Origin of the sequence: Azospirillum himalayense (assembly GCF_042657465.1) — a bacterium.
In the GTDB taxonomy this organism is placed as follows: domain Bacteria; phylum Pseudomonadota; class Alphaproteobacteria; order Azospirillales; family Azospirillaceae; genus Azospirillum; species Azospirillum himalayense.
In genome coordinates this window covers 112,433-168,299 of sequence record NZ_JBHSLC010000122.1, presented here as the reverse complement: position 1 = coordinate 168,299, position 55,867 = coordinate 112,433, and the positions used below count along the sequence as shown (strand labels likewise).

50 protein-coding genes and 1 tRNA gene (2 of these 51 cut by a window edge) are annotated in these 55,867 nt (G+C 69.5%); 25 read left to right on the top strand and 26 right to left on the bottom strand.

Annotated elements, in window-relative coordinates; genetic code table 11:
* Positions 1-2,588: the 3' portion of a PAS domain S-box protein gene (locus ACFPMG_RS35025; protein WP_377000762.1), read on the top strand. It extends 331 nt beyond the left edge of the window; the window shows 2,588 of its 2,919 coding nt (coding positions 332-2,919); the start codon falls outside the window, past its left edge; it ends in the stop codon at positions 2,586-2,588.
* A gap of 26 nt (positions 2,589-2,614) precedes the next feature.
* Here the strand turns inward: ACFPMG_RS35025 and tyrS are convergent, their stop codons facing one another.
* Complete coding sequence (tyrS, locus tag ACFPMG_RS35020) at positions 2,615-3,901, bottom strand: tyrosine--tRNA ligase (RefSeq protein ID WP_377000760.1); 1,287 nt, start codon at positions 3,899-3,901, stop codon at positions 2,615-2,617.
* 333 nt (positions 3,902-4,234) lie between these two features.
* Here tyrS and ACFPMG_RS35015 point away from each other — a divergent pair, with 333 nt between their 5' ends.
* On the top strand, positions 4,235-5,251 hold the full coding sequence (locus tag ACFPMG_RS35015) for a 4-(cytidine 5'-diphospho)-2-C-methyl-D-erythritol kinase (protein ID WP_377000758.1): 1,017 nt from the start codon (positions 4,235-4,237) through the stop codon (positions 5,249-5,251).
* Positions 5,252-5,264: 13 nt separating this feature from the next.
* Here the strand turns inward: ACFPMG_RS35015 and ACFPMG_RS35010 are convergent, their stop codons facing one another.
* Together ACFPMG_RS35010 and ACFPMG_RS35005 are read right to left on the bottom strand one after the other, a co-directional pair.
* Positions 5,265-5,807, bottom strand: coding sequence for a glycine zipper 2TM domain-containing protein (locus tag ACFPMG_RS35010; RefSeq protein WP_377000756.1), 543 nt, complete (start codon positions 5,805-5,807; stop codon positions 5,265-5,267).
* 136 nt (positions 5,808-5,943) lie between these two features.
* Entirely contained in the window at positions 5,944-6,819 is an 876-nt protein-coding gene (locus ACFPMG_RS35005) for a LysR substrate-binding domain-containing protein (protein WP_377000754.1), read from the bottom strand.
* Between the two features lie 104 nt (positions 6,820-6,923).
* Here ACFPMG_RS35005 and ACFPMG_RS35000 point away from each other — a divergent pair, with 104 nt between their 5' ends.
* Together ACFPMG_RS35000 and ACFPMG_RS34995 are read left to right on the top strand one after the other, a co-directional pair.
* Positions 6,924-7,823, top strand: coding sequence for a DMT family transporter (locus tag ACFPMG_RS35000; RefSeq protein WP_377000752.1), 900 nt, complete (start codon positions 6,924-6,926; stop codon positions 7,821-7,823).
* A gap of 183 nt (positions 7,824-8,006) precedes the next feature.
* Positions 8,007-9,647, top strand: a complete 1,641-nt coding sequence (locus tag ACFPMG_RS34995; protein WP_377000750.1) for a Na/Pi cotransporter family protein — start codon at positions 8,007-8,009, stop codon at positions 9,645-9,647.
* A 17-nt stretch (positions 9,648-9,664) separates the two neighbouring features.
* On the opposite strand, the gene ACFPMG_RS34990 is transcribed toward ACFPMG_RS34995, so the two are convergent.
* The 8 genes from ACFPMG_RS34990 to ACFPMG_RS34955 form a co-directional block, all read right to left on the bottom strand.
* A complete protein-coding gene (locus ACFPMG_RS34990; protein WP_377000748.1) occupies positions 9,665-10,612 on the bottom strand; it encodes an NAD-dependent epimerase/dehydratase family protein in 948 nt (315 codons plus the stop codon).
* A gap of 383 nt (positions 10,613-10,995) precedes the next feature.
* Positions 10,996-11,391, bottom strand: a complete 396-nt coding sequence (locus ACFPMG_RS34985; protein WP_377000746.1) for a response regulator — start codon at positions 11,389-11,391, stop codon at positions 10,996-10,998.
* Positions 11,369-13,411 (bottom strand): MASE3 domain-containing protein, encoded by a 2,043-nt coding sequence (locus ACFPMG_RS34980; protein WP_377000744.1) that lies wholly within the window; start codon positions 13,409-13,411, stop codon positions 11,369-11,371. The genes ACFPMG_RS34985 and ACFPMG_RS34980 overlap by 23 nt, the downstream gene beginning before the upstream one ends.
* Positions 13,412-13,628: 217 nt before the next feature.
* Complete coding sequence (locus tag ACFPMG_RS34975) at positions 13,629-14,015, bottom strand: ribbon-helix-helix domain-containing protein (protein ID WP_377000742.1); 387 nt, start codon at positions 14,013-14,015, stop codon at positions 13,629-13,631.
* Between the two features lie 104 nt (positions 14,016-14,119).
* Entirely contained in the window at positions 14,120-14,830 is a 711-nt protein-coding gene (locus tag ACFPMG_RS34970) for a Crp/Fnr family transcriptional regulator (protein WP_377000740.1), read from the bottom strand.
* A 56-nt stretch (positions 14,831-14,886) separates the two neighbouring features.
* Positions 14,887-15,678 carry a TfuA-like protein gene (locus tag ACFPMG_RS34965; RefSeq protein ID WP_377000738.1) on the bottom strand — a complete coding sequence of 264 codons (792 nt, stop codon included), beginning with the start codon at positions 15,676-15,678 and terminating at the stop codon, positions 14,887-14,889.
* 16 nt (positions 15,679-15,694) lie between these two features.
* Positions 15,695-16,957 (bottom strand): YcaO-like family protein, encoded by a 1,263-nt coding sequence (locus ACFPMG_RS34960; protein ID WP_377000736.1) that lies wholly within the window; start codon positions 16,955-16,957, stop codon positions 15,695-15,697.
* Positions 16,958-17,134: 177 nt separating this feature from the next.
* Complete coding sequence (locus ACFPMG_RS34955; RefSeq protein WP_040135081.1) at positions 17,135-17,329, bottom strand: hypothetical protein; 195 nt, start codon at positions 17,327-17,329, stop codon at positions 17,135-17,137.
* A gap of 232 nt (positions 17,330-17,561) precedes the next feature.
* Here ACFPMG_RS34955 and ACFPMG_RS34950 point away from each other — a divergent pair, with 232 nt between their 5' ends.
* Positions 17,562-17,870, top strand: a complete 309-nt coding sequence (locus tag ACFPMG_RS34950; RefSeq protein ID WP_377000734.1) for a ribbon-helix-helix domain-containing protein — start codon at positions 17,562-17,564, stop codon at positions 17,868-17,870.
* 28 nt (positions 17,871-17,898) lie between these two features.
* Here the strand turns inward: ACFPMG_RS34950 and ACFPMG_RS34945 are convergent, their stop codons facing one another.
* Positions 17,899-20,988 (bottom strand): ATP-binding protein, encoded by a 3,090-nt coding sequence (locus ACFPMG_RS34945; RefSeq protein WP_377000732.1) that lies wholly within the window; start codon positions 20,986-20,988, stop codon positions 17,899-17,901.
* 351 nt (positions 20,989-21,339) lie between these two features.
* On the opposite strand from ACFPMG_RS34945, the gene ACFPMG_RS34940 reads away from it, so the two are divergent.
* Positions 21,340-21,414 (top strand) — tRNA-Gly (locus tag ACFPMG_RS34940).
* Between the two features lie 130 nt (positions 21,415-21,544).
* Here the strand turns inward: ACFPMG_RS34940 and ACFPMG_RS34935 are convergent.
* Together ACFPMG_RS34935 and ACFPMG_RS34930 are read right to left on the bottom strand one after the other, a co-directional pair.
* A complete protein-coding gene (locus tag ACFPMG_RS34935; protein ID WP_137141785.1) occupies positions 21,545-22,552 on the bottom strand; it encodes an inorganic phosphate transporter in 1,008 nt (335 codons plus the stop codon).
* 4 nt (positions 22,553-22,556) lie between these two features.
* Complete coding sequence (locus tag ACFPMG_RS34930; protein ID WP_145681072.1) at positions 22,557-23,210, bottom strand: DUF47 domain-containing protein; 654 nt, start codon at positions 23,208-23,210, stop codon at positions 22,557-22,559.
* Between the two features lie 237 nt (positions 23,211-23,447).
* Here ACFPMG_RS34930 and ACFPMG_RS34925 point away from each other — a divergent pair, with 237 nt between their 5' ends.
* Positions 23,448-24,494, top strand: coding sequence for an NUDIX hydrolase (locus tag ACFPMG_RS34925; RefSeq protein ID WP_377000729.1), 1,047 nt, complete (start codon positions 23,448-23,450; stop codon positions 24,492-24,494).
* Between the two features lie 58 nt (positions 24,495-24,552).
* Entirely contained in the window at positions 24,553-25,050 is a 498-nt protein-coding gene (gene rraA / locus ACFPMG_RS34920; protein WP_377000727.1) for a ribonuclease E activity regulator RraA, read from the top strand.
* Positions 25,051-25,128: 78 nt separating this feature from the next.
* On the opposite strand, the gene ACFPMG_RS34915 is transcribed toward rraA, so the two are convergent.
* From ACFPMG_RS34915 to ACFPMG_RS34900, 4 genes are all read right to left on the bottom strand, one after another.
* Positions 25,129-25,419 (bottom strand): hypothetical protein, encoded by a 291-nt coding sequence (locus tag ACFPMG_RS34915; RefSeq protein ID WP_040135076.1) that lies wholly within the window; start codon positions 25,417-25,419, stop codon positions 25,129-25,131.
* 123 nt (positions 25,420-25,542) lie between these two features.
* A complete protein-coding gene (locus ACFPMG_RS34910) occupies positions 25,543-25,959 on the bottom strand; it encodes a DUF2023 family protein (RefSeq protein ID WP_377000725.1) in 417 nt (138 codons plus the stop codon).
* On the bottom strand, positions 25,938-26,420 hold the full coding sequence (gene fldA / locus ACFPMG_RS34905) for a flavodoxin FldA (RefSeq protein ID WP_103041405.1): 483 nt from the start codon (positions 26,418-26,420) through the stop codon (positions 25,938-25,940). Before fldA ends, ACFPMG_RS34910 begins: the two co-directional genes overlap by 22 nt.
* Before the next feature lie 182 nt (positions 26,421-26,602).
* Positions 26,603-27,808 (bottom strand): MFS transporter, encoded by a 1,206-nt coding sequence (locus ACFPMG_RS34900; protein ID WP_377000723.1) that lies wholly within the window; start codon positions 27,806-27,808, stop codon positions 26,603-26,605.
* Positions 27,809-27,935: 127 nt separating this feature from the next.
* Between ACFPMG_RS34900 and ACFPMG_RS34895 the strand changes: the two genes are divergently transcribed.
* Positions 27,936-28,736 (top strand): AraC family transcriptional regulator, encoded by an 801-nt coding sequence (locus ACFPMG_RS34895; protein WP_377000721.1) that lies wholly within the window; start codon positions 27,936-27,938, stop codon positions 28,734-28,736.
* 161 nt (positions 28,737-28,897) lie between these two features.
* Here ACFPMG_RS34895 and acnB read toward each other — a convergent pair whose 3' ends face one another.
* Positions 28,898-31,483 carry a bifunctional aconitate hydratase 2/2-methylisocitrate dehydratase gene (gene acnB, locus ACFPMG_RS34890; RefSeq protein WP_377000719.1) on the bottom strand — a complete coding sequence of 862 codons (2,586 nt, stop codon included), beginning with the start codon at positions 31,481-31,483 and terminating at the stop codon, positions 28,898-28,900.
* 472 nt (positions 31,484-31,955) lie between these two features.
* Here acnB and ACFPMG_RS34885 point away from each other — a divergent pair, with 472 nt between their 5' ends.
* The 5 genes from ACFPMG_RS34885 (at position 31,956) to ACFPMG_RS34865 (ending at position 36,552) form a co-directional block, all read left to right on the top strand.
* On the top strand, positions 31,956-33,611 hold the full coding sequence (locus ACFPMG_RS34885; RefSeq protein ID WP_377000717.1) for a DUF2491 family protein: 1,656 nt from the start codon (positions 31,956-31,958) through the stop codon (positions 33,609-33,611).
* A 39-nt stretch (positions 33,612-33,650) separates the two neighbouring features.
* Positions 33,651-34,076, top strand: a complete 426-nt coding sequence (locus tag ACFPMG_RS34880; protein WP_201044316.1) for a DUF350 domain-containing protein — start codon at positions 33,651-33,653, stop codon at positions 34,074-34,076.
* A 45-nt stretch (positions 34,077-34,121) separates the two neighbouring features.
* The gene (locus ACFPMG_RS34875; RefSeq protein ID WP_377000715.1) at positions 34,122-34,892 is read left to right on the top strand and encodes a hypothetical protein; all 771 of its coding nucleotides are present in this window, start codon (positions 34,122-34,124) and stop codon (positions 34,890-34,892) included.
* A 108-nt stretch (positions 34,893-35,000) separates the two neighbouring features.
* A complete protein-coding gene (locus ACFPMG_RS34870) occupies positions 35,001-35,168 on the top strand; it encodes a hypothetical protein (RefSeq protein ID WP_014197640.1) in 168 nt (55 codons plus the stop codon).
* A 124-nt stretch (positions 35,169-35,292) separates the two neighbouring features.
* Positions 35,293-36,552: a M16 family metallopeptidase gene (locus ACFPMG_RS34865; protein ID WP_040135057.1), complete on the top strand. Its 1,260-nt coding sequence runs from the start codon at positions 35,293-35,295 to the stop codon at positions 36,550-36,552.
* Between the two features lie 139 nt (positions 36,553-36,691).
* On the opposite strand, the gene ACFPMG_RS34860 is transcribed toward ACFPMG_RS34865, so the two are convergent.
* Positions 36,692-37,705 (bottom strand): DUF2125 domain-containing protein, encoded by a 1,014-nt coding sequence (locus tag ACFPMG_RS34860; RefSeq protein ID WP_377000713.1) that lies wholly within the window; start codon positions 37,703-37,705, stop codon positions 36,692-36,694.
* A 108-nt stretch (positions 37,706-37,813) separates the two neighbouring features.
* Between ACFPMG_RS34860 and ACFPMG_RS34855 the strand changes: the two genes are divergently transcribed.
* From ACFPMG_RS34855 to ACFPMG_RS34835, 5 genes are all read left to right on the top strand, one after another.
* Positions 37,814-38,452: a gamma-glutamylcyclotransferase gene (locus ACFPMG_RS34855; protein WP_377000711.1), complete on the top strand. Its 639-nt coding sequence runs from the start codon at positions 37,814-37,816 to the stop codon at positions 38,450-38,452.
* A gap of 54 nt (positions 38,453-38,506) precedes the next feature.
* Complete coding sequence (locus ACFPMG_RS34850; RefSeq protein ID WP_377000709.1) at positions 38,507-40,450, top strand: M1 family metallopeptidase; 1,944 nt, start codon at positions 38,507-38,509, stop codon at positions 40,448-40,450.
* Positions 40,451-40,546: 96 nt separating this feature from the next.
* Positions 40,547-41,188: an SH3 domain-containing protein gene (locus ACFPMG_RS34845; protein ID WP_377000707.1), complete on the top strand. Its 642-nt coding sequence runs from the start codon at positions 40,547-40,549 to the stop codon at positions 41,186-41,188.
* Between the two features lie 122 nt (positions 41,189-41,310).
* Positions 41,311-42,450: a hydrogenase formation protein HypD gene (gene hypD / locus ACFPMG_RS34840; RefSeq protein WP_377000705.1), complete on the top strand. Its 1,140-nt coding sequence runs from the start codon at positions 41,311-41,313 to the stop codon at positions 42,448-42,450.
* A gap of 143 nt (positions 42,451-42,593) precedes the next feature.
* Entirely contained in the window at positions 42,594-43,682 is a 1,089-nt protein-coding gene (locus tag ACFPMG_RS34835) for a TRAP transporter substrate-binding protein (RefSeq protein WP_377000703.1), read from the top strand.
* A gap of 60 nt (positions 43,683-43,742) precedes the next feature.
* On the opposite strand, the gene ACFPMG_RS34830 is transcribed toward ACFPMG_RS34835, so the two are convergent.
* A complete protein-coding gene (locus ACFPMG_RS34830) occupies positions 43,743-43,955 on the bottom strand; it encodes a hypothetical protein (RefSeq protein WP_377000701.1) in 213 nt (70 codons plus the stop codon).
* 121 nt (positions 43,956-44,076) lie between these two features.
* Positions 44,077-45,696: an ABC-F family ATP-binding cassette domain-containing protein gene (locus ACFPMG_RS34825; RefSeq protein ID WP_109138816.1), complete on the bottom strand. Its 1,620-nt coding sequence runs from the start codon at positions 45,694-45,696 to the stop codon at positions 44,077-44,079.
* 122 nt (positions 45,697-45,818) lie between these two features.
* On the opposite strand from ACFPMG_RS34825, the gene ACFPMG_RS34820 reads away from it, so the two are divergent.
* The gene (locus ACFPMG_RS34820; protein ID WP_377000699.1) at positions 45,819-46,526 is read left to right on the top strand and encodes an AraC family transcriptional regulator; all 708 of its coding nucleotides are present in this window, start codon (positions 45,819-45,821) and stop codon (positions 46,524-46,526) included.
* Between the two features lie 79 nt (positions 46,527-46,605).
* Positions 46,606-47,058 (top strand): DMT family transporter, encoded by a 453-nt coding sequence (locus ACFPMG_RS34815; RefSeq protein WP_377000697.1) that lies wholly within the window; start codon positions 46,606-46,608, stop codon positions 47,056-47,058.
* 5 nt (positions 47,059-47,063) lie between these two features.
* Here the strand turns inward: ACFPMG_RS34815 and ACFPMG_RS34810 are convergent, their stop codons facing one another.
* Complete coding sequence (locus ACFPMG_RS34810) at positions 47,064-47,846, bottom strand: NAD(P)H-dependent oxidoreductase (RefSeq protein ID WP_377000695.1); 783 nt, start codon at positions 47,844-47,846, stop codon at positions 47,064-47,066.
* A 96-nt stretch (positions 47,847-47,942) separates the two neighbouring features.
* Between ACFPMG_RS34810 and ACFPMG_RS34805 the strand changes: the two genes are divergently transcribed.
* Positions 47,943-48,872 carry a LysR family transcriptional regulator gene (locus ACFPMG_RS34805; protein ID WP_377000693.1) on the top strand — a complete coding sequence of 310 codons (930 nt, stop codon included), beginning with the start codon at positions 47,943-47,945 and terminating at the stop codon, positions 48,870-48,872.
* 12 nt (positions 48,873-48,884) lie between these two features.
* Here ACFPMG_RS34805 and ACFPMG_RS34800 read toward each other — a convergent pair whose 3' ends face one another.
* Positions 48,885-50,123: a benzoate/H(+) symporter BenE family transporter gene (locus tag ACFPMG_RS34800; RefSeq protein WP_377000691.1), complete on the bottom strand. Its 1,239-nt coding sequence runs from the start codon at positions 50,121-50,123 to the stop codon at positions 48,885-48,887.
* 113 nt (positions 50,124-50,236) lie between these two features.
* On the opposite strand from ACFPMG_RS34800, the gene pdxR reads away from it, so the two are divergent.
* From pdxR to ACFPMG_RS34785, 3 genes are all read left to right on the top strand, one after another.
* Positions 50,237-51,724 carry a MocR-like pyridoxine biosynthesis transcription factor PdxR gene (gene pdxR, locus ACFPMG_RS34795; protein ID WP_377000689.1) on the top strand — a complete coding sequence of 496 codons (1,488 nt, stop codon included), beginning with the start codon at positions 50,237-50,239 and terminating at the stop codon, positions 51,722-51,724.
* A gap of 136 nt (positions 51,725-51,860) precedes the next feature.
* Positions 51,861-52,562 carry a glutamine amidotransferase gene (locus ACFPMG_RS34790; RefSeq protein ID WP_377000687.1) on the top strand — a complete coding sequence of 234 codons (702 nt, stop codon included), beginning with the start codon at positions 51,861-51,863 and terminating at the stop codon, positions 52,560-52,562.
* Positions 52,563-52,662: 100 nt separating this feature from the next.
* A complete protein-coding gene (locus tag ACFPMG_RS34785) occupies positions 52,663-53,310 on the top strand; it encodes a DedA family protein (protein ID WP_377000685.1) in 648 nt (215 codons plus the stop codon).
* Positions 53,311-53,757: 447 nt separating this feature from the next.
* Here ACFPMG_RS34785 and ilvD read toward each other — a convergent pair whose 3' ends face one another.
* Positions 53,758-55,479, bottom strand: a complete 1,722-nt coding sequence (ilvD, locus tag ACFPMG_RS34780) for a dihydroxy-acid dehydratase (protein WP_377000683.1) — start codon at positions 55,477-55,479, stop codon at positions 53,758-53,760.
* A 38-nt stretch (positions 55,480-55,517) separates the two neighbouring features.
* Positions 55,518-55,867 carry the end of an MFS transporter gene (locus tag ACFPMG_RS34775; protein ID WP_377000681.1) on the bottom strand. The gene runs 997 nt beyond the window's last position, so 350 of the gene's 1,347 nt are visible here — the last part of the coding sequence; the start codon falls outside the window, past its right edge; it ends in the stop codon at positions 55,518-55,520.

The following is a 55,867-nucleotide window of genomic DNA, read 5'->3' as shown; positions in this document are numbered from 1 at the left end:
ATTCGAAGCTGAACGGCTTGATGGTGGCGGCGCTGCCGCACATCCGCATGGCGTTGTACGGGCAGGGCTTCGTCGTCGGCGACTACGCGGTGCGGCGATCGGACGGGCGCCCCGTGCTGCCCTTCGCGGCGCCCTACACCGACGGGGCGGGGCGCATGGCGGGGGTGGTGTCCATCGCGCTCGACGCCGGATGGCTGCGTGAGTATCTGGCGGAGAAGCCGTTGCCGCCGAACGCCATGCTGGTGCTGGCCGACCGCAACGGTACCATGCTGGGCCGCTTTCCCGGCAGCGACGACCAGCAGGTGGGCAAGCCGCTGCCTGAACCGCTGATGGCCTTGCTGCGCGCGCCGTCCGACGGCGTTGCCGAACTGCCCGGCCTCGACGGGGAGCCGCGGATACTGGCCTACGCCCCGGTGGACCAGAAGGTCCGCGAGCTGTTCCTGGCGGTCGGGCTGGATCGGACGGAGGCGTTGCGCCACGTCACCGCCGCGGCCGAGCGGAGCGCCTTCCTGCTGGCGCTGGCGGCGGCGCTGTCCCTCATGGCGGCCTGGATGGGCGCGCGCCTGTTCGTGCTGCGTCCGGTGGCCCGGCTGAAGCGGGTGGTCGAGCGCTGGAGCGCCGGGGACCGCAACGCGCGGATCGGACGGCCGGGCGACCGCTCGGAGATCGGTGCCTTGGGCCGCGCCTTCGACTCGATGGCGCAGGAGCTTCAGGCGCGGGAGCAGGCCCGCGACGCCGCCCACGCCGCCGAACACCGCATGGCCGCGATCCTCGCCGCCTCCACCGACGCGGTGGTGGAACTGGACCATGAGGGCCGCGTGACCTTCGCCAACGAAAAGGCGGCGCGCCTGTTCGGCGACGGTGGGGACCTCGTGGGGCACGTCTTCGTGGCTCTGCTGCCGCCCGGCGTGGCCGAGCCCTTCACCGCGCGCTTCCGCGACGCTCTGGACCGGGGAGAGCCGGAAGAATTCGAAATCCGGCTGGTCGGTGACGAGAAACGGGCCGGTGGCGATTGGTACGCCCTGCGCCTGTTCGCAACCGGCGACCGGCTGGCTGTCTACGCCCAGGACGTGACCCGCCGCAAGGAGGACGAACGCGCCATCCGGCGGGCTGTGGAGCGCCACCGCTCCTTGCTGGAAACCGCCGCCGACGCGATCCTTCTGGTGGACGCCAAGGGCACGGTGCACACCTTCAACCGTGGCGCGGAGCGCATCTTCGGTCATTGCCCGGCCGATGCGGTCGGAACGGACGTGCGCCGGCTCATCCCGGGCGGCCTGATTTCGGAGCCTCTCAGCCCGGACCGGCTGGCCGACGGAGTCGCCCGCGAAGTGGAGGGGCGGCGCCGCGACGGGCTGGCGGTGCCGCTGGAGCTGTCGCTGTCGACCTGGAGCGACGGTGACGACCGCTTCTTCACGGCCATTCTGCGCGACATCACCGAGCGCAAGCGCACCGAGTCGGCGCTGCGCCGCGCCAAGGACCAGGCGGAGCGTGCCAACCGGGCGAAGTCGCGTTTCCTCGCCGCGGCCAGCCACGACCTGCGCCAGCCGGTGCAGTCGCTGTTCTTCCTCACCTCGGCGCTGGGCGAGCAGACGCAGGGCGGTCCGGGCCACGATACGCTGAAGACCATGCAGCAGGCGCTGGAGGCGCTCAAGCGCCTGCTCGACGGGTTGCTGGACATCTCCAAGCTCGACGCCGGGGTGGTCGAGCCGGTGACCACCACCGTGGCGATCCAGCCCCTCTTCGAGCGCCTCGCCGCCGAATACGCGCCGGAGGCGGCGCGGCGCGGCCTGACCCTGCGCGTCGTCCCGACCACGCTGCACGCGCGCAGCGACCCCATGCTGCTGGAGCGGGTCGTCCGCAACCTGCTGGACAACGCGCTGCGCTACACCGGGCGGGGCGGGGTGCTGCTGGGCGTGCGGCGGTCGCGCCGCCGCTTTCACATCGCCGTGTGCGACAGCGGCGCCGGCATCCCGCCGGACCGCCAGGAGGACATCTTCGAGGAGTTTACCCAGCTCGGCAATCCGGAGCGCGACCGCGAGAAGGGGCTGGGCCTTGGCCTCGCCATCGTGCGGCGGCTGTGCGCGCTGCTCGGCCATTCCGTGGTCCTGCGGTCGCGGCCGGGCAGCGGATCGACCTTCCTGGTCACCGTGCCCGCCGCCGAGCCGCCGAGGCCCGCCGTAACGACGGTTCCCGCGGTCGGCCGGACGGAGGGCGGCGGGTGCCGGCTCGTCCTGATCATCGACGACGAGGTGATCATCCTGATGGGGCTGCGCGCCATGCTGGAGGGCTGGGGCTACGAGGTCATCGCCGCCACCGCCGGGGACGAGGCGATCCGCCTGCTCGACGAGGCCGGGCGGCGGCCGGACGTGATCCTGGCCGACTACCGGCTGCGCCACGGCAAGACCGGGCCGGAGGCGTTGCGCGCCATCCACGCCCATTGCCGGGCGTCGATTCCCAGCATCATCCTGACCGGCGACACCGCCCCCGAACGCATCGTCGAGGCCCAGCGCAGCGGCTTCGCCATCCTGCACAAGCCGGTGTCGTCCCATCACCTGAAGCAGGTGGTGGCCGAAGCCGGGGGCCGCTGAGGGCGCCCGGCTTCTTCGGCGCGCCTTCAGCGCGCCTGGACCAGTGCGTGGCGCTTGCGGCCGGCGGACAGGCGGATGAGTCCCTCGCCGTCGAGGTCCGCCGCGGTCAGCAGCGCCGCCTCGTCGGTGACGGGGGTGCCGTTCACCCGCGCCCCGCCGTCGCGGATCAGCCGCCGCGCCGCCCCCTTGGATTCGGCGAGCCCGGATGCGGCCAGCAGGTCGGCCAGACGGACGCCGGCGGCGAGGTCGGCGCGGGCGGCCTCCACCGTCGGCAGGCCGCCGCCGGCCCCGGCCTCCTCGAAGACGCGGCGGGCGGTCTCTCCGGCCTCGGCCGCCGCCGCAGGCCCGTGGCAGAGAGCCGTGGCCTCATGGGCGAGGATCTTCTTGGCCTCGTTGATCTCCGATCCCTGGAGCGCTTCCAGCCGGGCGATCTCGTCTAGCGGCAGCTCGGTGAACAGGCGCAGGAAGCGGCCGACGTCGGCGTCCTCCGTGTTGCGCCAGAACTGCCAGAAGTCGTGCGGGCTGCGCCGGTCGGCGTTCAGCCACACCGCGCCGGCTGCCGTCTTGCCCATCTTGGCGCCCGACGCGGTGGTCAGCAGCGGCGTGGTCAGGCCGAACAGCTCCGTCCCGTCGACGCGGCGGGCCAACTCGATCCCGTTGACGATGTTGCCCCACTGGTCCGACCCGCCCATCTGCAGCCGGCAGCCGTGGCGGCGCGACAGTTCCAGGAAGTCGAAGGCCTGGAGGATCATGTAGTTGAACTCCAGGAAGGTCAGCGGCTGCTCGCGGTCGAGCCGCAGCTTGACGGAATCGAAGCTCAGCATCCGGTTGACGGTGAAATGGCGCCCGATGTCGCGCAGCATCGGGATGTAGCGCAACTCGTCCAGCCAGTCGGCGTTGTCGACCATCACCGCGCCGCTCGGCCCATTCCCCAAGGGGGCATTGCCGAAGGACAGGTACTGGGCGAAGGCCCGGCCGATGCCGGCCATGTTGGCGGCGATCTGCGCGTCATCCAGCATGGGGCGGCTGGTGTCGCGGAAGCTGGGGTCGCCGATGCGTGTGGTGCCGCCGCCGATCAGCACGACGGGCCGGTTGCCGGTCTTCTGGAACCAGCGCAGCACCATGATCGAGACGAGATGCCCGACATGCAGGCTGTCCGCCGTGGCGTCGAAGCCGATGTAGGCGCCGACCGGCCCCTGGCGCAGCAGGGCGTCGAGGCCCGACAGGTCGCTGCCCTGGTGCAGGAATCCGCGCTCGTCGAGCACGCGCAGGAAGTCGGACTGGAAAGGGCTGGAAGCGGCGGGGGTCGCCATGGTGCTGGTCTCCGGAAGGGAAGGGCCGCGTCCCGGAGATCATCTGTCGAAGCACATGCCGCCGGTCAGCGGCGGCATGGTTCATGTGGTCAAGACTGAACGCGCCGCCCTATGGGAGCAGCGGATAATAACGGCTGAAGTGGTGCGTGCGCGTCGTCATGGCCGGAAAGCTAGGCGCGCCGGGGCGGGGCGTCAAGGCGGATGACGCGCCCTGCTCATCCCGTTTGTCCGGCGGCCGGGCACCAGGGCTCTGGCGCTCGCCGTGGCCATGCCGCATAAAACCCGTCTTCCCCCCGTCGGGAGGAAGGGCTTTTCGTTTTCGGGGACCTGACCATGAGCGCCATCGCCGAAGCCGCGCCGGCCAAGCTGAACCTCTATCTGCATGTGGTGGGCCGCCGGGACGACGGCTATCACGAATTGGACAGCCTCGTCGCCTTCGCCGAGGTGGCGGACCGGGTCACGGTGCAGCCGGGCGTGGCGCGGATCGCGTTGCGCGGGGTCGACCTGCCGCCGGTCGGGCCCAGGCTGGCCATCTCCGGTCCCTTCGGCCCGGCGCTGATGGGTGAGAACCCGGCGCAGAACCTCGTCATCCGTGCCGCCCACGCGCTGGCCGCCCGGCTGGGGCGCGAGGCTGACGCGATGATCGCGCTGGAAAAGGTTCTGCCCATCGCCTCCGGAATCGGTGGCGGTTCGGCGGACGCCGCTGCGACGCTGCGCGCCCTGGCCCGGCTGTGGGGCGTGGCGGTGACCGACCAGCGCCTCTACGAGGTCGCGGCGTCGCTGGGCGCCGACGTGCCGGTCTGCGTCGCCGGGCGGAGCTGCTATTTCGGCGGCGTGGGGGAGGTGCTGGAGGAAGCGCCGGCCCTGCCGGAGACCTTCGCGGTGCTGGTCAACCCCGGCGTGCCGGTGCCGACCCCCGCGGTGTTCAAGGCTCGCCAGGGGGCCTTCTCCGCCCCGGCCCGCTTCACCGGGGCGCCCGCCGACGCCGCGGCGCTGGGCGCGCTGCTGAGGGAGCGGCGCAACGACCTGACCGAGCCGGCGCTGACCGTCGCTCCGGTGATCGCCGATGTGCTGGCGGCGCTGGACGGCACGGACGGCTGCCTGCTCGCCCGCCTGTCGGGCAGCGGCGCGACCTGCTTCGGCCTCTACGCCGATGCGGAGCACGCCGCCGCCGCGGCCCGCTCGATTCAGGCCGCACAGCCGCGCTGGTGGGCGAAGGCCGCCCGGCTGCTGCCGACCCCGGTGGACGCGCCGCCGCTGCCCAAGGGCTTGACGGCACCGTCCGCGGTCACCACGGCCCCGGCGCCGCCGGTCCCCTTCCCGGACACCGGCGGCTGGGGCGTCGGTTGATCTCTTTAAGGGCTTAGCAGCCGCCGCCGCGGGTCATCGCGCCGCCCAGCATGGCGCCTCCCAGCGTGCCGGCGGCGGTCGCCGCCAGCTTGCCGTCGCCGCGCCCGAACTGCGAACCGACCAGCCCGCCGACGGCCGCTCCGCCGAGCACGCCGATCAGGTCGCCGTCGAGCGGCCCGCACTCCACCACCTGCGGCGCGGCGCGGACCACGCGCGGGCGCTGCTGGACGATCACCGGCGGCGGCTCCTCGATGTAGACGGGGGCCGGGGCGTAATGCACGACCGGCGGCTCCTCATAGACCACCACCGGCGGGGGGCGGCGGACGATCACCACGCGCCCGTCGCCGTAGCCACCGTCGATGTAGCCATGCTCGTAATAGCGGCCCCGCTCGTGCCGGTCGCGCTCGTGATGGCGCTCCTGCTTGGCGCGCCAGCCGTGGGCCGGCGCCCAATCGGGCGGGTCGGCGAGGACCGGGGACGCTCCAGCGCCCAAGACCGCCACACCGGCAAGCAGCGCGATGGCGATGGATTTGGGGGTGAAGCGGATGTGCGTCATGATGGCTCCAGGGTACGTCTCACCCGAATGAACATCCGGGGGCGGAGTCTTCATCCATCCGACCGCCGCGCTGGGCGTGACCTTTTTGGGGTGCGCGAAAGAAGTAACCCGCCCTTGGCCCGCCCCGCCGTGCCCCTCACGCCCACACCGGTTCGGGAAGGCTCTCCGTCAGCAGCGCGGTGACCATTTCCACCCCCGCGCTCCGCGCCGCGCCACCGGTCAGCAGGGCCAACTCCGTTTCCGGCAGAGCCGGCAAACCATCCGCCACGCCGAGGAAGCGCGCGCCGGGCGGCAGGGCGCTGTGGGGAAGCACGCTGACGCCCAGACCGCCGGACACCGCGGCGCGCACCCCGGCGTGGTTGGGGCTGGAATAGGCCACCCGCCAGCGCCGCCCGGCGCGCTCCAGCTCATGCACCGCGCGGTTGCGGTAGACGCAGCCCTGGGGGAACAGCACCAGCGGCAGCGGGTCCTCGCGGTGCAGGTCCTCCGCCGCCGGGCCGACCCAGCAGAGCGGCTCCCGCCACGCGCGCAGGGCGCCGGGGCGGCCGGGTTCCTGCTTTACCAGGGCGATGTCGAGGTCGCCGCACTCCACATCGGCGCGCAGCCGCACCGACAGGTCGCAGCGCACGTCCAGCCGCAGCCGCCGGTTCGCCCGCGCGAAGTCGGCGAGCAGGCGGGGCAGCCGCTCCACCGCGTAATCCTCCGGCACGCCGAGCCGCACCACCTCCGCCGCCGGGCGTCCGGACAGGACGGCGTTCGCCTCGTCGTTCAGCGCCAGCAGCCGGCGGGCGTAGCCGAGCAGCCGCTCGCCGTCGTCGGTCAGCGCGACGGCGCGGCTGTTGCGGTCGAGGAGCGGCAGACCGACCTGCTCCTCCAGCCGGCGGATCTGCTGGCTGACCGTCGATTGCGTCTTGTGCACCCGCTCGCCGGCCCGCGTGAAGCCGCCGGCGTCCACCACCGAGACGAAGGTGCGCAGCAGCCCCAGATCCATCTCGCGCATCGGACCGACCATTCAGATTTCGAATGCAATGTATGATATCATCCAATTTCCAAATGGAAAAGCTCCGCGTCATCCTCTCACCAACGCACAGGATTCCGCATGGGAGAGGACCGGCCATGACGCACGCCGCCACGCACCCCTTACCCCTGACCGACCCGCGGGCGGCGCCGCTTGCGCTGGTCGTGCCCTTCTGTCTCGCCTGGAGTTCGGCCTTCGCCGCGGGGAAGATCGGCTTGGCCGACTGCCCGCCGCTGCTGCTGCTGGCCTTCCGCTTCCTGATCGCCGGGGCGCTGCTCGCCGCCGTCGCGGCGTGGCGGGGCGAGTACCGGGGGATGGCCGGGCGGACCCTCGGCCTGCTGGCGCTGCTCGGCCTGCTCAACCACGCGCTCTATCTGGGGCTGAGCTACAGCGGCATGACCTACGTGTCCTCCGGCCTGACGGCGCTGATCGTCAGCGCGAACCCGGTGCTGACCGCGGCGCTGGCCGCCCTGCTGCTGGGCGAGGCGATGAACCGGCGCAAGGCGGTGGGGTTGGCGCTGGGGGTGGCCGGGGTGGCGCTGGTGGTCCGCGGGCGGCTGGGCAGCGGGACGGACGCGCCGCTGGGCATCGCGCTCGCGGTCGGCGCTCTGATGGCGCTGTCGGCGGGGACGCTGCTGTTCAAGCGGCTGGCGCCGCGGACCGGGCTGCTCGCCGGCACCGGGGTGCAGGTTCTGGCGGCGGGCTTGGCGCTGCTGCCCCTTGGGCTGCTGCTGGAGGACGCCGGGTCGATCCGGCTGACCGCCGGCTTCGCCGCCTCGCTGGTCTATCAGGCCTTGGTGGTGTCGATCGGCGGCTACCTGCTGTGGTTCCGCCTGCTGCAGCGGACGAGCGCCACGGAGGCCAGCGCCTATCACTTCCTGATGCCGCCGCTCGGCATGCTGTTCGGCTGGGCGCTGCTGGGCGAGACGGTGCAGCCCTGGGACCTGCTGGGCATCCTGCCGGTGGCCCTGGGCATCCGGCTGGTGACGCGGGGGTAAGGGCCGCGTCCCGGCAAAAGGAATACGCCTTTCGCGGGGGATCAGGTTGCGCCCTGCGATTGTTACGTTTTCATGATGCCCCACTCTCCATCGTCCTTTTGTTGAGGCCCACACGCCGGGAGGACCGCCATCACGACCGCCGCCGTCTCGCCCACCCTGGTCCTGATCGACATCCTCGGCGCCGTGGCGCTGCTGCTGTGGGCGCTGCGGCTGGTGCGGACGGGCGTCTTCCGGTGGGGTGGCGCGGCGGTGCGCCGCTGGGTCGGCCACGGCACGCGCAACCGGCTGGCTGCCTTCCTGGCCGGCGTCGCCGCCACCATCGCGGTGCAGAGCAGCACGGCCACCGCCCTGATGACCGCCTCAATGGCCGGGCAGGGCTTCATGACCACCCCCATGGCGCTGGCGGTGATGCTGGGCGCCGACATCGGGACCAGCCTCGTCGCGCGGCTGCTCGCCGTCGACCTGCATTGGCTGTCGCCCAGCCTGCTGCTGATCGGCGGGGCGCTGCACGCGCTCGGCGGCGAGCATCGCGGGCGGCGTGCATTGGCCCGCATCCTGGTCGGCATCGGGCTGATGCTGCTCGCCCTGAAGCTGTTGGGTGCCGCCACCCTGCCGGTCCGGGAATCGGTGCTGGTCCAGGCGATGCTGGAGGCGCTGGGCGGCGAGCCGCTGTTCGCGCTGATCGTCGCGGCGGCGCTGACCGCGGCGGTGCATTCCAGCCTCGCCACGGTGATGCTGGCGGGGTCCCTGGCCGGGGCGGGGGTGATCGGGACGGAGACGGCGGTGGCGCTGGTCCTGGGCGCCAACCTGGGCGGCGCGGTGCCGGCGGTGCTGGCGACCTCGGCGGACGGCGCGTTGGCGCGGCGGGTGCCGTTGGGCAATCTGCTGGTCCGGGTGAGCGGTTCGCTTCTGGCCCTGCCGCTGGTGCCGATGGCGTCGTCGTTCCTGGCCGGCATGGCCCCGCTGACCGCGGTGGTGAGCGCGCACGTCGCCTTCAACGCGGCGCTGGCGCTGCTCTTCCTGCCGCTGGTGACGCCGCTCGCCCGGCTGACGGAGCGGCTGCTTCCCGAGCCGGAGGACGCGGGCGAGGACGCGGCGACGCCCCGGCACCTCGACGAATCGGCGCTGGAGACTCCTTCCGTCGCCATCGCCGGCGCCGTGCGTGAGACCCTGCGGCTGGGCGATCTGGTGGAGGACATGCTGTGCCGCAGCCTGACCGCCCTGCGCCAGAACGACGAGCGCCCGATCGCCGAGGTCAGCCGCGCCGACGACCGGGTGGACCGGCTGCACACCGCCATCAAGCTCTACCTCGCCAAGCTCGGCCGCCGCCACCTCGACGCCGAGGAGACCCGGCGGGTCGACGACCTGATGGCCTTCGCCATCAACCTGGAGCACATCGGCGACATCATCGACAAGAGCCTGATGGAACTCGCCGCCAAGCGCATCCGCCACCACCTGCATTTCGCGCCGGATGATTTCCGGGAGGTGGAGGACCTGCACCGCCGGACGGTGGAGAATCTGCGCACGGCGCTCGGCATCCTGATCGGGGAGGACCGGCGGCTGGCCCGGCAGCTCATCGCCGGCAAGGACGCGGTGCGGGCGCTGGAGCGGACCGCCACCGCCCGCCACCTCGACCGCGTGCGCCGCGGCGACGCCGCCAGCATCGAGACCAGCGCCCTGGTGCTGGACATCCTGCGCGACCTGAAGCGCATCAACGCCCACGTCGCCGCGGTCGCCCTGCCGATCCTGGATCAGGTGGGGGAACTCAGCGAAAGCCGCCTGAAGGTGGTTGGCCTGCCCCGGCTGGAAAGCCGCGACGTCTAGGGGCGGGGAGCGCCGCGTTACCGTGGCATCTCCCCGGTCAGAGTTGCGCTCAAGCCCTGCAGCAGGCCGAACCGGCAGCCCTCGCCGAAGGTGGCGCGCAGCCGCGCCGGGTCGCCGATCGACACGCGGATGTCGCCCACCCGTGCCGGCTGGTGCAGGCGGCGCACCCGGCTGGCGCACAGCTCCTGCAACACCTCAAGCAGCATCAGCAGCGAGGTCGGGCGGCCGGTGCACAGGTTGAAGACCTCCGCCCCCTGGGGTTGGCGTTCCATCGCCTTGATCTCCATCGCTTTTACGAGGAAGCGCACGACGTCGCCGACGAACACGAAGTCGCGCACCTGCTCGCCGTCGCCGAAGATCGTCACATCCTCGCCCTGCGCCACCCGGCGGGCGAAGATCGAGATCACCCCGGAATAGGGGGAGGACGGGTCCTGCCGTGGACCGTAGACGTTGAAGAAGCGGAAGCCGGTCGTCGGCACCCCGTGGATGGCCCAGGCGACGTTGGCGTGCAGCTCGCAGCCCAGCTTGTCCACGCCATAGGCGGACAGCGGGCGCGTCACGGCGTCCTCGCGCAGCGGAGTGGCCGTGTTGTCGCCATAAACCGCGGCCGAGGAAGCGTAGACCACCGGCACCGGGTTGCCGTTGCGGGCGTTGCGCGCCGCCTCGAAGACGGCCACGGTTCCCGACAGGTTGGTGCGGTGGGTTTCCGCCCACAATTCGCGCGAGCGCTGGACGGAGGCGACGGCGGCCAGATGGAACACGCCGTCCACCCCCTGCATGGCTTGATGGACCGCGTCCGGATCGGCGACGTCGCCAACCACCAGCTTCGCCAGCAGCGGCTTGTTCTCCAGTCGGCCGGTGCTCATGTCGTCCAGAATGGTGACCCGGTGCCCGTCGCCGATCAGCCGGTCAGCCAGATGCGATCCGATGAAGCCGCAGCCGCCGGTCACGAGAAAATGGGCCATCCCCCGTCCTTTCCACCTTCGCAAAGCATGGTTTCATAGTGGCGAGGGGGGGCGGAGCCGACCAGACCATCTTAGGGGTAGGGGATGGCGCATGGGTTGCGCCGATCCTGGCCGTTCGTGGTGCGGCACCCCGAATCGGTGCCGTTTCAGGGGCGTTTTCCGGCACCCTCGCGGCAGGCAGGCGGGACCGAGGGTTCAACAGCCTTATCCACCGTCTTATGCACTATTTTGTGGATAACTTCGGTCAAGGGAGCCGATGGCCGCCGTGATGCGTCCCGGAGACAGTGTGTGTTGAAAGACACAGCGGGACCAGGATGCAATGGCCAAGACCCAACGCCCAAGACGCAACGCCCAAGACGCAATGGGACGCCGCCGGCCCGCTGTCAGCCGGCCCCGGAGCCATCCGCTGCGGACAGCAGGCGGGCCACGGCCTTGCGCAGTTCCTCGTTCAGGAATGGCTTGTAGAGCACGGCATCGGCTGCGAACATTTCGGCCATCTTCAAGGCATAGCCCGCGGGAAGGTTTGGCGCTCCCCCCGACATGGCGAGCACCTGCGCGCCGGGGTTGCGGGTGCGCGCGGCCTTGATGACCTCCACCCCGTCGGCCTCGGGCATCAGCACGTCGGTGACGATCAGGTCGAAGGTCGCGCCGCCGTCGAGCAGGGCGATGGCGATGCGGCCGTTTTCCGCTTCCACGACCTCATGGCCCGCCTGCTCGATCACTTCGGTGACCGCCAGCCGCACGGCGGCCGAATCCTCAACGACCAGCACCTTCGCCATGAACCAGCATCCCATGTGTCGTTTGGCCCGGTCCGCCGGGCGGGGCGGTGGGCAGGTCGATGATGAAGGACGAACCGCGTCCGGGTGCGCTTTCGACCCGAATGTCGCCGCCCCCGTTCCGCACAATACCATATACCACCGAAAGCCCAAGCCCCGTCCCTTTTCCGACCGGTTTGGTGGTGAAGAAGGGATCGAACACACGCTGACGCGTTCCCTCATCCATCCCCGTGCCGGTGTCGGTCACGGTCAACCGCACATACTCGCCTTCGCCGAGCTGGCTGAGGGGGGTGTCCCGCTCCCTGAGGGTCAGGGAACGGGCGCCGATGGCCAGGGTGCCGCCCTGCGGCATGGCATCGCGGGCATTCTGAATCAGATTGAGGAGGACCTGGGTCAGCTCGGTCGCGGTGATCGTCACCGCGCTCAGGCCGGGTTCCAGACGCGTGCGCGTCTCGATGGACGGAGGCATCGACGGGGCGGCAAGTTCCAGGGCCGAACGTACGGCGTCCTCAAGGTTGCCCGGCGGTGAGTCGGCCACCTCGACGCGGGCGAACTGGAGGACGTCGCGCATGATCGTGCGGGCTTTCACCCCGCTGTCGTGGATGGCGTTCAGGTAGGCCTGAAGCTTGCGGTCCTCCCCGACGCGGCCGCGCGCCAGATCGGACAGGCTGATGACCGGCTGCAGCAGGTTGTTGATTTCGTGGGCGAGGCCGCCGACGAGGCTGCCGAGCGCCGCCATGGTCTGCTTTTGCCGCGCCGCTTCCAACGATTGGCGCCGCGCGCTGATGTCGCTGGTCGTGCCGCGGTAGCCGAGAAAGGTGCCGTTGCCGTCATAGCGTGGCGTGCCGCTGACCATCACCCAGCGCGCGGCCCCTCCCGGCGCGTCCAGCGGGAAGGAGAGACGGCGGAAGGGCTCCCGTCGGTGCAATGCCTCGATCAGGATGGGGAAATCCTCCTCCGGACGGTTGCGGTCCAGGAGATCGGCGTGGGTGAATCCCAAAAGCTCCGCCCCGCCGCGCCCGGTGGATTCCTGGGCCCGCGGCGACAGGGCGGTGAAGCGCCCGCGCTCGTCGGTTTCCCAGAACCAGTCGTTCGAGCATTCCAGAAGCGCCCGCCAGCGTGCCTCGCTCTCCCGCAGTTCGGCGGTGCGGGTGGCGATCAGGGACTCCAGCCCGCTCAGATGGTCGCGCAGGGCTTCCTCGCTGCGGCGCATCCGGTAGAAGGCAAGGTCGTAGGGGTTTCGCAGCGCGGTGACGATGATCGCCCGGTAGAGCAGGTAGAAGGACAGGATTTTTATGAAGTGCCCCAGCGCGTTCGCCACCCCGTGCGGATGGTCGTAGAGCGTGAAGATCAGCTCTTGCGGGGCGAGCAGCGCGATGCCGGCGAAGGTCAGGCCGAACACCCTGGGCTCGAACTGCCGGCGCTTGCCGAACAGCAGCAGACAGGCGACGACGGCCGCAGCGCCGAACGTGTATTCGGCACCGATCTTGAAGGGTGTCAGCCCGACGCCAGGAATGAAGGCGTCCGGCATGATGCCGAAGGTGAAGATCGACAGAAAGGTGCAGGCCACCGCGGCGGCCTGGATCAGCAGCACGTCGCCCGCGCGCAGCCGCGTCTCGGTCAGCAGCGGAGCGGCCAGGAAAACAGCCGCCTGAAGGCCGCGGGCGGCGATCCAGAGCTGGGTGGATTGGTTGACGCTGGCCTCGCCGATGACGTTCATGCCGGGAAAGGCGATGGCGTGGAGCAGATCCAGCAGCGCGATGCCCGGCATGGACAGACCGACGAAGGCGAGGAAAGGCGACTGGTTGGTGTCGCGCGTGTTCCAGGCGATCGTGAAGATCGTCATGGAGATGGCGACGGCGAACATCTCGGCGCAGAGATGGAACAGCAGGTAGTTGTGACGGACCAGCACCGCCAACACGGCCATGAGGATCAGCAGGGCGGACAAGCCGGACAGGAAGGAGCGGTCCCCGAACCACCGGGCAAGCATCGGTCGAATGGCGGACGGCTGGATCCCGCTCATGAACGGTCGGCTCCGCGGTGGACGGGAGTGGCGGCCCACGGATGGCCCGGTCTGCCGACCGTGTGATGCCGCCGGACCGATCAACACACCAAATCCCGTCGCGGCGCAAGCCGGACGTTGAACACTTTCAACGGTCGCGACATTTCCTCACGGGAAAGCGGTGGCCACCGTCCTGTCCCCGGGACATGCGCTGTTCAGTGGGAGGAGCGCCGGTAAATCAGCCTTCCTTGGCGGGCTGGATCGGAGGCAGGTCGAAGGGCGTGCTGATGAAGGGGTCGCCGCGGCCATGGCCGGCCCGGTCGTGACCTTTTTCCGTCGCCGCCTTGCGGTAATAGCCGACGATGAACACGCGGACCGCGTTGGCCAGCGACACGGCGTTGCCGCGCGACCGGCGTGACTGCGAATCGAGGCGGTCCTTCAGGTCGCTGCACAGTTCGTCCACGGTCAGGTCTTCCCGGTGGCAGATGTCGTCCAGCGCTTCCCAATAGGACGGCTCCAACCGAAGTTGCGTCGGGCTTCCGAACAGCTTGACGGTGCGTGCCACCAGCGGGATGGCGTTCAGCGGCGATGGCGCGTTGGACGCCTGTGAATCCTGACCCGACATAGCCCTGTATTCCTCGACTGTCAGCCGTGTTTTGTGTCGTGAGCCAATATAGCGCGATTGAAAAAATTTGCGACGATAAAACTCAACGGAGGTGTTGGGTGGCCTTACGGCACGTCGTCCGACTCTCCCGCCATATCCTTAAGCATGTGTAGATTGGTGATGATGATAAAACCTTTGTTATAGGTAATCGCCCCGGCGTTGCGCAATGCACGCAGACTCTTGTTCACCATCTCGCGCGTGACACCCAGCATCGACGCCAGCGCCTCCTGGGACACCGGTTGGTTGATGCGCAGCCCGGCGGACGTCTTCTGCCCATAGGTGTCCGCCAGCAGCAGGATACGCCGGGCGAGCCGGCGCGGCACGTCGTGGAAAACCGCATCCTCGATGTTTTCCGACACCCAGCGCAGGCGTTCGCACAAAACCCCCATCATCCGGATGCACAGCGAGGGGTGGCGCTCCAGGAAGGAGATGAATTCCGGACGGTCGATGCGGAACAGTTCCGCCGGGCGCAGCGCGGTGGCCCCGGCGGTGCGGTCCTTGCCGTCGATCAACGCGATTTCCCCCAGCACGTCGCCGGGGTTCAGGATGTTGAGCAGCATCGTCTTGCCATCCTCCGACGAGGTCGAGACGGCGATCTGCCCTTTCATGATGGCGTACAGGCAATCGCCGGGATCGCCCTTGCTGAAGACGGTCTGGTTTTCGTGGAACCGCGAGACCCGGCCCAGCGCGACCAGCTCCTGCATCCGGACGTCGTCGAGGATGCCCAACATTCGGTTGCGCCGCAGGATGCCGGCGACGTCCTTCAGTAAGGCCATGGCGTTCGCGGTCCCGGTTGAGTGCCGTCGGACCGTTGATGGCACCCGGAGGACGATCAGTCCAGCGGATTCCCCGTTCGGGAGTGCGCGCCGTCGCGCAGGGCGCGGTCCCACAGGGCGGTGTGCTCGAAATGGAAGCGGGCTTCGGGCGCCCGCCCGCCGTCCATCGCCCAGCGGCGCATGGTCCCGAGCAGGTCGCGCGCGTCCTCCCGCTTCTGGTCACACCGTCCGTTGGGCAGCCAGTGGCGGAGATCGGCGAGTTCCTCCTCCGCCAGCCCCTCGGCGGCGGCGAGGCGAAACACCCGGCCATAGCCGCGCTCGCGGTAGGGCAGGGCCTTGGCGATGGACTCGAGCCGCCGCGCCGTGGCAGCGGGGACGACACCCTCCTGCGCCGCGTCGGCCAGGGTGCGGCGGATGTTCACCATGGCTTCGGACAGGCTGGGATAGCCGAGTTCCGCCGGGCCATGGATCACCGCCACCTCGTCGTCGTCCTCCAGCCGGCCGTCGCGGAAGGCTTCGAAGACGGCGCCGACGCCGATCATGCCGAAGGGGTGCAGTTCCGCGGCGCGCAGGGCGCCCATGCTGGAGGCTCCGAACACCGCCACTCCCTGGTGGATGGCGTGCAGGATCTCCTTGTGCCAGACGGACGGGATGTTTTCGAAATAACCGTCCACTATGCCGATCGCCCGCGGCTTGCGCTCGCACAGCCGGATGATGTCACCCTGGGCGACCGGCGGCAGATAGGTGGCGTCGAGAAGCCGGGCCGCGTCGGTGCGGGGCAGGGTGGGGCCGAGGAAGACGTAAAGCCCGTCCGTCATCCGCATGGGAGTCTCCGTCTTCGTTCTCATTATACTCTCCCCGGCCTCACGCGCCGGCCACGGCGCGCGCCCGCGCACCCATCAGGTAGTCCGGGGAGGAATCGAGCCCCTCCAGGCCTGGAACGACCAAGCGGACCACGGCGATGCCGAACTCCGGCTTGGACAGGTCCACCGCCACGGCCTCTTCGATGCCGACGGCGCGCAGCCGGTCGAGCTGGCGGGCCAGATCCTCCTCGATGGTGCGTCCGGCGAGGCCGGGGATCGCGGCGAAGTCGCGGCGCCCGGTGCCCTCGGTGATCAGCGCCGTCCAACGCGCGTGCTGCACCGGGTCGAGGTGGCGTTCGTATTCGGAGCGGGGCATGTCGTCGCGGGCCCCGGCGATGAAGGTCAGCCGGCTCTGCGCCGCTTCGGTCAGGGCGCGGGACAGCGCGACCTCCGGCGCGGTGTGGCAGCCCATGCCCATGGCCGGGCGGATGCTGTGCTGCGGCGCGTCTTCCCGCGTCGCGATGCGGCAAAGGATGGCCGGCAGGCCGATGTCGCTGGTGATGTCCCACAGGCCGACCGCGACTCCCGCATCGTCGAAGTGGTCGAGCAGCGAGCGGCAGACCGGGTCGGCGACGCTGGCGGGATCGATGCGGGTGGCGGCCTGGGCCTCCGGAGAGGCGAGGCGCCACAGGGTGGCGGCGTCGCGCTCGACCAGTTCGGTCATGGCGTGCGCGGTCGCCTCGGCAAGGCTGTTGCCCGAGGCCAGCCCGTTGGACCCGGCGAGGAAGCAGCCGGACCCCGGCGGCATCGGCAGCGTGAAGTTCAAATGCACCGTCTCGAACGGCACCCATGTCCGTCCGCCGCCCAGCAGATCGTCGCCCTCGATCCACAGCATCGGGGTGTGGGGGGTGAAGGCGCTGGTCGACAGCCGCGGCAGGCGGGTCACGTCCACCACCCGGTGGGTCCAGCGCAGCTCATCGTAGCTGGCGTATTTCAGGGGCAGGGTGATGCGTTCGGCGTGGTAGCTCTCGATCGACTCCATGACGCCCGACGCCTTGGCGGCGGCCAGCGTCACGCCCTTGCCCTGGGCGACGGAGATGGAGCGGGAGTTCGGCCGGGTCACCATGACGACTGGAATGCCGACGCGGTCCAGCCCCGTGACGTTCGCCACCCGCGTGATGCCCATGACGGGAAGGAAGGGGGCGACGCGGGCCAGCGTCTGGTCCGGCGTGGCGATCCGGTGGGTTCCGGTAGTGTGGACCTTCAGCGGCTGGTCGGACATGGCCGGGTCCCGGGCGATGCCGCGGACGAAATCGAGGGGCATGGGAGACGGTCTCCACCAAGGTACGCCGCCACGGTATGCCCGTGGTGAACCGGAAGGAGCGCCGGCGAAGGGGGAGGGCCGGGCGGGGACCGTGGCAGGCCGGTCAGGAAAAACACCGGTCGCCACGGCCCGAAGAACAGGCCCGGTTGGCGGGCCTCGGCGGGGTCGCCCCGCCGGTCAGAGGCCCGGGGTGATCGCGTGGCGGGCGGCCTCGTGGTCGTCGCTGTTGAAGGCGCGGCGGTCGCCGATGCGGGCGGTGGCGGTCAGAGCGGCGGCCTGCTCGGCGACTTCGGTGACGCCCTGGGCGGTCACGGCGAAGAGACGGCCGTCGGCGCCACGGATGAGGGCGGTCTGGTCGATGATGGCGGTCATGGGAACAGCTCCTGGGCGTGGGTTTTGAGAAACCGCGAATACTGCGGTATGTCGAAACCTTGGCCGCGATGACCCGTCCGGACTGTGAAGAACTTCACATGCCGGACGCCCCGGCGCCGGGTAAAAATCGCCTACACGCGCACACACGCATGTTTTAGTCCCGGAAAAATTCCGGTGACGCAGGAAAAATTCGCCAAGCCGAGAACCGGCCAGCCGAGACAGGAGCGTACCGATGAAGTTGGACCGCCGCATTCCCCGCAGCCTCGACGAGATGGCCGACCTCAGCTCGCTGGCGGCTCCGCCCGCCGTGGTGACCCGCTCGCTGATGATCGGGGGGCGCCGCGCCAGCCTGCGGCTGGAGGCGACGATCTGGGACGGGCTGAAGGACATCGCCAAGTCCCAGGGCAAGTCGCTGGAGGCGCTGTGCGCCGACATCCATGACGGCCGGACGGAGGGCATCCCCTTCGCCACCAGCGTCCGGGTCTATGTTCTGAACCATTTCCGCGGCACCGCCGCGGGCACCACCACGCTGGTGGCCTGACGCTCCGAAAGGGCGTTACCGGATCACGTCACCGGGCTGGATGCGGGCTGGACTCGGCGAGGCAGCGGCGGAAGGCCCGGCAGCGGTCGGCGAGCGGCATCATGGACAGCTGGCGGCTCATCGTCTCGGCAGCCGCCAGATGCTCCATGGCCTCGCGATGCTGGCCGACGGCGGTGAAGGCCTGGGCCAGGGCGAAGTGCGACCAGCCCTGCTCGGACAATTGGCCGGCGTCCGTCGCGATGCCGAGCGCCTTGGCGGCGCAGCCGATCGCGGTCTCGTGCTGCGCCGTCTCCAGGGCCAGATCGGACATCCAGTTCAGGATCCGCGGCCTGGGCAGGGAGTGGTTCAGGATGTGCGCCTGTTCCAGGCTGGCGTTGAGCAGGCGCGCGCCTTCCGTGGGACCTCCGGTGCGGGCGATGGCGTAGCCCAGCGCGCCCAGCGTGATCGGCTGGAAGATGTGCAGGCGCGTCGCCTCGGTGATCGTGACGGCGTCCTTCAACAGCGGCAGCGCCTCGGCGAAGCGCTCGCCGATGATGTGGACCAGCGCCAGATGGACCTTCACCGACGACACGGAGAAGGCGTGCCCGACCTCTTCCGCAATGTCGAGCGCGTGGAGCATCACCCGGACGGCCTCGTCGTCGCGCCCCAGCTCGGCGAGGCAGCGGCCCTGGTAGGCGGCGGTTATGGCGACCGCCACCGCGGTCAGGCCGAACCGCGCGCGCGGGGCATGGGCCAGCGCCAGACTGCGGGCCTGCTCCAGCTTCTCCTGGGCTTCCGGAAAATGCCCCTTGTCCACCAGCATGCCGCCCAGCCGCATCAGCCCCTGGATGCGCAGCTCCATCGTGCCCCGGTTGCCCAAATGGTCCAGCGCGCTGCGGCTGAGCGCGATGGCCCCGTCGAGCACGCCGTAGACCCATTGGAAGGATGCCTTGAGCGAGGTCGCGCGGGCATAGCGGATGGGGTCGCCGATGCCCAGCGCCATGTCCCGCGCCTCTTCCAGCGGGTCGCCGGCCAGCTGGCGCCCCTGCGGCAGCAGGACGAGGGGAATGCCGACCCACAGGTCGATCCGCCGCTGGGTGTTGCGGCGGGTGTCCGGCAAATGATCCAAGGCCTTCAGGGCCTGCTCATAGAAACGCCCGGCGTCGAAATGCTTGCAGCGCATCTCCGCCCGACGTCCGGCCCGCCGGCCGTAGGCGCAGGCGAGCGGCCAATCCTCGGCGTAGAAGGCGTGATGGGCGATCAGTTCCGCCCGGTTCGGCAGGTTGCGGTCGGAGCGCCGACGCAGGGCGTGCAGGACCCGCCCGTGCAGCGGCTGGCGCTCCCGCTTGGTCAGGGTGGCGTAGGCGACCTCCTGGACGAGCGCGTGGCGGAAGGTCAGTTCCAAATTCGGCAGCAGGCGGGAGCGCGCGAAGAAGCCGCTCTGCTCCAGGCGGGCCAGAGCCGCCGGCAGGTCGGCGGCGGGAATGGGAGAGACCGCGCGCAGCAGGCCCAGATCGACCGAAGTGCCGATCACCGCCGCGTGCATCAGGACCCGCCGCGGATCGGGGTCGAGCGCGTCGATCCGCGAGGCCAGCAAGCCGTGCACCGTAGCCGGCAGGACCATCCGGGCGTCGGTCCTGCTCAGCCGGTAGCGTCCCGGACTGCCGACGATGACCCCGGTGGTCTCCAGGGTGCGCAGCGATTCCTCCAGATAGAGCGGCACGCCCTGGCTTTGCGTCGCGACGCGCGCCTTCAGGTCGGCAAGCGACGGGTTGTGGCCGAGCCAATGGTCGAGGAACTCGTCGGCCTGCAGCGGCTCCAGCGGGTCGAGCGTGATGGCGTGGACGGAGTCCGGTGCGGACCAGCCGCCGGGTGCGTCGGGCCGCGAGGTGACCAGGACGAAGACCCGGGCGTCCTCCACCCCCCCGGCCAGCGCATCCAGCAGGCGGTTGGTCAGCCCGCGCGTCCAGTGAGCGTCCTCGACGAGGATCAGCAGCGGACGTTCCACGGACAGCTCGCGGATCGCCGCGACCAGACCGTCGACGCTGAAATCGGCCTTCTGGGCCGGGTCGAGTCCCTGCCACAGCGGGTGGACGGAGGGCTGGCCGAGCAGTTCCCGCATCGCCTCGCCGGCCAGCTCGCCGCCGCTGCGCGCGGCTGCAGCGGTCAGGCGCGCCACCGCCACACCCTCCACCGCCACACCTTCCAGCGCTGGGCCGTCCGGCGCCGGGCTATCCGCCGCTCCGCAGACGGACAGGGCGAGGCAGCGGGCCGCGGCCTCCAGGTCGTCGGGGTCGCCCAGGCGACGAATCGGGAATTGCGGCCAGATGGTGGTGGTGAAGGCCGCAGCCTCCGGACTGCGCATCAGCTCTCCGGTCAGCCGGGACTTGCCGATGCCGGCTTCCCCGATCAGGATGGCGCAGGTCCCGCGGCCCCGCTCGGCCTGCCGCAGCGCCCCGGACAGCACCGCCAGTTCGGGCTGGCGCCCGACGAACAGGGTGCCTTCGGCGGACAGCAGGTCCATCGCGGTGCGCCGCATCGCTTGCGCCGCCTCCAGCACGAAGGCGGTCACCGGCTCCGCCGCGGCGGACAGGCGCAGCGTCCCCGCCGGACGGACGCTCAGCCCCTTGGGCACGAGGTCCAGCGTCTCGCGGCTCAGCAGCACGCTGTTGGGATGCGCCCGCTGCTGCAGCTTGGCGGCGATGTGCACGGTCTCGCCCACCGTGCGGTAGTCGGTCCACACCCCCGTCTCGATGATCTGGGCCACCACCTCGCCGGAGCTGATGCCGACCCGCATCTTGAATTCGTCCGAATCGATGGCCGAGCGGGCGATGTCCTGCGCGGCGAGGCAGGCGCGCAGCGCGTGGTCTTCCAGTGCGGAGGGGGCGCCGAACACCGCCATGATGCCGTCGCCCAGCACTTGGGCCACCGTGCCGCCGTAGCGCTCCACCGCGTCGGTGAGGACCTGCAGGATGGTGAGCAGGGTCTGGTCGGCCTCTTCCGGGTCGCGGCCCGACACCATGCTGGAGGATTCGACGATGTCGGCGAACAGCACGGTCACGACCTTGCGTTCCGCGTTGTTGCGCCGGGCTGCTCCGCCATCCGGCGATTCGGCGGCACGGGCGTCAGGTGCGGGCATGGGACGGCACGACGCCTCCCGAGGCGCCGTCATGGGCATCGGTTGCGGTCCGCCCAAATCCATGTCCGTTCCGGCCATCGAAGCCCCCCTGCGGAGCGTCATCGGCATGTTAGAGGAAACAAATTCAAATGCGCAGACATTCAAAACAACGGATTGGCAATTTTGTTCTGAACGAGGCAGCCTAACATATGTTGGTATGCTTTCTCATGCAATCCGCAAGCGGCGGCCCGTCCCGCCCTGCATTCCGGCCGTGTCGAGGCGTCTCCACCGCAAGGATTGGTGTCGTGTGAAAAAATAGGCTTGCCTTGGCCGTCGCCGGGGCGTATACGGGCGCTCCTCCGCTGGAGCGGCGCGGGCGTAGCTCAGGGGTAGAGCACAACCTTGCCAAGGTTGGGGTCGAGGGTTCGAATCCCTTCGCCCGCTCCATTACACAGCGCGGATGGTACGAAAAAGGGCGGCCTCGGGCCGCCCTTTTCGCGTTCTGCGCTTCATTGCCGGGTGGGTCGGTGGCGGGCCGTTCGGCCCGCCGTGCCGCGCTCCGGCCCCGCCGGGCCTGTCACCACAGCGCCAGCGACAGCTCGTAGAAGAGCGCGCCGACGATGGCGGTCGCCGGCAGGGTGATGACCCAGGCCATGACGATGCCCTGCGCCAGCCCCCAGCGCACCGCGCTGGTGCGGCGGGCGGCGCCGACGCCGATGATCGCGCCTGTGATGGTGTGGGTCGTGCTGACCGGCACGCCGAGCCACGTCGCGACGAACAGCGTGATGGCGCCGCCCGTCTCCGCGCAGGAGCCCTGGACCGGCTTCAGGTCGGTGAGCTTGGACCCCATCGTCTTGACGATCCGCCAGCCGCCGAACAGCGTGCCCAGCCCCATCGCGGCCTGACAGGTGATGACCACCCAGAAGGGCACGTGGAAGGTTTCCCCCAGCATGCCTTGGGAATAGAGCAGGACGGCGATGATCCCCATGGTCTTCTGCGCGTCGTTGCCGCCGTGTCCCAGGCTGTAGAGCGCGGCGGAGCCGATCTGGATGTGGCGGAACAGCCGGTCGACCGCGAAGGGCGTGCTGCGCCGGAACAGCCAGGACACCGCCACGATCATGACGCTGGCCAGCAGGAAGCCGACCACCGGCGAGACGACGATGGCCGCGGCGGTCTTCGCCAGACCGGACACCACCACGGCGTCCAGTCCCGCCTTCGCCACGCCCGCCCCGACGAGGCCGCCGATCAGCGCGTGGGACGAACTGGACGGGATGCCCAGCCACCAGGTGAAGACGTTCCAGACGATGGCGCCCATCAGCGCGCCGAAGATGACGTGCGGGTCGACCACCCCCGCTCCGACGATGCCGGTGCCGATGGTGGTCGCCACATGCAGCCCGAAGAACAGGAAGGCAATGAAGTTGAAGAAGGCGGCCATCGCGACGGCGGTCCGCGGCTTCAGCACGCGGGTGGAGACGACCGTTGCGATGGAGTTGGCCGCGTCGTGCAGCCCGTTGAGGAAATCGAAGAGGAGGGCGACGCCGATCAGCCCGATGAGGATGGGCAGGGCGAGGGAAGCGGCTTCCATGGGATCAGACCTGTTCGACGATGATGCCGTCGATGGTGTCGGCCACGTCCTCGCAGGCATCGAGCACGCGTTCCAGCAGCTCGATGATCTCGCGTTGAAGGGCGTGGCGATGGGTGATGGGGGCGTCGAGCCCGCCGCTCTCGTCGCGCAGCCGGTGCTTGGCTTCGCGCAGGAGCCGGTCGCCTTCGCTCTCGATCCGCGAGACCTCGGCGGTCATCGCGTGGAGTTGCTCGACGTGTTTGGGGATGTCGCGGAGCAGGGGAATGCCCGCGCTCAGCCGGGCGGTGCAGCGCACGATGGCGTCGGCCTGGGCGTGCATTTCCGGCGTGTAGTCGATGAAGCCCGCCTCCACGAGGTGACGCGCGGTCTCCTCGATGAGGTTGAGAACGTCGTCCATCCGCTTGCCGAGTTCCTGGATGTCCGAACGGTCAAAGGGCACGATGAAGGTGCGGTGGACGGCGAGCTGGATGTTCCTTTCGATGGCGTCGGCCTCGCTTTCGACCCGGCGGATGGTTTGGAACCGCTCCTCCAGGTCCTGGCCGCTGGCCATCATCGCCCGCAGCGCTTCCGCGCCCGTCGCGACGGTCCGGGCGTGGTCGGCGAACAGGTCGAAAAACCGTTCTTCGCGCGGCATCAGGGCCCGGAACAAATTCAGCATGCGTGGTTCTCCAACTTACGCCGGCCTGCAGTGCTGGAGAACCCGCACGGACGCGTGCGAGCCTCAGCGTCGCGGCTGGTGTAACATCCCCGGCGCCCGTGGGGAGTCACAAAAGTGTCATGCCGGGCCGGCTTGCGGCGAGATTTCACGGGGGTGCCCGGCGGAAAGACCGGTGATTTGCCGCGGCGGGCCGCTTATCCTGCCGCCCACGGATCGGCAAGGGGAGGCGGACGGCGCGTGGAGGGGGAAACACGAATCGGCCAGAACACACAGATCGGGCTTACGGCGGCCATCGTTTCGGTGGGCGTGTCCCCGGCGAACGGCGCCGAGCCGCGCGTGGTGACCGTGCGCAGCGGCTTCGAGATCCCCGAATCGCACCGCCGCGGCGACGAGCCGCCACCCCACCGCGACGCCCTGCCGGGCGCCCCCTTCGATCCCGAACGCTTCCGCACGCTTCAGGACGGCCTGCGCGCGGTGGCGGAGGACGCGGCCGGGCTGACCCTGCGCTATGTGGAGCAGCTCTACAGCTTCGGCGACCGCTACCGCGACCCTCATGAGTTGTTCGGCGGCCCGCGCTCGCTGGTGGTCGGCTATCTGGCCTTGCTGCGCGAGGCGCCGCTGCGCATCGACGGGGCGGAGTGGCGCGGCCTGTACGAGTTCTTTCCTTGGGAGGACTGGCGCGATTCGCCGCCGGCGCTGCTCGATTCGGTGATCCGCCCGGCGCTGGCCCGCTGGGTTGCCGCGGCGCCGGACGAGCCCGCCCGCGCCCGCCGCGGCGAGCGCGCCCGCATGGCCTTTGCCCTGGACGGCGGGGAGTGGGACTCCGAACGGGTGCTGGAGCGCTACGAACTGCTCTACGAGGCCGGGCTGGTGGTGGAGGCGTTCCGCGACCACGACCTGGCCCGCCGGGCGGGGGTGGAGGAGCGCACAGTGAGGCTGGAGATGCCCCGCGCGCTGGGCCGCCCGATGGCCCGCGACGGCCGCCGCGTTCTGGCGACGGCGCTGGAGCGGCTGCGCGGCAAGCTGAAGTACCGCCCCATCGTGTTCGAATTGCTGCCCCCGACCTTCACCCTGCACCAGCTTCAGCAGGTGGTGGAGGCGCTGTCCGGCGAGCGGCTGCACAAGCAGAATTTCCGGCGCCTGATGATCTCCGGCGGGCTGGTGGAGCCGACCGGCCAGTATGAGAGCCAGACCGGCGGGCGCCCCGCCGAACTCTACCGCTTCCGCCGCAGCGCCATCCTGGAGCGCACCAGCACGGGCGCCATCGCCGCCCCGGAGGATTGACCATCGCCGATCTGGGGGTATTCTTCCGCCAATACCTAAAGAAGGGGAGCGAAAGCGCATGACCGACTTTGACAGCACCTGCGACCTCTACGACCGGTTCGAGAAGACCGCCCGCGTCGCCGACCCCGTCTTCCGTGATTTCGGCCGGCGTTGCAAATTCAGCGGCGCCGCGGTGACCGTGAAGTGCTTCGAGGACAATTCCCGCGTCAAGGAGGTGCTGGGCACGCCGGGTCGGGGCAAGGTGCTGGTGGTGGACGGCGGCGGCAGCCTGCGCGCCGCCCTGATGGGCGACCTGATCGCCAAGGACGCGGTGAAGAACGGCTGGGAGGGCGTGGTCATCCACGGCTGCGTCCGTGACGCCGCGGTGCTCGCCACGCTGGACCTGGGCATCAAGGCGCTGGCGGCGATCCCGCGCAAGACCGTCCGCAACGGCGAGGGCCAGACGGGCCTGCCGGTGACTCTGGCCGGCATCCGCATCACGCCCGGCGATCTGGTCTTCGCCGACGAGGACGGCGTGCTGGTGCTGACTCCGGAGGAGTTCGGCGCGACCGCGTGACTTGGCGGCTCGGAATCCCTCCCCTACGAAGTGGGGGAGGGTTGGGTGGGGGCACCAGCGACGGCGCCCCGTCACATCTCAGCCCGCGACCTTCTCCCACCCCATCTTCTGGTACCGGTATTCCAGGATCGTCGGCGCCGCGCAGGCGTAGCCGACCCAGACGCCCAGCGTCATCAGGGCGCCGACCGGCCACAGCGGGATGGAGATGAGGATCAGGGCCGCGTGAATTGCGGCGTGCAGCCACTCGGCCTTTTTTGCGAAGTAGACGGGTCCGAGCAGAAAGGCCCAGAGAATCTCGCGGTTGGTCACCGCCTCCCGCTGGCCGTTCGTGGGATTCTCGAACATCATCCCGGACGGAGCCGCCGCCATCCCTGCCTCCCCTTGGTTGTTTTCCATTCTATTTGGGGAAGCAGTCTGGACGGCGGCGGCCCGGCCTGTCGAGACCGAAACGGCCTTTTTCCGGATGGTGGAGACGGTGCCCTGACGGATGGATCAGGACACCGCCCCGTCCCGCCCGGCCCCCTCCCTTCCGGCTTGGGCCATGGCCAGGAAGCGCCGGCACTGCTGCTCGCGGTCGTAGCCGAGCAGGGTGCCGAGGATGAAGTCCTCCTCCGGCGTCAGCTGGTTCAGCGGCTTGCGCACCACGCTCCGCACCATCGCGATGCAGGCCGGGTTGCCGAAGAAGACGTTGACCTTGGCCTCGGTCACCGTCTGGACGTGGTAGTCGACGAACCGCTCCGCCAGCTTGCGGGTCACCGTGTCGGCGTCCCGCGTGCTGAGCGTCATCATGACCATGGGCCGGACACCCTTGCTGTACTCGTACAGATGGTGCCCGAGCAGATGGACAGGCATGGCCAACCCATCATGGGCCAACCCATCATGGGGCATCACGCCAGCTGGCTGATCCATGCGGTGATCCGTTTGTCGGTTTGGGAGGACTGGTTGTCCTGGTCGAGCGCCAGCCCGACGAACCGCCCGTCGCGTTCCGCGGTGGAGCCCGAATGCTCGTAGCCGGTGGTGTCGGTGAAGCCGACGACGACCCCGCCCTGCGCCACCACCTGATCGTAGAGCGTGCCCATGGCGTCCACGAAGGACTCCGGGTAGGTCACCTGATCGCCGGTGCCGAACAGGGCGACCTTCTTGCCGTTCAGGTTGGCGGCCTTCAGCGTGCCGAAATTGGCCTCCCAATCGCATTGCAGATCGCCCACCCCGTAGGTCGGCGCGCCGAGGATCAGCAGGTCGCAATTCTCGAAATCCGCGGCGGAGGCGCGGGCGATGTCGACGGTCTTTCCCTGAATCTTCTTCGCGATGCGCGAGGCGACCGACTTGGTCGCGCCGCCGTCGGAGCCATAGATGATCGTGACGTTCATGGTCTCTCTCTGGGCAATCCTGTGGGCCAATCGGATCAGGGCCGGCAAGCAAAAGAGGGAACGTCCGGCCTCCGTCGAATGATAATAAGAATGATTCTCATTTGCAATATGACCATGACGGATTTGTGGGAATTCCGCGAAGGGAAGGCCGCGCCGCCTGGAACGGCGCGGCCTTCAGGGGTTCAGGAGTCCTTGTGCGGGGAAACGTTGGGCAGCAGCGCGGCGAACAGGCCGAGCAGGGGAACGACCGAGCAGGCCTGGAACACGAAGCCGATGCCCTTCCAGTCGGCCAGGACGCCGAGCCCGGCGGCGGCCATGCCCCCGATCCCGAAGGCCAGCCCGAAGAACAGGCCGGACACCATGCCGACGCGGCCGGGCATCAGTTCCTGCGCGTAAACGATGATGGCCGGGAAGGCCGAGGCCAGGGCCAGCCCGATCACCGCGCTCAGCGCGACCGTCGCCGTCAGCCCGACATGGGGCAGCAGCAGCGTGAAGGGCAGGATGCCCAGGATCGAGACCCAGATGACCGTCTTGCGCCCGATCCGGTCGCCGACCGGCCCGCCGATGATCGTCCCCGTCGCCACCGCCGCCAGAAAGACGAACAGGCAGAGCTGCGCCGCGTCCGGCGCCATGGCGAAGCGCTCCATCAGGAAGAAGGTGTAGTAGCTGGTGATGCCGGCCAGATAGACGTACTTGGACAGGATCAGCACCATCAGCACGGCCAGCGCCCGGTTCACCTGCCCGCGGGACAGGCCGGGGTGGCGGGCCGCGGCGCCGCGGCGGACCGGGCGGGCGTGGTCGCTGCGCGCATACCAGCGCCCGACGCCGGTCAGCAGCGCCATGCCGCCCAGGGCGGCGAGCGCGAACCAGGACAGGCTCTCCTGCCCGCGCGGCAGGATGATGTAGGCGGCCAGCAGCGGCCCCAGCGCCGAGCCGGCGTTGCCGCCCACCTGGAACAGCGACTGCGCCAGCCCATGCGCGCCGCCGGAGGCCAGCCGGGCGATCCGCGACGCCTCGGGGTGGAAGACCGAGGAGCCGAAACCCAGGAGGGTCGCACCGATCAGCAGCGCCGCGTAGTTCGGCGCGAAGGCCAGCGTGACCAGCCCGACCAGCGACGCGCCCATGCCGATGGTCAGGGAATAGGGCGCCGGCCGCCGGTCGGTGGCGAGCCCGATGATCGGCTGAAGCAGCGAGGCGGTGATCTGGTAGGTCAGGGTGAGCAGGCCGATCTGCGCGAAGCTGAGGTCGAATCCGCCCTTCAGGATCGGGTAGATCGCGGGCAGCAGGGACTGGATCAGGTCGTTCAGCAGATGGCAGACGCTGATCGTCCCCAGGACGGGCAGGGCCGTCCCCCCGGCCTTGGGCCGGGACAGGGTGGTGTCGGTCACGAAAGGAAGCCTTTTTTGGCGTTTGCTCGGCGGGCGGGCGGCGCGTTGCTTGGTGTGGAGCAACAGCCTATGGTGAGCCGCGACGGCCTGCCACCGCGGTCAGGCCGATTTCTTACGAGACTGGGCCATGGTCCGGAACCTGCGCATCGAGACGGTCGAGGAGTCGCCCCGCCCGCTGATCACCCTGGGACAGGATCACGCGGACGGCACCGTGCTGGCCGCCCACACGCATCGGCGCGGCCAGTTGCTGTCCGGGGCGACGGGAACGCTGCTGCTGTCCACCGCCCAGGGGCGCTGGGTGATGCCGCCCCATTGCGGGCTGTGGATTCCGCCGGGCGTCCCGCACGAGGTCCGCATGATCGGAATGGTCATGACGCGGAGCCTCTATCTGGCCCCCGCGCTGGCCGACACCATGCCGGGCCGCTGCGAGGTGCTGGCGCTGTCGCCCTTCTTCCGCAGCCTGATCGGGCGGGCGATCGACGTGCCGGTGGACTACGATCCGGAGAGCCACGACGGCGCGGTGATGGCGTTGCTTCTGCACGAGATGCGCCGTCTGCCGGTGGAGCCGCTGTCGCTGCCCTTTCCCGCCCACGCCGCCCTGGCGGAGCGCTGCCGGCGGTTTCTCCAGGAACCGACGATCCAGGCGACGATCGAGGATTGGAGCGACGGGCTGGGCATGAGCCGCCGCAACTTCACGCGGCTGTTCCGGCGCGAGACGGGTCTGAGCTTCGTCGAATGGCGCCAGCAGGCCTGTCTGGTGTCCGCCCTGCCGCGTCTGGTCGCCGGGGTGCCGGTGACGACGGTCGCGCTGGACCTCGGCTACGACAACCCGGCGGCCTTCACGACGATGTTCAAGCGGACGCTGGGGGCGTCACCGCGCGCCTATCTGGCGCAGGCCGGTGCTCATGGCCCGGAGGGTTCGGCCTGAAGCTCTCTGTATCTTTGCGGTTCTAATCTCGATGCCAAAGAAGAAAAGCCCCGCCGGAACGATGCCGGCGGGGCTTTTCACTATTTCAGAAGTCCTTGCACCCGGCCCCCCTCCCGACCTCCCCCCGCTTGCGCGAGGGGAGGGGAAGAGGTTCAGGCGGATCAGGCGGCGACCGTGTCGGCCACGTCCTGGAACTCCTTGATCTGGTCGAAGTTCATGTAGCGGTAGATGTCGCCGGCCTTCTGGTTGACGACGCTCACCTGCTCCAGATACTCGGCCGGGGTCGGCAGCTTGCCCAGCAGGGCGGCGACGGCCGACAGCTCGGCGGAGCCGAGATAGACGCGGGTGTCGATGCCCAGGCGGTTCGGGAAGTTGCGGGTCGAGGTCGAGATGGCCGTCGAACCCTTGCGGATCTGCGCCTGGTTGCCCATGCACAGCGAACAGCCGGGCATCTCCATGCGGGCACCCGACTTGCCGAGAACGCCGTAATAGCCTTCCTCGGTCAGGATCTGGGCGTCCATCTTGGTCGGCGGGGCGATCCACAGGCGGGTCGGGATGTCGGTCTTCCCGTCCAGGATCTTACCGGCGGCGCGGAAGTGGCCGATGTTGGTCATGCAGGAGCCGATGAAGACCTCGTCGATCTTGTCGCCGGCAACCTCCGACAGCAGCTTCACGTCGTCCGGGTCGTTCGGGCAGGCGACGATCGGCTCCTTGATGTCGGCCAGATCGATCTCGATCACCGCGGCGTACTCGGCGTCGGCGTCCGGCTCCAGCAGGCTCGGGTTGGCGATCCAGTCCTCCATCGCCTTGATGCGGCGGCCGAGCGTCCGGGCGTCCTCGTACCCGTTGGCGATCATCCACTTCATCAGGGTGATGTTGGAGCGCATGTACTCGATGATCGGCTCCTTGTTGAGCCGGACGGTGCAGGCGGCGGCGGACCGCTCAGCCGAGGCGTCGGACAGTTCGAACGCCTGCTCCACCTTTAGCTCGGGCAGACCCTCGATCTCCAGGATGCGGCCGGAGAAGATGTTCTTCTTGCCCTTCTTCTCCACCGTCAGCAGGCCCTGGCGGATGGCGTAGAGCGGGATCGCGTTGACGAGGTCACGCAGCGTGACGCCAGGCTGCAGCGCGCCCTTGAAGCGGACCAGCACCGACTCCGGCATGTCCAGCGGCATGACGCCGGTGGCCGCGGCGAAGGCGACGAGGCCCGAGCCGGCGGGGAAGCTGATGCCGATGGGGAAGCGGGTGTGGCTGTCGCCGCCGGTGCCGACGGTGTCGGGCATCAGCAGGCGGTTCAGCCAGGAGTGGATCACGCCGTCGCCCGGACGCAGGGCGACGCCGCCGCGGGTCGAGATGAAGGTCGGGAGCTCGCGGTGGGTCTTGACGTCCACCAGCTTCGGATAGGCCGCGGTGTGGCAGAAGGACTGCATGACCAGATCGGCGGAGAAGCCGAGGCAGGCCAGATCCTTCAGCTCGTCGCGGGTCATCGGGCCGGTGGTGTCCTGCGAGCCGACCGTGGTCATCTTCGGCTCGCAATAGGTGCCCGGACGCACGCCCTGGCCTTCCGGCAGGCCGACCGCGCGGCCGACCATCTTCTGGGCGAGCGTGAAGCCCTTGCCGCTGTCGACCGGGGAGGACGGCAGGCGGAACAGGGTCGACGGGGCGAGGCCCAGAGCCTCACGGGCGCGGGCGGTCAGGCCGCGGCCGATGATCAGCGGGATGCGGCCGCCGGCGCGGACCTCGTCGAAGATCACATCGGACTTGACGGAGAACTCGGCGATCACCGCGCCGTTCTTCAGCGCCTTGCCCTCGTAGGGGCGCAGCTCGACCGTGTCGCCCGTCTCCATCTGCGAGACGTCGAGTTCGATCGGCAGGGCGCCGGCGTCTTCCATCGTGTTGTAGAAGATCGGGGCGATCTTGGAGCCCAGGCAGACGCCGCCGAAACGCTTGTTCGGGACGTAGGGGATGTCCTCGCCCGTCCACCACAGCACGGAGTTGGTGGCCGACTTGCGCGAGGAGCCGGTGCCGACCACGTCGCCGACATAGGCGACGAGGTTCCCCCGGGCCTTCAGATCCTCAAGCTGCTTGATCGGGCCGCGGACGCCGGCCTCCTCCGGCACGATGCCGGGGCGCGGGTTCTTCAGCATGGCCAGCGCGTGCAGCGGGATGTCCGGGCGCGACCAGGCGTCCGGGGCCGGCGACAGGTCGTCGGTGTTGGTCTCGCCCGACACCTTGAAGATGGTCAGCGTCAGGCTGGCCGGGACCTCGGGGCGCGAGGTGAACCACTCGGCGTCGGCCCAGGACTGCAGCACCGCCTTGGCGTTGGCGTTGCCCTTGTCGGCCAGCTCCTTGACGTCGTGGAAGTAGTCGAACATCAGCAGCGTGGTCTTCAGGCCGGCCGCGGCGGCCTCGCCGCACTCGGCATCGCCCAGCAGGTCGATCAGCGGCTTGATGTTGAAACCGCCGAGCATCGTGCCCAGCAGCTCCGTCGCCTTGACCTTGGAGATCAGCGGCGAGGTCTCGTTGCCCTTGGCGAGCGAGGCCAGGAAGGCGGCCTTGACCTTGGCGGCGTCGTCGACGCCCGCCGGGACGCGGTGCGTGATGAGATCGACCAGGAAGGCTTCCTCACCCTGCGGCGGGTTCAGGAGAAGGTCGACCAGCTCCTCGGTCTGCTTGGCCGAAAGCGGCAGGGCGGGAATTCCGAGCGCGGCACGCTCAGCGACATGCTGGCGGTAAGCTTCAAGCACGGTGCGGTCCTCTCATCCAAGGTTGCTCAACAGTCGTCCGATTCCCCGACCCGGGGGCGCGCTCGCGGACCCGGCTTTTTTGCCCTTGCGGCGTCTTGCCACGCCGCTGGTCCTACCATTCCGGAAGGAACTTCCGCGGAACGGAGATGTCTTACGTCGCCTCCTTGGGAGTCGTCAAGTCAACGCTCCGCCTGCGACACGTTTTCAGGCGCCGGCCATAGAAGTGGTATTACAACTTGCTCCCGCCGGCCCTGTGGAGGCGCGGCGATTTCCTGAATTTCTCATGGTCTTTGCAATGAACGCCCCGGCGGGGTTTCTGCGCGGGCCGCCGCATCACCATGGCTAACCCGTCGGCGAAGAGGTTGATGGCGAACAATTGGGCATGTAGGGTGTTCTGGCTGTGCATCCACGGCAGCGCGCAGGCCCCATGCCCCTTCGACACCGGATTATCGCCCGGTTCCTGAGCGTCCTTATGGCGCTGGCGCCGCTCCAGCCGCTGCCCGCCGCCGCCCCCGCGGCGGTGCCCGCCGGGCTGGCCGCGGCCAGTGCCGCTCTGCTCTGGCCGCAGGCGGCGGAGGCGCGGGCCGGAGGCGGGCGAAGCTCCAGCGGGGGATACAGCCGTCCGTCGGTGCGCACCCCGTCCTTCTCCACCCGCCCCGCCCCGTCGCGCGCGCCGTCCACCGGCAGCGGCGGCTACAGCCGTCCCCAGAGCGGGCCGTCCTATGGCTTGCCCGGCGGGTCGCCGTCCGGCGGCGGCGATCTGGGCGTGTCGCGGCGGTCGAGCGGCGAGGCGCTGGACCGCTACCGGGCGCAGCAGCAACAGCGGGAACGCACCCCGCCGGTCGCCGCGCCGCCTCCCCGTTCCGGGTCCGGGTCCGCTTCCGGGTCCGGCTGGGGCGGAGGAGGATGGCAGGGCGGCGGCTGGGGATCGAGTTCCGGCGCGGGCTGGGGGCAGCGGCGCACCGGCGGCTATGGGCCGGGCGGCTGGTACGGCGGCTGGCGTCCGCCCGGCTGGGCCTACGGCAGCCGTCCCAGCTTCGGCCTGTGGGACGGGCTGTTCCTATGGTTCCTGCTCGATAACCTGTCGCGCCCCGGCTACGCCGACTGGTTCCACAACCACCAGGGCGACCCCGGCTACGCGGAATGGCGCGCGGAGGCGGAGCGGCGTTCGCAGGACGACCCCGACCTGCGCCGCCGCCTGGACGATCTCGACACCCGCCTGCGCGCGCAGGAGGACCAGCCGCGCGATCCCAACTACCTGCCCCCCGACATCCCGCGCGACGTCGCCCAGGCTGCGCCGGAGACGCCGTCCGCCCCGGCCGGCTCCGATGGAGGCTCCGGGGGTGGTTGGGGCACCCTGATTCTTCTGATTGTCCTCGTCGGGGGGATGGTGGTGGCCGTGACCGTTCTGCGCCGCCGCTCGTCGGGCTCACGAACCGGAGGTTCCACCATGACCCGTTCGCCCTGGAGCACCGCCGCCAGCACCGCCGCCGGCATTGTGAAGGCCAAGGCCACCGGCGCGTCCTACGAACCCTCGCTGTTCCGCGTGGGCATGACGCTGACGCCCGACCCCACGCCCTTCCTGCTGGGCGGCGGCGCGATCAAAGCCACAGCGCCGGAGGGCGCCGGCTCGATGGTCAGCGTCGAGGCCGTCGGCGCGCTGAAGGGCGGCGGCGTGACCCTGCACCGGCTTTATCTTCCGGGCGGGAGCGGCTTCTACCAGCTTCACCTGGGAGCGGGGGGAGCGCCGGACGAATGCCGCTGGTTCAGCGTCTTGGACGAGGTGCACCCCACCGACAACGACGAATGGGGCTTCTGGCTGGACCCCGCCGACGGGATGATCGGCTATCCGCAGTTCCAGACCAAGGACGGCAAGCTGTACGGGCGGCAGTGGTCGCCCGGCGCGTCCCGGATCGCCCCCGTCACCTTCGACGAGACGCTGACCGACCACCGCGGCAGCCGCACCCGCCGCGTGACCGCCATGCTCTACGCGGCCCCCACCGGCGCCGCCGACCCCGCGCCCCGCACCGAATATGTGCTGGTCGCTGCGGTGGAGGATGGCGGCGAGGCGTGGGTGGAGGTCCGCGCCGGCATCGACGTCAACCCCGCCTCGCTCTCCTTCTCCTGAGTTTCCCGCCCGATCCCGCCAGCCCGTATGGAAGACACCATGGACACCAGCGTCGCGCAAATCCTGCAGGGCCTTGAATCCGGCCTGCCGCTGCTGCTTCTGCATTTCGGAGCGACCCTGGCCCTGTTCCTGATCGGGGTGGCCGTCTACGTCGCGATCACTCCCCTGCACGAGCGCGAGTTGCTGGCGAGCGGCAACCAGGCCGCCGGCGTGGTGCTGGGCGGCACGATGGTGGCGCTGGCGATCCCGCTGGCGGCAACGCTGGCGACCAGCCTCGTCCTGGCGGACATCCTGATCTGGGGAGCCGTTGCGCTGGTGCTGCAATTGATTACCTTCCTGATCGCCATCTGGCTGTTCCGCGACCTGCGCACGATGATCGAATCCGGCAACGTCGCCGCGGGCACGGCGCTGGCCGGACTCCAGATCGCCGTCGCGCTGCTGAACGCCGGAGCCATGGCGGGCTGAAGACCCACCCAAACAGACCCGCCGAAACAGAGAGGAACCGCAACCATGATCTCGTTCATCCGCAACCTCGTCGGGGTGAAGACCGATCAGGCCGTCCAGTCGGCGGTGGAAGCCCTGGTGCGCTGGGACCCGAAGGCCGCGACGGAGGCCGAACTGCGCACGATGGAAGAGCATCTGGACAGCCTCGGCCTTCAGGTCGCGCAGGCCCGCGCCGCCTATGAGAAGGAGCAGAAGGAGGCCGAGGCCATCCTTCAACTCTCCCGCCAGCGTATGGCCGCCGCCGAACATCTGCAGCGCCAGATGGAGGCGGAAACCGACGCCGGCCGCAAGGCCCAGCTCGAAAAGAGCCTGGAAACGCTGGTGGGGATGCTGGAGCAGATGGCTCCGGACATCGACCGGGAGGAGCAGGACGCCGTGGACGCGCGCGAGTTCCTGACCATGCTGGAAACGACCTACGCCGAGGCCGGCGGCAAGCTGAAGGCCGCCCGCAGCGCGTTGCAGCGGGCCGAACGTGACATGGGCCGTGCCGCCCAGCAGCGCGACATGGCCGAGCAGCGGGCGGAGGCGGCCCGGCAGGCGGCGGGGCTGAGCGGCGCCACCTCCAGCCTCGGCACGGCGCTGAAGGCGATGCAGGACGCGGCGGCCCGCGACCTCGCCCAGGCGGAGGCGTCCAGCGCCAAGGCCCGCCTGCTGAAGCCCTCCAAGCCGGAAGAGGACGATCCCAACATCAAGGCGGCGCTCGATGCCGCCACCGGAGCGAAGCCGGCGCCCAGCAGCCTGTCTGACCGTCTGGCCTCCCTGAAAAGCCGGCATTGAGGAATGAATAGGATCATCCTATCGACGAGATAGGATGATCCGCATCGATCCTATCGAACTTCTCCGCCATGATGCGAGCAGTAAAAGTCTGCCCGGTGGAGGACGACCATGCGCAGGTCCATGGCGGAGCTGTTGAACGAACTGGAACGGCACGGCGTGCGGCTGCTGCCGGGCGGGCGTCTGCTGGTGCCGGGCGACGTTCCGGCGCCGCTGCTGATGCGCGCCCACCGCAACCGCCGGGCCCTCAGCGCCGCTTTGGCGCCGCCGCGCGGTTGACGGCGCGCCTCACCCCGACCTTGACCCCAAACCGCGGAGCGTTGTTCCTGCGCGGACGGCGCCCCACGTCAATGCAACGCCCCCGATGTTCCGGGCGGTCCCGTGCCCTATCAGGAGACCCTGTGTGACGATCCAACTGACCACCCTCGCCAACGGATTCCGCGTGCTGACGGACCATTTGCCGCATCTCGGCACGGTGACCAGCGGCGTCTGGGTCGGCGTCGGGGCGCGCAACGAACGGCCGGCGGTGAACGGTATCGCCCATTTCCTGGAGCACATGATCTTCAAGGGAACGGAAAGCCGCGACGCGCTGGGCATCGCGCTGGAGATCGAGAACCGCGGCGGTGAGTTCAACGCCTACACGGACTACGACGTCACCGCCTATTACACGCAGATGGCGGCCAAGCACGTCGACGTCTCCTGCGAGATCATCGGCGACATCGTCCTCAACTCCGTCTTCCCGGAAGAGGAGGTGGAGAAGGAGCGCGGCGTGGTCATCCAGGAGATCGGCCGCTACGCCGACGAGCCGGAAGACGTGGTCTACGAGGCGCTGCGCCGCACCGCCTTCGACGGGCAGGCGCTGGGCCGTCCGATCCTCGGACCGAAGGAGAACGTCGCGGGCTTCGGGCGCGAGCATCTGTTCGACTATGTGTCCCATTACGACCCGCGCCGCATGGTCTATGTGGTGTCCGGCAACGTCGATCACGGCACGGTGGTGCGCCGGGCGGAGGCGCTGTTCGGCCATCTGACCGCCAAGGACGACCCCTTCCACGAGACGGTCGTCAACAAGGGCGGAGCGGCGCTGCTGAAGCGCGACGCCGAGCAGGTGCATTTCATGGCGGCCTTCCCCGGCGTCGGCACCGAGGATTCGGCGAGCTACGCGCTGCGCCACCTCGCCAACATCCTGGGCGGCGGCATGACCTCCCGCCTGTTTCAGGAGATCCGCGAGAAGCGCGGGCTGGTCTACTCGGTCTACGCGGCACCCATCCAGTATGCGGACGGCGGCGCCCTCAGCTTCTACGCCGGCACCGGGCCGGAGGAGGTGGCGGAGCTGGTGCCGGTCTTCTTCGAGGAGCTGCGCAAGGCCCGCGACGGCGTGACCGCGGTGGAGCTGGAGCGGTCGAAGGAGCAGATGCGCTTCTCGGTGGGCAAGTCGCTGGAATCGACCATGCGCCGCGCCGACCGTTTCGCCCGCACGCTGCTGCGCACCGGCGAGGTGCGGACCATCGAACAGATCTTCGAGCGCATCGACGCCGTGACGCCGGAGGATGTGGCGGCGGCGGCCAACCGCGTCTTCGCCGGCCCGATGGCGGTGTCCGCGGTCGGCAAGCTGGACCATCTGCCGTCCTACGAGGACATGCAGGGGATGCTGAAGGCGGCGTGAGGTTGTGATGTAGCGGTGTATTGCCCCCACCCTGACCCTCCCCCGCTTCGCAGGGGAGGGGATTTGGTCCCTCTCCTGCGAAGCGGGGGAGGGAAGGGGCCCACGCGCAGCGTGGGAAGGGTGGGGGCAACACGCCGCCCTACCAGACCACCGCCGGCAGCGCCGCGACCTTCAGCGGCCCCAGGAACAGCCCGCGGTTCTGCACAGTGACCGGGGCGGTCAGCACCGGCTCGCCGTTCGGACCGGTGGGGCGGGCCAGCAGGCCCAGCATCGTGCGTGCCATCGCCAGCTCCTTGGGCCGGAACATTCCCTGGAGCGCATCCAGCACCGCCTGATACCCGCGCACCTCCGCGGTCAGCGCGGCCTGCGGCTGCAAGGCCGCATCCAGCGCCAGCGTGCCGTTCATCGCCAGCTTCAGCGGTCCCCAATCCACATTCAGCCCGTCGAGCTGGAGCGTGCCGCCGTCGCGGCTCCAGGCCGACAGGCTGACCGGCTCCGGCTTCGGCGGCTGGCCGAGGATGCGCGCGGTCAGCAGGAGCCGCTGCACCTCGCGGCCCAGCGAGTCCGGTGCGCCGTCGGGCAGGGTGGCGCCGCGCGCCTCCAGCGTGACGGACAGGCCGGTGTCGCTGTGGCTGGCCGGCGGTGCGGCGGGCTGGGTGGCGGTCAGGTCCAGGGCGGCGATGGGAACGGGCAGGGCGTCGGGCTGCGCCACGAGGTTGGTGAAGGCCAGTTGTGCCTCCACCGGCTGGCCGGTCAGGGTGAGGCCGACATGTCCATGGCCGCCGTCGCGGGCGACCAGCGTGAAGGGGGGCTGGCTGGCTTGCACCACCGTCACCCGCTGCTCGCCGGGCAGGGACAGCGCGATGCGCGTGTGGTTCCAGGGCGGCGCCTCCGCCACCAGCCGGGCGCCCCGCCATTCCACGTCGCGGGTGGCGAGGTGCGGCGCCTCCAGCGCGGCGCGGATGGCGAAGGGATAGCCGCCGACGCTCAGCCCGCCATGGGCCACCACGGCGCCGGCCGCCCGCTGTTCGTCCATCCAGGCGAGCACGCCGCGCTCCACCGCCGCCGCGGCCTGCCACCACCACACCGAATAGGCGCCGGCCAGCAGGGCCAGGGCGAGAACGGCGGAGCCCAAGATCTTCCGAACGCGCATCTGTGGCATTTCCGTTTTGTGGCACCCACCTTATAGCGGGCGGCCAGGGGCCGTGCTAGCATTCACCGTGTCGCCACCAGTCGGCGCACGCTGCATTACTTAAGGGTCATGCTGCTCGATACGCAATCGTCTGTTGCCGAGCTTCCGGTCACCGCACCGACGCAGCGCACGGCATCATCCGCCTCTTCCTGGTCCGCCGACATCGTCGTGACGCCCGGCGCCGACCTCTGGGTCTTCGCCTACGGCTCGCTGATGTGGAACCCGGAATTCCCCTTTCTGGAGCGCCATCCGGCGGTGCTGGGCGGCTATCACCGCCGCTTCTGCGTGTCTTCCCACCGCTACCGCGGCACGCCGGAGCGGCCCGGTCTGGTGCTCGGGCTGGACCGCGGCGGCTCCTGCCGGGGGATCGTCTTCCGCGTGGCGGCGGAGCGGGTGCCGGAGACGCTGGATTACCTGTGGGACCGGGAGATGCTGAACCGCGTCTACCGGCCGAAGCTGCTGCCGGTGCGCCCGCGAGACGGCGGGGCGCCGGTCACCGCCTGCACCTTCGTCGTGGACCGCCGGCACCGGCAATATTGCGGCTGGATGGACGAGACCGCGATGGCCGAGCGCATCGCCTGCTGCCGCGGCGAGCGCGGCCCGAACCTGGACTATCTCGCCAACACGGTCGCCCATCTGGAGACCATCGGCATTCACGACCGCGGGCTGTGCAGCCTGCTGACCGCGGTGCGCGCGCGGGTGGGGTGATGCGGGTGGGGCAAGCGCTGGCGCGGCGCAGCCCAAGCCTTATATTGCAGGGCCATGCGCACCCTCCTCCTCACCCTTCTGGGCATCCTCGCCGCCGCGCCCGGCTGGGCCGCCGGCCTGCATCATGACCTGACCGTCACGCTCGACCCCGCCGCGCGGCGGCTGGAGGTGGAGGATCGGCTGCGCCTGCCCGCCGGGACGCACCGGCTGATGCTGGCGCCGGGGTTGACGGTGGGGGAAGCGCTGCTCGACGGCAAGTCGGTCGCGGTGCGCGGCAACGCCCTGCCGGTGACCGTGCCGGAGGGGGGCGGCGAGCTTCGCCTGCGCTACGCCGGGACGCTGCCGCCCCTGACGCCGGACTCGCGGGGCGGCGGCGGTGGGGAGGAGGGCGCCTATCTGCCCGCCGGCACCGGCTGGATTCCAACCTCCGAGAGTGCGGAGACTCCGCCCTCCTGGCGCCTGTCGGTCCGGGTGCCGGCGCCCTTCGTCGCGGTGGCGACCGGCCGTCTGGTCGAGGAGACGCGCGACGGCGCGGGCTACACCGCCACCTTCGCGGAGGGCCGCAGCGTCGAGGAACCGTCGCTCTTCGCCGGGGCGTGGCAGGTGACGGAGCGGATGCACAATGATGTGCGCCTGCGCACCTACTTCCATCCGGAGCAGGCCCCGCTGGCCGAGGAGTATCTGGACCTCGGCGCCCGGACCATCGACGCGCAGGCGGCGCGGATCGGCGCCTATCCCTTCGCCGGTTTCGCCATCCTGTCGGCGCCGCTGCCCGTCGGGCTGGGCTTCCCCAGCCTGACCTACATCGGGCGGCAAGTGATGCCGCTGCCCTTCATCCGCGCCCAGTCGCTGCCCCACGAGATCCTGCACAACTGGTGGGGCAACGGGGTGCGCGTCGGCGGGGGCGGCAACTGGCCCGGCAACTGGTCGGAGGGGCTGACCACCTTCATGGCCGACTACGCGGCGGCGGAGGCGCGCGGGGAGGACGCGGCGCGGGCGATGCGGCTGGACTGGCTGCGCGACTACGCCGCCCTGCCGGCGGAGCGCGATTCCGCCCTGACCGACTTCCGCGCCAAGATCCACGACGCCGCCCAGATCGTCGGCTATGGCAAGGCGGCGATGCTGTTCCACATGCTGCGCGCCGAGATCGGGGCGGAGGCCTTCGACGCGGGCATCCGCCGCTTCTGGGAGGAAAAGCATTTCCAGGACGCGGGGTGGGACGATCTGCGCCGCGCCTTCGCGGCGTCGTCGGGGCGGGACCTCGGACCCTTCTTCCAACAATGGCTGACCCGCGTGGGGGCGCCGACGCTGGAACTGGTGCAAGCGAGAGCCAACGGCGACGGGGTGGCGCTGACCCTGCGCCAGGGTGAGCCGGCCTATGGCCTGACCGTGCCGGTGGAGGTGCGAACCGTGGCGGGGACAGAGCGCCACGATGTCCGCCTTGACCGGAATGAGGCCACCGTGACGATCCCGACCGCCGCCGCGCCGCGGGCGCTCGCAGTCGATCCCGGCTTCGGCCTGTTCCGCCGTCTGGCGCCGGGGGAGGCGCCGCCGACCCTGCGCGACGTGACACTGGACCACGCCGCCACCACGGTGATCGCCGCCGACGGCCCTGCGGCGGAAGCTGCCCGCGCGCTGGCCGAGAGGCTGGCGGACGGCACGCCGCGCATCGCTGCCGCCGACCGCGCCAACCCGGCCGCCCCGCTCGCCGTGATCGGGACGGCGGGGGAGGTCGACCGGCTGCTGGCCCGGCTCGGCCTGCCGCCGCTGCCGGACAGCCTCAAGGGGCGCGGGACGGCGCGGGTGTGGACCGCGCGGACCGCGCAGGGCCACCCGCTGCTGGCGGTGGCGGCGGACGATGCGGCGGCGCTCCAGGCCCTGCTGCGCCCATTGCCCCATTACGGGCGGCAGAGCTGGCTGGTCTTCGAGGGTGCCCGCGCCGTGGACCGCGGCGTCTGGCCCGCCGGCGACAGCCCCCTGGGTGTGTCTTTCGAGTAGTTCCGCCCGCCCATCCTCTGTCCATGGAGCATACCCCGCCTTTGCCTGTTGTAGGGGAAACGGCGCGCGACGCGCGCGTTCTGCGGGAGAATGCACATGTCTCGGATGACGAAGACTTTCCTTGGAACCCTGGCCGGCCTCGGCGTGGCGGCGGCGCTGGCCCTGCCCGCGGCGGCGGCCCCCGGCGACATCCACACGGTGACCGGCGAGAAGGTGAACCTGCGCGCGGCCCCGTCCGACAACGCCTCGGTCCGCTCCACGGTCACCCGCGGCGACGAGGTGATCGAGCTGAAGCAGGAGGGCAGCTGGATCGGCGTGCGCTCCATGCGCACCGGCGAGGAGGGCTGGGTCTTCGGCGACCTCGTGAAGCGGCAGACGCCGAGCACGCTGGGCGGCGCGTCGTCCGCGGCGTCGGACGCCGGGTTCGGGCGCATCTCCTCGGGCTTCGACGGGCTGCTGGCCGGCATCAACAACCAGCTCGGCTACCGCTTCGCGGAGCGGGTCGAGCAGTCGGGCAATGGCGCGCTGCGCGTCATCCCGACCCAGGAATGGCTCTACAACACCAGCCGGGAGGCAAAGATCTACGCGGCGCTGGCGCTCTACGAGATGTGGAAGAACCACAACAACGGGCGTCCGGTGAGTGTCGCGCTGGGCTCCCCCGGCTCCTCCGCCATCGCCATCGAGGATTCGGGACGGGGCCCGGAGCTGTCGCTGCCCGTGATGGGCTCCTCGAAGTAAGGGCTATCGCGGCGGGGAGGCCGCGAGGCCGCCCCGCCGTACCCCATTCTTGATCCGCATCAACGCCAGCCTCCCCCGCCGCTGTCCAAATGCCGTGACGGCAGGCCAAAGGGGCGGGAGCGATGAAGTACGTCGATGAATTCCGGGACGCGGCGCTGGCCCGCGGCATCGCCGCCGCCATCGCGCGGGAGGCGGCGACCGGGCGGACCTATCATCTGATGGAGTTCTGCGGCGGCCACACCCACGCGGTGTCCCGCTACGGCATCCCCGACCTGCTGCCGGACAATGTGCGGATGATCCATGGGCCGGGCTGCCCGGTCTGCGTCCTGCCGGTCGGGCGGATCGACGACGCCATCGCCATCGCGCGCCAGCCCGGCGTGATCCTGTGCACTTACGGCGACGTGCTGCGCGTACCGGGATCGGGGCGGTTCAGCCTGCTCAAGGCCAAGGCCGACGGGGCGGACGTGCGGATGGTGCTGTCCACCATGGACGCCCTGCGCATCGCCGAGGAGAACCCGAACCGCGAGGTCGTCTTCCTCGCCATCGGCTTCGAGACGACCACGCCGCCCACCGCGGTGGCCGTCCATGCCGCCCAGGCCAAGGGCTTGAGGAACTTCACTGTCTTCTGCAACCACGTCCTGACCCCCGCGGCCATCCGGGGCATCATGGACAGCCCGGAGGTGCGGGAGTTGGGCACGCTGCCGCTCGACGGCATCGTCGGGCCGGCGCACGTCTCCGTGGTCATCGGCAGCCGCCCCTACGAATTCGTGGCGGAGGCTTACCGCAAGCCGGTGGTGATCGCCGGGTTCGAGCCGCTGGACGTGCTCCAGGCCATCCTGATGCTGATCCGGCAGGCGAACGAGGGGCGGGCGGTGGTGGAGAACCAGTTCACCCGCGCGGTGACCCCGGACGGCAACCGGAAGGCCCAGCGGCTCGTCGCCGACACCTTCGACGTGCGCCCCAGCTTCGAATGGCGCGGCCTCGGCTCGCTTCCCGACAGCGGCCTGCGTCTGAAGGAGGCGTTCTCCGCCTTCGACGCGGAGCGGCGCTTCGCCGTGCCGGGCCGCGCGGTGCCCGACCACAAGGGCTGCGAGTGCGGCGACATCCTGCGCGGCGTGAAGAAGCCCAGCGACTGCAAGCTGTTCGGCTCCGTCTGCACGCCGGAGAACCCGATGGGCTCCTGCATGGTGTCGGCGGAGGGGGGCTGTGCCGCTCACTACACCTACGGGCGTTTCCGTGACCATCGGCCGGCGGTGCCGTAACCGTTGGTTTCAAGCGCAAACCGTTTGTCACGAAATATTTCGTCGGGGAAGCTATTCGTCCCTTGCACGGCTAACCTTTTGCGGGGGTTCGGAGGACGCTGATAGGTTCGTTCCTGAACAAAAGAACAGGAGGGGACTCCCGTATGAAACGCCGTTCATTCCTTGCCAGCGCCGGTGTCGGCGTCGCGGCCAGTACCCTTGCCGCTCCGGCCATCGCGCAGAGCACGCCGGAAGTGCATTGGCGCCTCGCCTCCAGCTTCCCGAAGAGCCTGGACACCATCTACGGCGCCGCCGACGTGATTTCGCGCCGCGTCGCCGCCATCACCGACAACAAATTCACGATCCGGCCCTTCGCCGCCGGTGAGATCGTTCCCGGCCTCCAGGTGCTCGACGCCGTGCAGAACGGCACGGTCGAGTGCGGCCACACCGCCAGCTATTACTATGTCGGCAAGGACCCGACCTTCACCTTCGACGCGACGGTGCCGTTCGGCCTGAACGCCCGCCAGCAGAACGCCTGGATTCTCCAGGGCGGCGGCATGGAGCTGCTGCGCGAGTTCTTCAAGGGCTACAACGTCGTCAACTTCCCGGCGGGCAACACCGGCACCCAGATGGGCGGCTGGTTCCGCAAGGAGATCAAGACGGTCCAGGACCTGAGCGGCCTGAAGTTCCGCATCGGCGGCTTCGCCGGTCAGGTGCTGACCAAGCTGGGCGTCGTGCCGCAGCAGATCGCCGGCGGCGACATCTACCCGTCGCTGGAAAAGGGCACCATCGACGCGGCCGAGTGGATCGGCCCCTACGACGACGAGAAGCTCGGCTTCAACAAGGTCGCCAAGTACTACTACTACCCCGGCTGGTGGGAAGGCGGCCTGAATGTGTCGCTGCTGGTCAACCAGCAGAAGTGGGAGGAGCTGCCGAAGCCCTATCAGGCGGCGCTGGAAGCGGCCTGCTACGAGGCGCTGGCGATCATGAACGCCAAGTACGACGCCGACAACCCCGCCGCCCTGAAGCGTCTGGTGGCCGGCGGCGCCCAGCTCCGTCCCTTCCCGCGCGAGGTGATGGAGGCCTGCTACAAGGCGGCGTACGAGCTGTACGACGAGACGGCCAAGAACAACCCGAAGTTCGCCAAGATCTACGAGCCGTGGAAGAAGTTCCGCGACGAGGAGTATCTGTGGTTCCGCGTCGCCGAGAACAGCTTCGACAACTTCACCTTCACCGCCGGGCAACGTCGTTGATCACAGGCCGGTGATGTGAGGATCGGTGCGGCGCGTCGCGGCGCCGCACCGTTTCGGCCGCTACTGGGCGGCCAGTTTCTGGGACAGGCGTTGCAGATCCTGCGACGCGCGGTCGGCGATGCGCTGGGCGGCCACCAGCGTGTCCGTCAGATTGCCGACGTCCGGTGCGATCTCGCCCGCGGCGTCGGACATTTCATTCAGGGCCTTCACCGCGGTGTCGATCAGGCGGATGACCAGCCCCGCGGGGCCGTCGGCGTTGTCGTACCCAGCCATTCCAAAATCTCCAAGGTTGCGCAACTCAGCCCGAACGACACGGGCACGAGTTTCCATGGAGGCCGCGGGTTGCGCAAGCCGCTTGTTGCGGCGCACGCACCCCCTCATTGACTGACCGGCGTCAGTGGATGCCCGGCGCTTCCTGCCCGGTGCTCGCCACATATTCGGTGTAGCCGCCGCCGTACTGGTGGATGCCCTCCGGCGTCAGTTCCAGCACCCGGTTCGACAGGGCCGCCAGGAAATGGCGGTCGTGCGAGACGAACAGCATGGTGCCTTCATAGGCGCCCAGCGCCGAGATCAGCATCTGCTTGGTGTCGAGGTCGAGGTGGTTGGTCGGCTCGTCCAGCACCAGGAAGTTGGGCGGGTTGAACAGCATGGTCGCCATGACCATCCGGGCCTTCTCGCCGCCGGACAGGACGCGGCACTTCTTCTCCACGTCGTCGCCGGAGAAGCCGAAGCAGCCGGCCAGAGCGCGCAGCGACCCCTGGCTCGCCTGCGGGAAGGACGCCTCCAGCGATTCGAAGATGGTCTTGTCGCCGTCGAGCAGGTCCATGGCGTGCTGGGAGAAATAGCCCATCCGCACGCTGCCGCCGACCGCGACGGTGCCGCTGTCCGGCTCGGTGGCGCCGGCCACCAGCTTCAGCAGCGTCGACTTGCCGGCGCCGTTGACGCCCATGACGCACCAGCGCTCCTTGCGGCGGATCGTCAGGTCCAGCCCCTCGTAGATGGTCCGGCTGCCGTAGCCCTTGTGCACGTTCTTCAGCACCGCGACGTCGTCGCCGGAACGCGGGGCCGGCGGGAAGTCGAAGGTGACGATCTGGCGGCGCTTGGGCGGCTCGAAGCGCTCGATCTTGTCGAGCTTCTTCACCCGGCTCTGGACCTGGCTGGCGTGCGAGGCGCGGGCCTTGAAGCGCTCGATGAACTTCAGCTCCTTGGCCAGCATGGCCTGCTGGCGCTCGAACTGCGCCTCCTGCTGCTTCTCGCGCAGCGCCCGCTGGCGCTCGTAGAAGCCGTAGTCGCCGGAGTAGCTGGTCAGCGACCCGCTGTCGATCTCGATGATCTTGTTGACGATGCGGTTCATGAACTCGCGATCGTGCGAGGTCATCAGCAGGGCGCCCTCGAAGCCCTTCAGGAAGCCTTCCAGCCAGATCAGGCTTTCGATGTCCAGATGGTTGCTCGGCTCGTCGAGCAGCATGACCTCGGGCCGCATCAGCAGGATGCGGGCCAGCGCCACGCGCATCTTCCAGCCGCCGGACAGCATGCCGACGTCCATGTCCATCATCTCCTGGCTGAAGCTGAGACCGGCCAGCACCTCGCGCGCCTTGCCCTCCAGCTCGTAGCCGCCCAGCTCGTCGAAGCGGGCCTGGACCTCGCCGTAGCGCTCGATGATGGCGTCCATCTCGTCGGCGCGGTCGGGGTCGGCCATGGCGGCTTCCAGCTCGGCCAGCTCCGCGGCGACGGTGCTGACCGGGCCGGCGCCGTCCATCACCTCGGCGACGGCGGAGCGGCCGGACATCTCGCCGACGTCCTGGTTGAAGTAGCCGATGGTCGCCTGCTTCTCGATCGCCACCTGACCGGTGTCCGGCAAATCCTCGCCGGTGATCATTCGGAACAGCGTCGTCTTGCCCGCTCCGTTGGGACCGACCAGCCCGATCTTTTCGCCCCGGTTCAACGCCGCCGATGCTTCGAGGAAGAGGATTCGGTGACCATTCTGCTTGCTGATGTTGTCGAAGCGGATCATGTGCGGCTGCGTTCCTGCGGCGTTGTTCCCATGGCGTGGCGGGGGCTCTTATGCCACAGGATGTGCGGTGCGATGGAGTCCAGATCGGCGCCATGCGAAAATCGCAATCCGGAGACAGGTCGATGGGAAGGATCGCCGGCATGGAGCGTCCGCAGGTTTGGGACTATTGGCGCCCCACCGGCAGCGGCATCGTCGAGCTGGGCACGGTGCGCGGCCGCGACGTGGCCTTGCCGGTGCATTTCCATCGCGAGGATCAGCTGACTTTTGTTCTCGCGGGGCGGCGGCGCTTCGTCATCGCGGGCGACCTGCGCGAGGCCGGTCCCGGCGAGGGGGTGCACATTCCGGCGGGAACGCCGCACCGCTCGCTGTGCGGAATGGACGAGGTCGTCTGCATCAACCTCTACACACCGCCCGGCCTCCACGCCGCGCCGGACGTGATCGCCGGGCTGGCCCGGCACTGGCGGCGGACGGGCGGGCTGGGCTGGCCCGACCTGACGCGGATCGCCGAGGACCACCGCCGCCCCATCGGGACCGGGGTGGAGCCCGTATCCATGTTTGCGGGGAGCGAAGCGTGGGACAGCGTCGGCGAGGCGGCCCGCCGCGCCGGGATGAGCCGCGAGGGTTATTCCCGCCGGTTCCGCAAGCACCACGGCGTGCCGCCCCATGCCTTCGCGCTTCAGGAGCGGCTGAACGAGGCGCGGTTGTTGCTCCGCGCGGGGGAGTCCATCGCCGCGGTGGCGGCGGACACCGGATTCACCGACCAGAGCCATCTGGGGCGCTGCTTCCGCCGCGCCTTCGGCGTGACTCCGGGCCGCTACCGCGCCGGGTAGGTCACATCCGTACCAGACCGCCGCCGCTCCGCCTGCTACCCATCCGGCATTCACCCACAGCCAATCTTGGGAGCATGGCATGTCCATCGCACTGTCCGCCGTCTCGTACCTTCTGGTGGTCGGCGCCGGGGTCAGCGTCGCGTTGCAACAGGTCCTCAACGCCAACCTCCGGGCCGACCTCGGCTCGCCCTGGTGGGCGGGCTTCGTCAGCTACGTCGTCGGCATGCTGGCGATGCTAGCGGTGGCACTCCTCGCGCCCGGACCCCGCCTTGCCGAAGCGGTGGGCGGGGTGGGGTCGTGGGTCACCTGGACCGGCGGGCTGTTCGGGGCGCTGTTCATCGGGACGGCCATCCTGATGGTGCCCCGACTGGGGGCGGCGACGGTGCTGGCGCTGATCGTGGTCGGCCAGATGCTCGGCTCGCTCGCCTTCGACCATGTCGGTCTGCTCGGCCTGCCGCAGCAGCCGATAAGCCCGACCCGGCTGGCCGGCGCCGCCTCCCTGATCCTCGGCGTCGTCCTGATCCGGCTGTAGCGCTCTCAAGCGGTCCGGTGCAGGGCGAAGCCCGACGCGCCGGGGGCTTCCAACTCCGGGCGGAGTTCGAGGCTGGGGATTGCATAGTCGCCGCCGTTCTGGCGGCGGAAGGGGATCGGCGCCGTCGTCTCCAGCGTCCGCATCCGCTCCCGCAATTGCTCCGCCGCCCGCGCGAAGCCGGTCTCGTCGAAGCGGTCCACCCGGTAGGCGACGAAGGGCGGCAGCACGTCGTAGCCGGGGTAATGCAGGATGCCATGGTTGATCGGGAACAGCAGGTCGTCGATCGGGCCGTTGATGCCGCGCGGCGCGTAATGCTCGGCCCAGCCGCCCGTCGTCACCACGAGCATGGCGCGCTTGCCGGCGAAGCGGCCCTCGCCATAGCGGTCGCCCCAGCGGCGGTCGCTGTGCTCGCCGACGCCATAGGCGAGGCCGTAGGCGTAGACGCGGTCGACCCAGCCCTTGAGGATCGCCGGCATGGTGAACCACCAGAGCGGGAATTGCAGGATCAGCGCGTCGGCCCACAGCAGCTTTTCCTGCTCGGCCTTCACGTCGTCGGTCAGCGCGTCGGCGGCGAAGGCGGCGCCGGAGGCGGCGGCCACCTTCAGGCGCTCCCCCTCGCCGAGGCTGGGGAAGTCGGCGTGATCCACCGTAGTCTTCCAGTTCATGGCGTAGAGGTCGGAGACCCGCACCGTGTGGCCCTGCGCCTCCAGCTCCGCGACGGCGGCGTCGCGCAGGGCGGCGTTGAGGGATCGGGGATCGGGATGGGCGAAGACGATCAGCACATTCATCACAGGCACCTGTTCGCTTGAAACGCTTGCGCCTCACGCTATGCGGGCGGAGATTGATCCGGTAGACGGGATGAACGGATAGAACTCTGCCGGAAAATGGATCAATCGAACATCACGCTCGACCGCATGCGGACCTTCGTCCGCGTCGCCGAACGGGGAAGCCTGTCGGCGGTGGCGCGCGAGCTGGCCATCGGGCAATCCAGCGTCACCCGGCACATCCGCGAGCTGGAGGAGGCGCTGGGCGTCGCCCTGTTCAGCCGCACCACGCGGCGCGTCGTCCTGACCGCGGAGGGCGAGCGCTACCACGCCAACGCCGTCCAGATTCTGCGCCTCGTCGAACAGGCGGGCGACGAGGCGCGCGACACCGGCCGCGCCTCGGCCGGGACGGTGCGCGTGTCCTGCACGGCGGCGCTCGGTGTCCGGCACATCAGCCGGTTGATCTTCGCCTTCCAGGACCGCCATCCGGACATCGCCGTCGATCTCGGCCTGACCGACGAGCGCGTCGACCTCGTGCGCGACGGGGTGGATATCGCCATCCGCCTCGGCCCGCTCGCCGACAGCACGCTGAAGCGGCGGTCGCTCGGGCAGAGCCGGCGCGTCCTCGTCGGATCGCCGGACTGTCTGGCCCGGCACGGCCGGCCGACGACACCGGAGGACCTCGTGGGGTTCGAGGGTGTACGCATGTCGAACATCGCGGGGAGCGACCGGCTGACGCTCGAAGGACCGGACGGCGCCCTTCGCGCCGTGTCCCTGGGGGGACGGCTGCGGGTCGATCACGGGCTGGCCGCGCGCGAAGCCTATCTCGCCGGCCGCGGCATCGGCCCGGCCCATGTCTGGCTGGTGGACGACCTGCTCGCCGACGGTCGCCTGGAGGTTCTCCTACCGGACCACGCGCCGCCCGCCGTGCCGCTCAACCTGCTGATCGTGCCGGAGCGGGCTGGCATCGCGCGAGTCCGGCTGCTGGTCGAGTTTTTGGCGGAGGCGGTCGCGACCATCCCCGGGATCGAGTGGTCGTCCCGGGGATAGACGATGGGGTGATTACGGGGTTGCCCCCTCGGTCACCGCGTCTTTTCTGACCGCCAGGTTGCGGCGCGGCAGGCGAAGGCGCCCGTTGAGGACGAGATGGGCGATGAGGCCGATCAGCAGCCCCCAGAACGCCCCGCCGATGCCGAGCAGCTTGATGTTGGCGGCGGACGCCAGGAAGGTGATCAGCGCCGCCTCGCGGGACGCCGGGTCGGCCATCGCCCCGGCCAGGCTGCCGCTGATGGTGCCGAGCAGCGCCAGACCGGCGAGCGCGGTGATGAAGGTCGCGGGAAACGCCATGAAGACGGCGGCCAGCGTCACCCCGAACACCCCGACGAGCACGTAGAAGACGCCCGCCGCGATCCCGGCGATCCAGCGCTTGGCCGGGTCCTCGTGGGCCTCCTTGCCGGTGGCGATGGCGGCGGTGATGGCGGCGATGTTGAAGGCGTGGGAGCCGAACGGGGCCATCAGCAGCGAGCCGAGGCCGGTCACCGTCACGATGGGGTTGGCGCTCGTCGTGAAGCCGTCGTTGCGCAGGACCAACATCCCCGGCATGTACTGGCCGGACAGCGTGATCAGGAACAGCGGCAGAGCGACCGACAGCAGCGCGTTCAGCGAGAAGTCCGGCGCGGTGAAGACCGGGGCGGCGAACTCCAGCGACAGCCCCGACAGATCGACGCGGCCCTGAGTCAGCAGGAAGGCCAGCCCGAGGACGAGGATGCCGACCACGGCGTAGCGGGCGGAGAACCGCTTCAGCGCGACATAGGCGACGATCAGCAGCCCGACCAGCAGCGGATCGACGCTGGCTCCGCCGAAGGCCCCGATGCCGAAGGGGAGCAGGATGCCGGCGAGCAGGCCGGAGGCGATGCCGGGCGGGATCAGCCGGATGACCCTCTCGAAGCAGCCCGACAGGCCGAGCGCGACGAAGGCCGCCGCCGAGATCATGTAGGCGCCGACCGCCTCGGCGTAGGGTGTCGTCGCCAGCGCGGTGACGAGGAACGCCGCGGCCGGGGTGGACCAGGCGGTGATGATCGGCTCGCGATGGCGCCAGCTCAGGAACAGCCCGGTCAGCCCGACGCCGATGGAGACCGACCAGACCCAGGAGGCGGTGAGGTCGGGGCTGAGGCCCGCGACCTTCGCCGCCTGGAAGACCAGGATGAAGGTGCCGCCGTAATTGACGATGACCGAGATCAGGCCCGCCACCACGGGGTGGGGGAGGTCGTTGAGGCGGATGGGAGCGGAATTGGGTGGCATGGTTGCGCGGGACCTCCGGACGGTTCGAGCCGCAAGGGCGATGAGCGGCCTTGACAACTACCCGACCAATGGCCTGATGTGCCCATCCGCTTTATCGAAGAAGGCCAGACCAATTGTTCCGGCATTCCCAGCTTGAGTCCGTGAAGGCGTGGATCGCCAACCCCGCCCATGCGGCCATGCCGCTTCACGCGCGGATTCAGCGGGCCGTCCGGCAGCTCATCGTCGACGGAGCGCTCGGGCCGGGCAAGCCGCTGCCCGCCTCGCGCGCGCTCGCCGCCTCGCTGGGGGTGTCGCGCGACACGATCGAGGCGGCCTACGCCCAGCTTCACGCCGAAGGCTTCATCGAACGGCGCGTCGGCAGCGGCAGCTTCGTCGCGGAGATCAGCGAGTTCACCCCCGGCCGCCGGTCCCGGCGCAACACGCTCCCGAGCGATCCAGCGCCCGCTCTCAGCCGGCGCGGGGCCGCCGTGTTCGAGGGGGGCGGCGTGCGCGAGATGCCGGCGCCGCGGCCCTTCGCCCATGGCGTCCCGGAAACCCGGACCTTCCCTCTTGCGCTCTGGGAACGGCTGGAACGGCAGGTGCGCAAGGAGGTCGGCACGCAAAGCCTGTTTCATGGCGATCCGCAGGGGACGGAGCCGCTGCGCCGCGCCATCGCCGATTATGTGAACCTCGAACGCGGCGCGCGCGCCACCGCCGACCGCGTTCTGGTGCTGACCAGCTCGCAACAGGCGATGTCGCTCTGCGCGACCCTGCTGTTCGACCCCGGCGACGGGATTTTCCTGGAGGACCCGGCCTATTACGGGGCGCGCAAGGCGTTCGAAGCGGCGGGGCTGGACTGCGTTCCGATCCGGGTCGACCGGCAGGGCATCGTCGTCGATCACATCCTGGCCGAGCCGCAGCGGGCGAAGGCGGTGTTCCTGACGCCGTCCCACCAGTTCCCGACCGGCGCGACGCTGGCGCTGGATCGCCGTCTGGCCCTGATCGAGTGGGCGGCCCGGCATCAGGCCTGGATCATCGAGGACGACTATGACAGCGAGTTCCGCTACGCGGGCAAGCCGACGGCCTGCGTGCAGGGGCTCGATCCGCATGGCCGGACCATCTACATCGGCACCTTCACCAAATCGCTCTTTCCCGGGCTGCGGATCGGCTACGCCGTGCTGCCGCCCCAGCTCGTGAAGCCGATGACCGTCGCGCGCACCCTGCTGGATGGCCACACGGCGCCGATGGCCCAGCTCACGCTGGCCCGCTTCATGGAGGGCGGGCATTTCGGGGCGCATGTCCGCGCCATGCGCGGCGTCTATGCCGAGCGCCTCGACGCGCTGGCGGGCCTCGTCGCCAAGCACCTGTCGGACTTCGTCGAACCGCAGGTTCCCATCGGCGGTCTGCAGATGCCCTGCCTGCTGACCGGCGGCCTTGCCGAGCGCGCCGCCGTCGATGCGGCGCGGCGGGCCGGGATCGAACTGCTCGGCCTGTCGGCGCTGCACGCTGCCGGCGACGGCAAGGCGGGCTTCCTGATGGGCTTCGCGGCCTACACGCCTTTTGAAATCGAGACCGCGGTCAGAAAGCTGGAGAAGGCGCTTCGCACGGCGGCGACGCCGTAAAGTCGGCGGGCCTCCGGAACAAGGAGAATTGGTCTGGACCGTTGCTGGAAAATGGCTGGGCGCAGCGAGCCATTCGTCTGGTATCCGAGAGCCGACCAATCCACGACGTTCCCGGCGCGGGAGCGGGAGGCGACCCATGCACAAAACGGCGCTGGCGATCCGGCACGTCCATTTTGAAGACCTCGGCATCTTCAGCGCGGTGCTGTCGGATGCCGGCTATGCAGTCCGCTATCATGATCTCGACGCGGCGCCGTTCGCGACGCTCGATCCGCTGGACCCGGATTTGCTGATCGTCCTCGGCGGTCCCGTCGGAGTCTATGACAGCGACGCCTATCCGTATCTCGCCGAGGAATCCTCGCTCCTGGCGGCAAGGCTGGCCGCGGGTCGCCCGACGCTCGGCATCTGCCTCGGGGCGCAGCAGATCGCCAAGGCGCTCGGTGCGGCGGTGCGCCCCATGGGCCACAAGGAAATCGGCTTCGGCCCGCTCACTCTGACCGATGCCGGACGGGGCGGGCCGCTTCGCCATCTGGAGGGCGTTCCGGTGCTCCACTGGCATGGGGACGCCTTCCAGATCCCCGACGGGGCGGAGAGCTTGGCGTCGACGCCGCTCTGCGCAACCCAGGGGTTTTCGGTTGGCCGCCACACGCTGGCCCTGCAATTCCATCCGGAGGTCGATGTGGCCGCCGGCATCGAGCGATGGCTGACGGGCCATGCCGCCGAGCTGGCCGGGGCCGGCATCGACCCGCGCGTGTTGCGTGGCCAAGCGGCGCGGATCGGCCCGGAATTGCGCGAGGCCGGGCAGAAGATGCTGGCCGAGTGGCTTCAGGCCGTGCCCTGATCCCTGTGCGGTGAGGCGGGATGGGGTTTCCATCGATCTGCACGGCGCTGCCGATCTGTGGCACAGTCCGCTCCGACGAGCCGCCTCACAGGGAACCTGAATGAACGACGCAGCAAGGAATGTGCTGATCGACGGCATGGAGCGTTGGAGCGCCTTCATCGAAGCGAACGCCTCCTGGGCGGAGGTGATCTTCTTCCTGTGCGCGTTCGCGGAGTCCCTGGCCTTCGTGGGGTTCGTGGTGCCGGGTGTGGTGCTGATCGCCACGGCGGGCGCGCTGGTCGCCTCCGGTGCCCTCGGCTTCTGGCAGGTCTACGTCGCCCTCGCGCTGGGAGCGGTGCTGGGCGACGCCGTGTCCTACTGGTTTGGCCGGGTGTTCGGCGATCGGGTCCCGGTCGTCTGGCCGTTCCGTCAGCGGCCGGAGCTTCTGGAGCGGGGCAGCCGCTTCTTCCTGCGCCACGGCGGCAAGAGCGTGTTCCTTGCCCGCTTCCTCGGGCCGCTGCGGCCGGTGGTGCCGATCACCGCCGGGATGATGGCGATGCCGCACCACAGCTTCCAGACCGCCAACCTGCTGTCAGCGGTGATCTGGGTGCCTTTGATGATGGCGCCCGGCATCGCCATCGCGAAGGGAGTCGGCATCGACGAACTCCTGTCCGGCGCCAGGGCAACGCCTGCGGTCACCCGGAACGGGGGCGATGCGCCCTGCGTTCTGGCGCCGCCGATTTCCGGTGTGGGTTTATGCATAGACTAAGATATCCGAGTGAGGCACGGCAGGCATTTCGAGGACGGCTTGACAGCATAAGTCGCGATTGAAAGTCCCTATAAAGTGAGAATTTCCGCACAGATTTGCGCAAATCCTGAGATCTTCCGCTCCAACCCGCCCATTCGAAGGTCTTCTGGCATATTGCAGGATCGACCAACAGCAATGTGAGTGCCGCGCCTCCAACAGGTCTTGAAACAAATTCTTGCGTGATAGAAAGTGCAAGCCTTCAATTTGGGGCGACACGTGCGCAATCGCCCCCTTTTGCCACACTCCTATTGGTGGACGACGCCCCCTCACAGGCGGCGGAATCGTTCGCTTTGCGCCGGACGCGGCCGTGGAAAAGGGCGCCTTTGGCAAGACAGGCGCCCTTTCCAACTGATGCGTATGGGGTCCTCGTCGCCCCAAGTCATTGGTGTTCCGGGATCATGGCCGGCATCACCGCATGTAGGCTCCAGCCATAGCGGACACGGCGCTTTGCGTGTAGCGCTTCAGCACGCCCTTTTTGGTCGGCCGATCGGGCAGTCGCCAAGCGGCTTTCCGGGCGGCCAGTATGGCCTCCATGTCCTCCGCCGATCGCGGTTCCCCATCGACTCCGACAATCCGCAGATTGCGGCCGGGGATGTCGATCTCGATGAGGTCGCCGTCCTCAACCAGGGCGATCGGACCACCGTCGACGGCCTCCGGTGACACGTGGCCGATGCACGGGCCGCTCGTGGCACCGGAGAACCGGCCGTCGGTGACGATGGCGACCGTGCCGTTCAGCGCCGGGTCGTAGACCAGAGCATCGGTGGTCATGAACATCTCCGGCATGCCGGAGCCCTTCGGACCCTCGTAGCGAATCACCACCACGGCACCCGGTGCGATCTTACCGGCGACGATGGCGGCTTGCGCCTGCTCCTCGCTGTCGAAGACCGCGGCCGAGCCGACGTGCTGATGCATCTTCGGCACCACGGCGGAGAACTTCACTACGGCACCTTCGGGCGCCAGGTTGCCGCGCAGCACCGCGATCGAGCCGTACTTGTCAGACTTCTCGGGCGTGCGGATCACCTCCTCGGGCGGGATGTTGAAGCTGCGCAGGTGCCCCAGGCCGCGCTCGAAGAAGCCGTCGCGCTCCAGCATCTCCAGGTTCTCACCCAGTGCCCGGCCGGTAACGGTCATGACCTCGAGGTTGAGTTGGTCGCGCAGCAGCCATTGGATCCGCGGCACGCCCCCGGCGAACCAGAAGAGTTCGGCGGTGTACTTGCCGCTCGGCTGGATGCTGGTGAGGTACTTGATCTCGCGGCCGATGCGGTCGAACAGCTCCGGCTCCAACGTCATTCCCAACTCGTGCGCGATGGCCGGCATGTGGATCAGCGCGTTGGTGCTGCCGCCGATTGCTGCATGCACCTTCAAGGCGTTGAGGAACGCGTCCTGGGTCAGGATCTGCCGGGCGGTCAGGCCCTTGGCCACCAGCGCCATGATCTGCTTGCCTGCTAAGCGCGACATGCGGCGGATGTCCATCATGGTTGCCGGCATCAGCGCCGTACCGGGCAACGCAAGGCCGAGCGCTTCGGACATGCACTGCATGGTGCTGGCGGTGCCCATAAACTGGCAGGCGCCGCAGGACGGGCACCCGCTCAGCTTGTAGTTGTGCATCTCCGCATACTCGACCTGCCCCTTCTTGGCCCGTGCGGACAGCGGGCCGGCCAGGCCGGAAGTGGAGTTGCCGGGGCCCGAGCGCATGGCGCCACTCGGGATGTGGATGGTCGGCAGGTCCATGCGCGCCGCTGCCATCAGGTGCGCGGGTGTGGACTTGTCGCAGCCGGAGAGCAGGATCATCCCATCCCAAGGGATAACCGAGGCATGGATCTCCACCATGTCGGCGATGATGCCGCGCGAGGCCAGGATGTAGTTCATCCCATCATGGCCCTGCGCCCAGCCGTCGCAGATGTCCGTGACATGAAACTGCGCCGGCTTGCCGCCCGCCTCGTACACGCCGATGCAGGCCTCCTTGTTCAGGACGTCCAGGTGGAAGCTGCCCGGATGGCTGTCGCCATGCACGTCGTCCACCAGGATCTGTGGCTTTTTAAGGTCCTCCTCGGTCCAGTTCATGCCAAGCATCAGGGCATCGACCTGCGCCCACATATCCCTAACCTTGCTGCATTTTTGCTCGGTCATGACACTCATTCCTTATGTTTGCGCTGGAAAACAGCCGGTCAGGCGGTGCGGGGGGTGGTTGACGGCAGGTCGCCTCGCTTCGAGGCGGCAGGGCCGGCGGTCTTGGCCGGCAGCGTCAAAGTCAGCAGGTAACCGGCCACCAGCATGATCACCAGGAAGTAGATGCCGGCGTCGTAACTGTCGAAGGAAGTGCGGAACCAGCCGACCGCGAACGGACCGATGAAACCGCCCAGGTTGCCGATGGCATTGATGACACCGCGTGCACCACCGGCGACCTCGGCGGGGAACAGCAACGGCGGCATGGTCCAGAAGATGCTCGAAGCCGACTGCATGAACAGGCCGCAGGCGACCAGGAAACCAAAGGACACCCAAACATTGGTCTTGAGCA

Coding starts and splice junctions, on each gene's coding strand:
- ACFPMG_RS34895 (WP_377000721.1), top strand. CDS start 27,936: ATGGTCCGGAACCTGCGCATCGAGACGGTCGAGGAGTCGCCCCGCCCG.
- ACFPMG_RS35010 (WP_377000756.1), bottom strand. CDS start 5,807: ATGACGCACATCCGCTTCACCCCCAAATCCATCGCCATCGCGCTGCTT.
- ACFPMG_RS35005 (WP_377000754.1), bottom strand. CDS start 6,819: ATGGTCGGTCCGATGCGCGAGATGGATCTGGGGCTGCTGCGCACCTTC.
- ACFPMG_RS34990 (WP_377000748.1), bottom strand. CDS start 10,612: ATGGCCCATTTTCTCGTGACCGGCGGCTGCGGCTTCATCGGATCGCAT.
- ACFPMG_RS34975 (WP_377000742.1), bottom strand. CDS start 14,015: ATGTCGGGTCAGGATTCACAGGCGTCCAACGCGCCATCGCCGCTGAAC.
- ACFPMG_RS34845 (WP_377000707.1), top strand. CDS start 40,547: ATGTCTCGGATGACGAAGACTTTCCTTGGAACCCTGGCCGGCCTCGGC.
- ACFPMG_RS34915 (WP_040135076.1), bottom strand. CDS start 25,419: ATGGCGGCGGCTCCGTCCGGGATGATGTTCGAGAATCCCACGAACGGC.
- ACFPMG_RS34820 (WP_377000699.1), top strand. CDS start 45,819: ATGGGAAGGATCGCCGGCATGGAGCGTCCGCAGGTTTGGGACTATTGG.
- ACFPMG_RS34810 (WP_377000695.1), bottom strand. CDS start 47,846: ATGAATGTGCTGATCGTCTTCGCCCATCCCGATCCCCGATCCCTCAAC.
- ACFPMG_RS34910 (WP_377000725.1), bottom strand. CDS start 25,959: ATGGATCAGCCAGCTGGCGTGATGCCCCATGATGGGTTGGCCCATGAT.
- ACFPMG_RS34870 (WP_014197640.1), top strand. CDS start 35,001: ATGCGCAGGTCCATGGCGGAGCTGTTGAACGAACTGGAACGGCACGGC.
- ACFPMG_RS34935 (WP_137141785.1), bottom strand. CDS start 22,552: ATGGAAGCCGCTTCCCTCGCCCTGCCCATCCTCATCGGGCTGATCGGC.
- ACFPMG_RS34950 (WP_377000734.1), top strand. CDS start 17,562: ATGAAGTTGGACCGCCGCATTCCCCGCAGCCTCGACGAGATGGCCGAC.
- ACFPMG_RS34945 (WP_377000732.1), bottom strand. CDS start 20,988: ATGCCCGCACCTGACGCCCGTGCCGCCGAATCGCCGGATGGCGGAGCA.
- ACFPMG_RS34880 (WP_201044316.1), top strand. CDS start 33,651: ATGGACACCAGCGTCGCGCAAATCCTGCAGGGCCTTGAATCCGGCCTG.
- ACFPMG_RS35015 (WP_377000758.1), top strand. CDS start 4,235: ATGAGCGCCATCGCCGAAGCCGCGCCGGCCAAGCTGAACCTCTATCTG.
- ACFPMG_RS34850 (WP_377000709.1), top strand. CDS start 38,507: ATGCGCACCCTCCTCCTCACCCTTCTGGGCATCCTCGCCGCCGCGCCC.
- ACFPMG_RS34830 (WP_377000701.1), bottom strand. CDS start 43,955: ATGGCTGGGTACGACAACGCCGACGGCCCCGCGGGGCTGGTCATCCGC.
- ACFPMG_RS34930 (WP_145681072.1), bottom strand. CDS start 23,210: ATGCTGAATTTGTTCCGGGCCCTGATGCCGCGCGAAGAACGGTTTTTC.
- ACFPMG_RS34960 (WP_377000736.1), bottom strand. CDS start 16,957: ATGCCCCTCGATTTCGTCCGCGGCATCGCCCGGGACCCGGCCATGTCC.
- ACFPMG_RS34965 (WP_377000738.1), bottom strand. CDS start 15,678: ATGAGAACGAAGACGGAGACTCCCATGCGGATGACGGACGGGCTTTAC.
- ACFPMG_RS34875 (WP_377000715.1), top strand. CDS start 34,122: ATGATCTCGTTCATCCGCAACCTCGTCGGGGTGAAGACCGATCAGGCC.
- ACFPMG_RS34980 (WP_377000744.1), bottom strand. CDS start 13,411: ATGAGCGGGATCCAGCCGTCCGCCATTCGACCGATGCTTGCCCGGTGG.
- hypD (WP_377000705.1), top strand. CDS start 41,311: ATGAAGTACGTCGATGAATTCCGGGACGCGGCGCTGGCCCGCGGCATC.
- ilvD (WP_377000683.1), bottom strand. CDS start 55,479: ATGACCGAGCAAAAATGCAGCAAGGTTAGGGATATGTGGGCGCAGGTC.
- tyrS (WP_377000760.1), bottom strand. CDS start 3,901: ATGGCGACCCCCGCCGCTTCCAGCCCTTTCCAGTCCGACTTCCTGCGC.
- ACFPMG_RS34860 (WP_377000713.1), bottom strand. CDS start 37,705: ATGCGCGTTCGGAAGATCTTGGGCTCCGCCGTTCTCGCCCTGGCCCTG.
- ACFPMG_RS34800 (WP_377000691.1), bottom strand. CDS start 50,123: ATGCCACCCAATTCCGCTCCCATCCGCCTCAACGACCTCCCCCACCCC.
- ACFPMG_RS34885 (WP_377000717.1), top strand. CDS start 31,956: ATGGCGCTGGCGCCGCTCCAGCCGCTGCCCGCCGCCGCCCCCGCGGCG.
- rraA (WP_377000727.1), top strand. CDS start 24,553: ATGACCGACTTTGACAGCACCTGCGACCTCTACGACCGGTTCGAGAAG.
- ACFPMG_RS34790 (WP_377000687.1), top strand. CDS start 51,861: ATGCACAAAACGGCGCTGGCGATCCGGCACGTCCATTTTGAAGACCTC.
- ACFPMG_RS34835 (WP_377000703.1), top strand. CDS start 42,594: ATGAAACGCCGTTCATTCCTTGCCAGCGCCGGTGTCGGCGTCGCGGCC.
- ACFPMG_RS34855 (WP_377000711.1), top strand. CDS start 37,814: ATGCTGCTCGATACGCAATCGTCTGTTGCCGAGCTTCCGGTCACCGCA.
- ACFPMG_RS34970 (WP_377000740.1), bottom strand. CDS start 14,830: ATGGCCTTACTGAAGGACGTCGCCGGCATCCTGCGGCGCAACCGAATG.
- ACFPMG_RS34985 (WP_377000746.1), bottom strand. CDS start 11,391: ATGGCGAAGGTGCTGGTCGTTGAGGATTCGGCCGCCGTGCGGCTGGCG.
- ACFPMG_RS34955 (WP_040135081.1), bottom strand. CDS start 17,329: ATGACCGCCATCATCGACCAGACCGCCCTCATCCGTGGCGCCGACGGC.
- ACFPMG_RS34785 (WP_377000685.1), top strand. CDS start 52,663: ATGAACGACGCAGCAAGGAATGTGCTGATCGACGGCATGGAGCGTTGG.
- ACFPMG_RS35000 (WP_377000752.1), top strand. CDS start 6,924: ATGACGCACGCCGCCACGCACCCCTTACCCCTGACCGACCCGCGGGCG.
- ACFPMG_RS34805 (WP_377000693.1), top strand. CDS start 47,943: ATGGATCAATCGAACATCACGCTCGACCGCATGCGGACCTTCGTCCGC.
- fldA (WP_103041405.1), bottom strand. CDS start 26,420: ATGAACGTCACGATCATCTATGGCTCCGACGGCGGCGCGACCAAGTCG.
- ACFPMG_RS34825 (WP_109138816.1), bottom strand. CDS start 45,696: ATGATCCGCTTCGACAACATCAGCAAGCAGAATGGTCACCGAATCCTC.
- ACFPMG_RS34815 (WP_377000697.1), top strand. CDS start 46,606: ATGTCCATCGCACTGTCCGCCGTCTCGTACCTTCTGGTGGTCGGCGCC.